The 55,979-nt window shown below is 69.8% G+C and carries 52 protein-coding genes and 4 pseudogenes (1 of these 56 running past the window's edge); 26 read left to right on the forward strand and 30 right to left on the reverse strand.

Annotated features, from left to right (window positions below):
* Positions 1-286: pseudogene (locus ACWD6R_RS20340) on the forward strand (hypothetical protein); the annotation flags it as partial.
* Positions 287-331: 45 nt separating this feature from the next.
* Positions 332-1,204: a hypothetical protein gene (locus ACWD6R_RS20345; protein WP_451819968.1), complete on the forward strand. Its 873-nt coding sequence runs from the start codon at positions 332-334 to the stop codon at positions 1,202-1,204.
* 86 nt (positions 1,205-1,290) lie between these two features.
* On the opposite strand, the gene ACWD6R_RS20350 is transcribed toward ACWD6R_RS20345, so the two are convergent.
* Genes ACWD6R_RS20350 through ACWD6R_RS20365 form a run of 4 tightly spaced genes read right to left on the reverse strand, consistent with a single transcriptional unit; the run spans position 1,291 to position 5,947 of the window.
* A complete protein-coding gene (locus tag ACWD6R_RS20350; RefSeq protein ID WP_451819969.1) occupies positions 1,291-2,346 on the reverse strand; it encodes a hypothetical protein in 1,056 nt (351 codons plus the stop codon).
* An 11-nt stretch (positions 2,347-2,357) separates the two neighbouring features.
* Entirely contained in the window at positions 2,358-3,293 is a 936-nt protein-coding gene (locus ACWD6R_RS20355) for an N-acetylneuraminate synthase family protein (protein WP_451819970.1), read from the reverse strand.
* Positions 3,294-3,305: 12 nt separating this feature from the next.
* A complete protein-coding gene (locus ACWD6R_RS20360; RefSeq protein ID WP_451819971.1) occupies positions 3,306-4,568 on the reverse strand; it encodes a cytidylyltransferase domain-containing protein in 1,263 nt (420 codons plus the stop codon).
* A 20-nt stretch (positions 4,569-4,588) separates the two neighbouring features.
* Entirely contained in the window at positions 4,589-5,947 is a 1,359-nt protein-coding gene (locus ACWD6R_RS20365; protein WP_451819972.1) for a DUF6716 putative glycosyltransferase, read from the reverse strand.
* Positions 5,948-6,156: 209 nt separating this feature from the next.
* On the opposite strand from ACWD6R_RS20365, the gene ACWD6R_RS20370 reads away from it, so the two are divergent.
* The 3 genes from ACWD6R_RS20370 (at position 6,157) to ACWD6R_RS20380 (ending at position 9,891) form a co-directional block, all read left to right on the forward strand.
* A complete protein-coding gene (locus ACWD6R_RS20370) occupies positions 6,157-7,134 on the forward strand; it encodes a glycosyltransferase family 2 protein (protein ID WP_451819973.1) in 978 nt (325 codons plus the stop codon).
* Positions 7,134-8,516 (forward strand): polysialyltransferase family glycosyltransferase, encoded by a 1,383-nt coding sequence (locus ACWD6R_RS20375; protein WP_451819974.1) that lies wholly within the window; start codon positions 7,134-7,136, stop codon positions 8,514-8,516. Before ACWD6R_RS20370 ends, ACWD6R_RS20375 begins: the two co-directional genes overlap by 1 nt.
* A 301-nt stretch (positions 8,517-8,817) precedes the next feature.
* Entirely contained in the window at positions 8,818-9,891 is a 1,074-nt protein-coding gene (locus ACWD6R_RS20380) for an acyltransferase family protein (protein WP_451819975.1), read from the forward strand.
* Between the two features lie 310 nt (positions 9,892-10,201).
* Here ACWD6R_RS20380 and leuE read toward each other — a convergent pair whose 3' ends face one another.
* The 3 genes from leuE to ACWD6R_RS20395 form a co-directional block, all read right to left on the reverse strand.
* Positions 10,202-10,879 (reverse strand): leucine efflux protein LeuE, encoded by a 678-nt coding sequence (gene leuE, locus ACWD6R_RS20385; RefSeq protein ID WP_451819976.1) that lies wholly within the window; start codon positions 10,877-10,879, stop codon positions 10,202-10,204.
* A 60-nt stretch (positions 10,880-10,939) separates the two neighbouring features.
* Positions 10,940-11,551, reverse strand: coding sequence for a Uma2 family endonuclease (locus ACWD6R_RS20390; protein WP_451819977.1), 612 nt, complete (start codon positions 11,549-11,551; stop codon positions 10,940-10,942).
* 89 nt (positions 11,552-11,640) lie between these two features.
* Complete coding sequence (locus ACWD6R_RS20395) at positions 11,641-13,221, reverse strand: acyl-CoA mutase large subunit family protein (RefSeq protein WP_451819978.1); 1,581 nt, start codon at positions 13,219-13,221, stop codon at positions 11,641-11,643.
* Between the two features lie 224 nt (positions 13,222-13,445).
* Between ACWD6R_RS20395 and ACWD6R_RS20400 the strand changes: the two genes are divergently transcribed.
* A complete protein-coding gene (locus tag ACWD6R_RS20400) occupies positions 13,446-14,342 on the forward strand; it encodes a L,D-transpeptidase family protein (RefSeq protein ID WP_451819979.1) in 897 nt (298 codons plus the stop codon).
* Between the two features lie 188 nt (positions 14,343-14,530).
* Here ACWD6R_RS20400 and ACWD6R_RS20405 read toward each other — a convergent pair whose 3' ends face one another.
* The gene (locus tag ACWD6R_RS20405; RefSeq protein ID WP_451819980.1) at positions 14,531-15,676 is read right to left on the reverse strand and encodes a hypothetical protein; all 1,146 of its coding nucleotides are present in this window, start codon (positions 15,674-15,676) and stop codon (positions 14,531-14,533) included.
* Complete coding sequence (locus tag ACWD6R_RS20410; protein WP_451820025.1) at positions 15,655-16,374, reverse strand: RNA polymerase sigma factor; 720 nt, start codon at positions 16,372-16,374, stop codon at positions 15,655-15,657. Before ACWD6R_RS20410 ends, ACWD6R_RS20405 begins: the two co-directional genes overlap by 22 nt.
* Positions 16,375-16,950: 576 nt before the next feature.
* Between ACWD6R_RS20410 and ACWD6R_RS20415 the strand changes: the two are divergent.
* Positions 16,951-17,202: pseudogene (locus tag ACWD6R_RS20415) on the forward strand (membrane dipeptidase); the annotation flags it as partial.
* A 193-nt stretch (positions 17,203-17,395) separates the two neighbouring features.
* Here the strand turns inward: ACWD6R_RS20415 and ACWD6R_RS20420 are convergent.
* The 10 genes and pseudogenes from ACWD6R_RS20420 to ACWD6R_RS20465 form a co-directional block, all read right to left on the reverse strand.
* Entirely contained in the window at positions 17,396-18,379 is a 984-nt protein-coding gene (locus tag ACWD6R_RS20420) for an erythromycin esterase family protein (protein WP_451819981.1), read from the reverse strand.
* Positions 18,361-19,695: pseudogene (locus tag ACWD6R_RS20425) on the reverse strand (ABC transporter substrate-binding protein); the annotation flags it as partial. The gene ACWD6R_RS20420 and the pseudogene ACWD6R_RS20425, both read right to left, overlap by 19 nt.
* A gap of 36 nt (positions 19,696-19,731) precedes the next feature.
* On the reverse strand, positions 19,732-20,175 hold the full coding sequence (locus ACWD6R_RS20430) for a hypothetical protein (RefSeq protein WP_451819982.1): 444 nt from the start codon (positions 20,173-20,175) through the stop codon (positions 19,732-19,734).
* Positions 20,176-20,188: 13 nt separating this feature from the next.
* The gene (locus tag ACWD6R_RS20435) at positions 20,189-21,013 is read right to left on the reverse strand and encodes an ABC transporter permease (RefSeq protein ID WP_451819983.1); all 825 of its coding nucleotides are present in this window, start codon (positions 21,011-21,013) and stop codon (positions 20,189-20,191) included.
* Positions 21,010-21,960: an ABC transporter permease gene (locus ACWD6R_RS20440; protein WP_451819984.1), complete on the reverse strand. Its 951-nt coding sequence runs from the start codon at positions 21,958-21,960 to the stop codon at positions 21,010-21,012. Before ACWD6R_RS20440 ends, ACWD6R_RS20435 begins: the two co-directional genes overlap by 4 nt.
* On the reverse strand, positions 21,953-23,893 hold the full coding sequence (locus ACWD6R_RS20445; RefSeq protein ID WP_451819985.1) for a dipeptide ABC transporter ATP-binding protein: 1,941 nt from the start codon (positions 23,891-23,893) through the stop codon (positions 21,953-21,955). The genes ACWD6R_RS20440 and ACWD6R_RS20445 overlap by 8 nt, the downstream gene beginning before the upstream one ends.
* A 54-nt stretch (positions 23,894-23,947) precedes the next feature.
* On the reverse strand, positions 23,948-25,237 hold the full coding sequence (locus ACWD6R_RS20450; protein ID WP_451819986.1) for a serine hydrolase domain-containing protein: 1,290 nt from the start codon (positions 25,235-25,237) through the stop codon (positions 23,948-23,950).
* 658 nt (positions 25,238-25,895) lie between these two features.
* A complete protein-coding gene (locus ACWD6R_RS20455) occupies positions 25,896-26,465 on the reverse strand; it encodes a hypothetical protein (RefSeq protein WP_451819987.1) in 570 nt (189 codons plus the stop codon).
* A 134-nt stretch (positions 26,466-26,599) separates the two neighbouring features.
* Positions 26,600-27,304, reverse strand: a complete 705-nt coding sequence (locus ACWD6R_RS20460; RefSeq protein ID WP_451819988.1) for a DUF4328 domain-containing protein — start codon at positions 27,302-27,304, stop codon at positions 26,600-26,602.
* A gap of 77 nt (positions 27,305-27,381) precedes the next feature.
* Complete coding sequence (locus ACWD6R_RS20465; protein ID WP_451819989.1) at positions 27,382-28,992, reverse strand: beta-N-acetylhexosaminidase; 1,611 nt, start codon at positions 28,990-28,992, stop codon at positions 27,382-27,384.
* Positions 28,993-29,422: 430 nt separating this feature from the next.
* Here ACWD6R_RS20465 and ACWD6R_RS20470 point away from each other — a divergent pair, with 430 nt between their 5' ends.
* The 5 genes from ACWD6R_RS20470 to ACWD6R_RS20490 all read left to right on the forward strand — a co-directional run bounded on the left by ACWD6R_RS20470 (position 29,423) and on the right by ACWD6R_RS20490 (position 33,432).
* The gene (locus tag ACWD6R_RS20470; RefSeq protein ID WP_451820026.1) at positions 29,423-29,839 is read left to right on the forward strand and encodes a 2-oxo-4-hydroxy-4-carboxy-5-ureidoimidazoline decarboxylase; all 417 of its coding nucleotides are present in this window, start codon (positions 29,423-29,425) and stop codon (positions 29,837-29,839) included.
* A 185-nt stretch (positions 29,840-30,024) separates the two neighbouring features.
* Positions 30,025-30,405 (forward strand): succinate dehydrogenase, cytochrome b556 subunit, encoded by a 381-nt coding sequence (sdhC, locus tag ACWD6R_RS20475; protein WP_266982339.1) that lies wholly within the window; start codon positions 30,025-30,027, stop codon positions 30,403-30,405.
* Between the two features lie 5 nt (positions 30,406-30,410).
* Positions 30,411-30,884, forward strand: coding sequence for a succinate dehydrogenase hydrophobic membrane anchor subunit (locus ACWD6R_RS20480; protein ID WP_327244726.1), 474 nt, complete (start codon positions 30,411-30,413; stop codon positions 30,882-30,884).
* Between the two features lie 29 nt (positions 30,885-30,913).
* Positions 30,914-32,674 (forward strand): succinate dehydrogenase flavoprotein subunit, encoded by a 1,761-nt coding sequence (gene sdhA, locus ACWD6R_RS20485; protein WP_451819990.1) that lies wholly within the window; start codon positions 30,914-30,916, stop codon positions 32,672-32,674.
* Positions 32,674-33,432, forward strand: a complete 759-nt coding sequence (locus ACWD6R_RS20490; protein ID WP_451819991.1) for a succinate dehydrogenase iron-sulfur subunit — start codon at positions 32,674-32,676, stop codon at positions 33,430-33,432. The genes sdhA and ACWD6R_RS20490 overlap by 1 nt, the downstream gene beginning before the upstream one ends.
* A gap of 326 nt (positions 33,433-33,758) precedes the next feature.
* Here ACWD6R_RS20490 and ACWD6R_RS20495 read toward each other — a convergent pair whose 3' ends face one another.
* The gene (locus ACWD6R_RS20495) at positions 33,759-34,268 is read right to left on the reverse strand and encodes a MarR family winged helix-turn-helix transcriptional regulator (RefSeq protein WP_451819992.1); all 510 of its coding nucleotides are present in this window, start codon (positions 34,266-34,268) and stop codon (positions 33,759-33,761) included.
* Between the two features lie 88 nt (positions 34,269-34,356).
* Between ACWD6R_RS20495 and ACWD6R_RS20500 the strand changes: the two genes are divergently transcribed.
* The 4 genes from ACWD6R_RS20500 to ACWD6R_RS20515 all read left to right on the forward strand — a co-directional run bounded on the left by ACWD6R_RS20500 (position 34,357) and on the right by ACWD6R_RS20515 (position 37,295).
* The gene (locus tag ACWD6R_RS20500; protein WP_451819993.1) at positions 34,357-35,595 is read left to right on the forward strand and encodes an MFS transporter; all 1,239 of its coding nucleotides are present in this window, start codon (positions 34,357-34,359) and stop codon (positions 35,593-35,595) included.
* 67 nt (positions 35,596-35,662) lie between these two features.
* Positions 35,663-36,097 carry a hypothetical protein gene (locus ACWD6R_RS20505; RefSeq protein WP_451819994.1) on the forward strand — a complete coding sequence of 145 codons (435 nt, stop codon included), beginning with the start codon at positions 35,663-35,665 and terminating at the stop codon, positions 36,095-36,097.
* 35 nt (positions 36,098-36,132) lie between these two features.
* Positions 36,133-36,564 (forward strand): thiol-disulfide oxidoreductase DCC family protein, encoded by a 432-nt coding sequence (locus tag ACWD6R_RS20510; protein ID WP_451820027.1) that lies wholly within the window; start codon positions 36,133-36,135, stop codon positions 36,562-36,564.
* The gene (locus ACWD6R_RS20515) at positions 36,558-37,295 is read left to right on the forward strand and encodes a TetR family transcriptional regulator (RefSeq protein ID WP_451819995.1); all 738 of its coding nucleotides are present in this window, start codon (positions 36,558-36,560) and stop codon (positions 37,293-37,295) included. Before ACWD6R_RS20510 ends, ACWD6R_RS20515 begins: the two co-directional genes overlap by 7 nt.
* Before the next feature lie 340 nt (positions 37,296-37,635).
* Here ACWD6R_RS20515 and ACWD6R_RS20520 read toward each other — a convergent pair whose 3' ends face one another.
* From ACWD6R_RS20520 to ACWD6R_RS20530, 3 genes are all read right to left on the reverse strand, one after another.
* Positions 37,636-39,189 (reverse strand): ABC transporter substrate-binding protein, encoded by a 1,554-nt coding sequence (locus ACWD6R_RS20520; protein ID WP_451819996.1) that lies wholly within the window; start codon positions 39,187-39,189, stop codon positions 37,636-37,638.
* A gap of 209 nt (positions 39,190-39,398) precedes the next feature.
* On the reverse strand, positions 39,399-40,736 hold the full coding sequence (locus tag ACWD6R_RS20525) for a metallophosphoesterase (RefSeq protein ID WP_451820028.1): 1,338 nt from the start codon (positions 40,734-40,736) through the stop codon (positions 39,399-39,401).
* Between the two features lie 73 nt (positions 40,737-40,809).
* Positions 40,810-41,055: an SCO4848 family membrane protein gene (locus ACWD6R_RS20530; RefSeq protein ID WP_037688258.1), complete on the reverse strand. Its 246-nt coding sequence runs from the start codon at positions 41,053-41,055 to the stop codon at positions 40,810-40,812.
* 121 nt (positions 41,056-41,176) lie between these two features.
* On the opposite strand from ACWD6R_RS20530, the gene ACWD6R_RS20535 reads away from it, so the two are divergent.
* A complete protein-coding gene (locus tag ACWD6R_RS20535; RefSeq protein ID WP_451819997.1) occupies positions 41,177-42,457 on the forward strand; it encodes a D-alanyl-D-alanine carboxypeptidase family protein in 1,281 nt (426 codons plus the stop codon).
* Here the strand turns inward: ACWD6R_RS20535 and ACWD6R_RS20540 are convergent.
* Both ACWD6R_RS20540 and ACWD6R_RS20545 read right to left on the reverse strand, forming a co-directional pair.
* The gene (locus ACWD6R_RS20540; protein ID WP_451819998.1) at positions 42,405-43,334 is read right to left on the reverse strand and encodes a YihY/virulence factor BrkB family protein; all 930 of its coding nucleotides are present in this window, start codon (positions 43,332-43,334) and stop codon (positions 42,405-42,407) included. The genes ACWD6R_RS20535 and ACWD6R_RS20540 overlap by 53 nt on opposite strands.
* A gap of 184 nt (positions 43,335-43,518) precedes the next feature.
* The gene (locus ACWD6R_RS20545) at positions 43,519-43,734 is read right to left on the reverse strand and encodes a hypothetical protein (RefSeq protein ID WP_451819999.1); all 216 of its coding nucleotides are present in this window, start codon (positions 43,732-43,734) and stop codon (positions 43,519-43,521) included.
* A gap of 172 nt (positions 43,735-43,906) precedes the next feature.
* On the opposite strand from ACWD6R_RS20545, the gene ACWD6R_RS20550 reads away from it, so the two are divergent.
* Together ACWD6R_RS20550 and ACWD6R_RS20555 are read left to right on the forward strand one after the other, a co-directional pair.
* Positions 43,907-45,256: an FAD-binding protein gene (locus tag ACWD6R_RS20550; protein ID WP_451820000.1), complete on the forward strand. Its 1,350-nt coding sequence runs from the start codon at positions 43,907-43,909 to the stop codon at positions 45,254-45,256.
* A 259-nt stretch (positions 45,257-45,515) separates the two neighbouring features.
* Positions 45,516-46,271: a decaprenylphospho-beta-D-erythro-pentofuranosid-2-ulose 2-reductase gene (locus tag ACWD6R_RS20555; RefSeq protein WP_451820001.1), complete on the forward strand. Its 756-nt coding sequence runs from the start codon at positions 45,516-45,518 to the stop codon at positions 46,269-46,271.
* Positions 46,272-46,342: 71 nt separating this feature from the next.
* Here the strand turns inward: ACWD6R_RS20555 and ACWD6R_RS20560 are convergent, their stop codons facing one another.
* Positions 46,343-46,933, reverse strand: coding sequence for a 2'-5' RNA ligase family protein (locus tag ACWD6R_RS20560; RefSeq protein ID WP_451820002.1), 591 nt, complete (start codon positions 46,931-46,933; stop codon positions 46,343-46,345).
* Positions 46,934-47,074: 141 nt separating this feature from the next.
* Positions 47,075-48,088 carry a tryptophan--tRNA ligase gene (gene trpS / locus ACWD6R_RS20565; RefSeq protein ID WP_451820003.1) on the reverse strand — a complete coding sequence of 338 codons (1,014 nt, stop codon included), beginning with the start codon at positions 48,086-48,088 and terminating at the stop codon, positions 47,075-47,077.
* Between the two features lie 55 nt (positions 48,089-48,143).
* Here trpS and ACWD6R_RS20570 point away from each other — a divergent pair, with 55 nt between their 5' ends.
* The 4 genes from ACWD6R_RS20570 to rocD all read left to right on the forward strand — a co-directional run bounded on the left by ACWD6R_RS20570 (position 48,144) and on the right by rocD (position 51,951).
* Positions 48,144-48,872, forward strand: coding sequence for an RNA polymerase sigma factor (locus ACWD6R_RS20570; RefSeq protein WP_451820004.1), 729 nt, complete (start codon positions 48,144-48,146; stop codon positions 48,870-48,872).
* Positions 48,869-49,690: a hypothetical protein gene (locus ACWD6R_RS20575; RefSeq protein WP_451820005.1), complete on the forward strand. Its 822-nt coding sequence runs from the start codon at positions 48,869-48,871 to the stop codon at positions 49,688-49,690. The genes ACWD6R_RS20570 and ACWD6R_RS20575 overlap by 4 nt, the downstream gene beginning before the upstream one ends.
* A 108-nt stretch (positions 49,691-49,798) precedes the next feature.
* Positions 49,799-50,632: a hypothetical protein gene (locus ACWD6R_RS20580; RefSeq protein ID WP_451820006.1), complete on the forward strand. Its 834-nt coding sequence runs from the start codon at positions 49,799-49,801 to the stop codon at positions 50,630-50,632.
* A gap of 113 nt (positions 50,633-50,745) precedes the next feature.
* Positions 50,746-51,951, forward strand: coding sequence for an ornithine--oxo-acid transaminase (rocD, locus tag ACWD6R_RS20585; RefSeq protein WP_451820007.1), 1,206 nt, complete (start codon positions 50,746-50,748; stop codon positions 51,949-51,951).
* 198 nt (positions 51,952-52,149) lie between these two features.
* Here rocD and ACWD6R_RS20590 read toward each other — a convergent pair.
* Positions 52,150-52,473 (reverse strand): annotated as a pseudogene (locus ACWD6R_RS20590) (glutathionylspermidine synthase family protein); the annotation flags it as partial.
* Between the two features lie 101 nt (positions 52,474-52,574).
* A complete protein-coding gene (locus ACWD6R_RS20595; protein WP_451820008.1) occupies positions 52,575-52,850 on the reverse strand; it encodes a hypothetical protein in 276 nt (91 codons plus the stop codon).
* A 125-nt stretch (positions 52,851-52,975) separates the two neighbouring features.
* Between ACWD6R_RS20595 and ACWD6R_RS20600 the strand changes: the two genes are divergently transcribed.
* Positions 52,976-53,830: a hypothetical protein gene (locus ACWD6R_RS20600; protein ID WP_451820009.1), complete on the forward strand. Its 855-nt coding sequence runs from the start codon at positions 52,976-52,978 to the stop codon at positions 53,828-53,830.
* 33 nt (positions 53,831-53,863) lie between these two features.
* Here the strand turns inward: ACWD6R_RS20600 and pdxR are convergent, their stop codons facing one another.
* On the reverse strand, positions 53,864-55,267 hold the full coding sequence (gene pdxR / locus ACWD6R_RS20605; protein WP_451820010.1) for a MocR-like pyridoxine biosynthesis transcription factor PdxR: 1,404 nt from the start codon (positions 55,265-55,267) through the stop codon (positions 53,864-53,866).
* A 47-nt stretch (positions 55,268-55,314) separates the two neighbouring features.
* Between pdxR and ACWD6R_RS20610 the strand changes: the two genes are divergently transcribed.
* Positions 55,315-55,827 (forward strand): carboxymuconolactone decarboxylase family protein, encoded by a 513-nt coding sequence (locus ACWD6R_RS20610; protein WP_451820011.1) that lies wholly within the window; start codon positions 55,315-55,317, stop codon positions 55,825-55,827.
* A 65-nt stretch (positions 55,828-55,892) separates the two neighbouring features.
* A protein-coding gene (locus ACWD6R_RS20615; protein WP_451820012.1) for an isocitrate lyase/PEP mutase family protein crosses the window boundary here: on the forward strand, positions 55,893-55,979 show its beginning. It continues 642 nt past the right edge of the window; only the first 87 of its 729 coding nucleotides appear in the window; it begins with the start codon at positions 55,893-55,895; its stop codon lies off the right edge, out of view.

Here is a 55,979-nt window from a genome sequence, read left to right on the forward strand (position 1 = left end):
TGGTCCTAGAGAAACCCCATCATCGCAGGTCACAAGGCACTTCTTCGTTCCCCGAGAAACTGTCCACAGACATCAAGCCGGTGGATCCAGGCTCAAACAACCCGCGGGCCTTCTCGCGCACCGCCTCGCCACGCACCTACCACCCCCGCTCCCGGCGGCGCCCACCCCCGTAGCCGCACCACGGCCGCACCCCCTCCAGGACTGCGACGGATGCGACCGGCCCTTCCGCGCTCCGGAACCGGGGCGCTGCCACGACTGCCGTACGGACGTACAAGAAGCCGCCTGACGCGAACGCCACCACCCCACCCGCGCAACCAAAGGAACGAACCCCATGGTCAGCTCGCCCCACGAGGCGATGCACCGCATCTTCCAGGAGTACCCGGGACTGTTCTCCCGCGTCTCCGAGGTACTGGGGGTCGCGATCGCCCCACCCACCTCGGTCACTGTCATGCCCACCGACCTCACCGAGAACCGGCCCCTGGAGCGACGCGTCGACACGCTGCTGCGCATCGAAATGGAGGACGGCGAGCCTTTCCTTCTGGCCATCGAGGCCCAGGGCAAGAAGGATCCGGACAAGCCCGCCAGCTGGGGCTACTACTACATGTACCTGCTCAATAAGTACCGACTGCAGGCCCTGCTGCTGGTCGTCTGCCAGGACCGCGCCACCGCCGAATGGGCCGCACGCCCGACAGTCTTCGGCAGCGTCGGGCATCCGATCATCACCCTGTGCCCCCTCGTCGTGGGCCCGCACAACATGCCGGTGATCACCGACGTGGCCGAGGCCCGCAAGGACCTGGCCCTCGCCACACTGGCCGCGATCACACACGCCGGCGATCCGGACATCGGTGCCATACTGAAAACACTGTCTGCCGCACTGCGGGAGGCCCCGGAAGCAATCGTCGACCCCATCGTCGAACTCACCGCACAGGGCCTGGGCAACCGCCCGGCCGCACAACAGTGGAGGAACCTGGTGGCCGTGGACCTTTCTTTCTACACGTCACCCCTCTCGGAAGAAATCCGGGACGAAGGCCGCGCTGAAGGGATCGCGCGGAGCATCCTGCTCCTCCTCGCGCAGGCCGGCATCGATGTGCCCGACGAGACCCGCGAACGCATCATGGGTTGCAGCGATCTGGACACCCTGAGCCGCTGGCTCCTGCGTGCCCCCGCCGCGTCGTCCATCGAGGACATTTTCGCCGAGAAGTAGTCCCCGTCTCCTGCGTTCCCTGAACACCTCGCACCGGGTTGTCCCGGACCCGCCGGTGATGGGCCCGGTCACCGGAAGGGGCAGGCTCACGCCTCTGTCACCGCCGTCGCCCGCCACGGGGCGAGGCGCTGTACGTCGCGGGCCGTCTCCGTGACACCGCTCAGGAAACCCTGCGCGCGTGGCGACGCCGTGTCGCGCAGCCACTCCGGGGCGATATCGCAGACCGCGACCTTGACCTCCGTGCCCGCCAGCGCCAGCGGCAGTGTGTGGACCACCGTGGACGGGAAGCTGAGGACCCTGCGGCCGATCGGGCCGCGGCGGGCGATGAGTTCCAGAGGGAGGTCCGGGCGGACGATCTCCAGGCCGGTGGCGGCTTCCAGTGCGTGGAGCTTGTCGGCGGACTCGCGGCGGTGGGCGAAGTAGCGGGTCGCGCCGTGGGTACGGGCCAGGGCGGCGACCGCCTCCAGGTACTGGGCCCGGTCGATCACGCCCGTCTCGACCAGGGACGTGCCGACCAGGTCCGCGCCCTTGGTGAGGAGCGGCGGGCCGAAGCGGGCGCGGGTCCAGGCGAAGGTGTTGGGAGTGACCGTGACGCCGGCCGGAGCCTCGACCGGCATGGCGGTGAACACCTCGACCTCGCGGGTCGCGGACGGGGTGAAGCGGCGGCGGGCGGTGGCCGTGACCGGGGCCAGGATCAGGTCGCGCGGGCCCGAGCTGCCCCGCCGGTGCCAGCGCACCAGCCGTTCACCACGGGCGAGTTGGGCGACGAACTCCATCGTGGCCGTGCCGTCGTCGACCACCGTGAGCCGGCGGGCGCGGACCATGGACAGGAGGAGCTGCACGTAGCGGGAGAACGGGTCGCCGATCACGATCCGGTCCGCCCTGCGCAGCAGTCCCGTCAGGGCCCGGAGGGACTTCAGCGGCGCGCCCGCCCCGCCGCGCGCCTCCTGCCAGCGGACGTTGACGCCCTCGTCGCGAGCCAGCTCCGCCATCCGGCGCAGCTGGCCGCGCGACATCGGGTCGACCGGGGGGAGGACGACGACCGTTATGTCCGCCAGGACATGGTCGTCGCCTCCCTCTGTGAAGGCCCACTCCAGGACGTTCAGGAGCTGGACCGGGCTCTCGACGAAGGCGAGGTTCACCGGTCGGCCCGTCAGACCGCGACCGGCTCGGCGGCCGGGGCCGCCTCGGTGTTCTCGGCGACGACGCCCGCGACGCGGCGGAGCTTCTTCATCGGGCCGAGCTCGGACTCGTACACCTTCTTGACGCCGTCACCGAGGGAGGCCTCGATGGTGCGGATGTCGCGGACCAGGCGGGTCAGGCCCTGCGGCTCGACGGAGGCGGCCTGGTCGGAGCCCCACATGGCGCGGTCGAGGGTGATGTGGCGCTCGACGAACGCGGCGCCGAGGGCGACGGCGGCGAGGGTGGTCTGCAGGCCGGTCTCGTGGCCGCTGTAGCCGATCGGGACGTTCGGGTACTCCTGCTGGAGGGTGTTGATGACGCGGAGGTTCAGCTCCTCGGCCTTCGCCGGGTACGTCGACGTGGCGTGGCAGAGAAGGATGTTGTCCGAGCCGAGGACCTCGACCGCGTGGCGGATCTGGCGCGGGGTCGACATGCCGGTGGAGAGGATGATCGTGCGGCCCGTGGCGCGCAGCGAGCGGAGCAGCTCGTCGTCGGTGAGGGAGGCGGAGGCGACCTTGTGGGCGGGGACGTCGAACTTCTCCAGGAAGGCGACGGCCTCGGTGTCCCACGGGGAGGCGAACCAGTCGATGCCACGCGCGGCGCAGTGGTCGGAGATGGCCCGGTACTCGGACTCACCGAACTCGACGCGGTGGCGGTAGTCGATGTACGTCATCCGGCCCCAGGGGGTGTCACGCTCGATGTCCCACTGGTCGCGCGGGGTGCAGATCTCCGGGGTGCGCTTCTGGAACTTGACGGCGTCGCAGCCGGCGTCGGCGGCCACGTCGATCAGCGCGAGGGCGTTCTCGAGGTCGCCGTTGTGGTTGATGCCGATCTCGCCGGTGATGTAGACGGGCCGGCCGGGGCCGGCGGTGCGGGTGCCGAGGGTGCGCAGACGGGAGGTGCTCATGGGGGTGTTTCCTTACTTGGTGGTGGGGTTGGTGGGGGTGGAAAGGTGGCTGGTGAGGGTGGGCCCGAGCAGCCACGCCGCGATTTCGCGGATGGCGCCGAAGCCGCCGGGGGTGGTCGTGACGGCGCGCGCCGCGGCGCGTACCGAGTCATGGGCGCTCGCTACGGCGACGGGCCAGCCGGCGACGGCGAAGCAGGGCAGGTCGTTGACGTCGTTGCCGACGTAGAGCACCCGCTCGGGGGCGATGCCGTGCTCGTCGCACCACTCCTTGAGGGCGAGGTCCTTGCGGTCGATGCCGTGCAGGACAGGGACCTTGAGCTTGTTGGCGCGGGCGGCGACGACCGGGTTCTGCTCGGTGGAGAGGATCAGGAGGTCGAGGCCCGCCCTGCGCAGGGCGGCGATGCCCAGACCGTCTCCGCGGTGGACGGCGACGATCTCGCGTCCGTCGGAGTCGATCAGGACCCGGTCGTCGGTCTGCGTGCCGTCGAAGTCGAGGACGACCGCGTCGATGTCCTCGCGGGTCGGCAGCGGTGACGGGTCCAGGAGCGGTGCGAGGGCGCGGGCGCGGGCCAGGTCGTGCGGGTCGTCGATCTCCAGGACCCGGGCGGGGTCGGTGGTGACCAGCGCGGTGTGGCCGAAGAAGCGGTGCCGGTGGGTACGGAAGCCCGCGACGCCCATCGCGTAGGCGGCGCCGGTCTCCAGCAGGTCCTGGGGCCGGTCCTGGCGGCGCGGGCGGACGGCCTTGTCGTGGTTGACGCCGTAGGTGTCGTCCTCGACCGCGCTGCCGTCGCGCCAGATGAAGCCGTGGAACGGGGCGACGGTGACGGCCGTGTCGGCGCCGTCGCGGGCGACCGCGGCGGCCACGCCGTCGATGTCCTCGCGGGTGACGAACGGGCTGGTGCACTGGACGAGCAGCACCACGTCGGCGATGCGCTCGTGCATCGCCTCGTACGCGTCGAGTGCGTGCAGGACCGCCGCCTCGCTGGTCGCGGTGTCGCCCGCGATGGCCGGCGGGCGCTGGACGCAGTGCACGCGCTCGGCGGCGCCGAGCGCCTCGCCCGCCGCCCGGGCCGCGTCCGCGATCGCCGCGTCGTCCGTGGTGACGACGACGTCCGTGACCTCGCGGGCGGTCAGGCAGGCACGGACCGCACGGGCGACCAGCGGTATGCCGCCGACCTGGGCGAGGTTCTTGGCCGGGACGCCCTTGGATCCGCCGCGGGCGGGGATCACGGCGAGCACGGTCGGGTCCGGCTTCGGTGTCGAGGTCGGCGTCATGTCTGCTCCTGGATTCGTTGTCACAGCTCGCCCATCCGCCGGATCACGGGTGCGACCCGCTGGACGCCCTGTCGGTACGCGCCGCGCGCGGCTTCCCGTACCGCGTCGCGGACCGCGCCCCGCACCCCGCCGGTCTCGCGCGGCGCGGCGGCACCGGGCAGCGGGTGGCCGTCGGGGGCCAGGTGGTGGCGGGCGAGGATGCCGGGCAGGTAGCCGGGGGCGGTGGCGGGTGTGTAGTACGGGGCGAGGTCGGGCAGGCGGGGCGCGGTCAGCAGCGCGTCGACGCGGGCCCCTGCGGTTTCGTAAGCCGTGTCGTAGGTGCCGTCGGCGGCGACGCCCTGGCCGGCCAGCCACTTCTCGTCGGGCTCCGGGTGGGAGCCGCCGTCGAGCCGGTCCCACGAGGTGAGCAGGCCCGAGCCGATGAAGTGGTGGTTGCCGAGGGCCTCGCGGACGCCGAGGTCGCTGAGGATCGCGGTGGGGATGCGCCGGTGCAGGGACTCCAGCGCGGCGGTCGAGGAGACCGTGACCAGCAGGTCGGTGCGGTCGAGGACCTCGCCCATGTGCCCGTACACGAGGCGGAAGTTGGGCGGCAGTCCGCCGGGCAGCTTCTCCGCGAGCCGCTGGTACGGGAGTTCTTCGATGTGTGTGGTGTGCTCGCCGGGCTTGGAGCGCAGCTTCAGGAGCACCTCGCGGTCCGGGTGCAGCCTGGCGTGCTCGACGAGCCTGCGCAGCAGGTACGTACGGTCGGCGCGGGACGCCGGTACGGAGGGCTGGGCGGCGAACACCACGGTGTCGCGGCCCTTCTGCGGCCGGTGCGGGGCGCCGCCGAGGAACGGCAGTGCGGCCTCCGTGACGGCCGAGGCATCGGCGCCCACTCCCTCGTACACGGTGCGGAAACGCTCCGCGTCGTGGCGGGAGTTGGCGAGGACGACGTCGGCGCCGTGGCGCAGCAGCAGACCGTCGGCGAGCTTCTCGTAGACGACACCGACATAGCCGGTGACGACGACGGGCCTGGCGGGCAGCCGCAGGGCGGCGAGGCCGTGCAGCATGGCCTGGACCGCGCCGCCGACGAGGGCGAGGACCACGACGTCGTACCCCTCGTCCCGCACGGTGTGCAGGAACTCGACGGCCGTGACCTCGCGCACCCGGTCGGCGTCGATACCGACGTCGCCGACCTCGGCGAGCTGGCGCGGGGTCGGGGTGGCCCGGCCGCGCAGGAGCAGTCCGCTGATCTCGACCGGCCGTTCCGCTGCGCGGGGCGCGTCCGGGGACCCGGTGGTCAGGCGGCGCGCGGTGAGCGCGCCCCATTTCCACCGGGTGTCGGAGTCGGCGAGTACGGCTACCCGGAGGGCGGTCGATTTGCTGGTACGTGGGGGCACGTCCCAGAACTTAGGAAGGCATTTCGATTCGCGGCCCAACGTGACGGCAACAGATGGTTAACAGCCTGCCGACGGGCGGCAAATCAGCTTCACAAATGCCCCGCAATGGGCAGGGAATCGATCCGGTTCATCATTCCGACATTCTTCGTTCACCTGCCGTCCTTTCCGGGGTCAAGGCAAATGTCGTGCCCCCGCCTAGCGTGTGACTCGTGGTTAAGCTCTCCGTCATCGTGCCGTTCTACAACGTGCAGACATACGCCCCCGACACCCTGAGAAGCCTGCGGGCCAACGCCCGCGAGGACTTCGAATTCATCCTCGTCGACGACTGTTCGACCGACGGGACTCTGGAGATCCTCATGCGCGCCGAGCGCGAGCTCCCCGGTGCCGTCCTGGTCAGACACGAGAAGAACGGAGGCCTGGCCACCGCACGCAACACGGGGATCGATGCGGCGCGCGGCGAGTACCTCACGTTCCTCGACGGCGACGACTGGGTGGCTCCCGGCTACTACGACCAGCTGCTCGCCGCCATCACGGACCTGGGCTGCGATTTCGTACGCACGGACCATGTGCAGTTCACGGACCGGGCACGCACCGTCCACCGGGTCCCGCACGGCCTGCGCGGCACCGTCATGCGGCCGCGCGACGTGATTCTGCCGTCCGACAAGTCGACGCCCGTGGACTACGCGTACGCCTGGGCCGGCGCCTATCACCGCAGGCTCGTCGAGTCAGGACTGCTCCGCTTCCGGGACGGGCTGCGCACGGCCGAGGACCGGCCCTGGATCTGGCGCCTGCACCGCGAGGCCGATTCCTTCGCGGCGATCGGCCTGCTGGGGGTCTTCTACCGGCGTGGAGTGGCGTCCTCGCTCACCCAGATCGGCGATGTGCGGCAGCTCGACTTCATCCGGGCCTTCGATCAGGTACTCGAGGAAACGGCACAGGACGCGGAGGCAGAGCGCCTGCTCCCGAAGGCAGTACGGACCTATTGCGCTGTCATGGCACATCACCTGGAATCCATCGAAAGGTTCGAACCAGCAGTGGCACGGAAATTGCGCTCCATGAGCGCGGCGTCTCTGCGGCGTATGCCCCAGGAAATTCTCGCCGATACGCTGAATTCGCTGGGCGACCGCCGTGCGGCCCAGTTGCGCCGCGTACGCCGTCGCTCCGTGTCCCGGGAGGTCGCGGCCTGATGGCTGGCACGTACACCGCGCCGGCCGGCCGGTTCACCACTCAGATCTTCTCCGCGTGCACGCAGTACGCCGCCGCCACGGTCGTCGCGGCTTTGCGCGCGGGCCAGTTCGGTCCGCGGTCCGAGCACCGGCGCATTCTTGTCGTGAGCGACACCTCACCCTCTCCCGAGCTGGGCACACCGCTCCATCGCAGGCCCGGATTCGAGGAACTGGAGTCCGAATTCGACGCGGTGCATTCCTGGAACGAGTTCATCCAGCCGTTCCACCCCGCAGGATGGTCCCCCCGGGAGCAGGATGCCTCACTGTGGGAGCGGGCCGTGCGCAAAGCGTGGAACCTCGGGGACGAACCGGTCGAGATCGCCTGCGAGTCCATCCAGGCCAACCCGTCCCAGGCCCTCGCGCTGATCTTCGGCGAGAGCCCGGTGCACATCTACGCCGACGGTCTGATGAGCTACGGTCCGACCCGCAACAAGGTCGACCCGATGATCGGCACCCGCATCCGCAGGCTGCTCCACCTGGACCTGGTGCCGGGCCTGCGACCGCTGCTGCTCACCGAGTTCGGCGTCGAGTCCGAGATCGTACCGACCGACGTCTTCCTGAAGGTGCTGGACGAGCTCGCCGGATCGACGGACGCCCACGGTCCTTCCGGCCCCGCACCGGCCCTGCTGCTCGGCCAGTACCTTTCCACGCTCGGCATCCTCACTCCTCAGCAGGAGGAGGAACTCCACGCGCGGATGCTGCGCGGCGCCGTCGCGCTCGGCCACACCCGAGTCGTCTTCAAGCCGCATCCCAGCGCACCGGCCCACTGGGCACAGCTGCTGGAGCAGGAGGCCGAGCGGCTCGGTGCCGAACTCACCGTTCTCGACAGCCCCGTCCTCGCCGAGACGCTCTTCCGGAACATGCGGCCGGGTCTGGTCATCGGCTGCTTCTCCACCGCACTGTTCACCGCCGCCACGTTCTACGGGCTCCCGGTCGCCCGCGTCGGCACGGACACCCTGCTGGGGCAGCTCGCCCCGTACCAGAACAGCAACCGCATCCCGCTGACCATCGTCGATGCGCTGCTGCCCGACCTGGAGGACGCGTCCGCCGTCACCGGCTGGTCGCTTCCCTCCGCCGAACAGGTCCGGGGTGAACCGACCGACCTGGTCGGCGCTGTGGGCTACGCCATGCAGCCGCAGATACAGGCCGCACTACGCCCCCATGCAGAGCGCTACCTCAGCCGGCACCACGGCAACATCTGGCGCTATTTCAAACGGCGTCGGCTGACCGCATTGGGGCTGCCCGGCGCCGTCCCCACGCAACTCGCGTTCATCCCGCGCAATGCGACGGTGCGCCGGATCGCCCGCAAGGCCCGCACCTTGAAGCGAGCGGCGGCGAGCTGATCCGTGCTCTCCCGATCCTCGAAGCGAGCCGCGGGCTGATCCGCGCTCTTCCGCACCTTCATGACGGCAATTGCCCTGGTTGCTTCCGGTTACGGCAGAAGTTCCGGCCGGTTACGCGAGCGGCCCTGGACCGGCCGGTTCCAGCAAACCCACACGTCCCGGCCGGTTCCGGGAAAGGAGCGTCCCCGTGGCCGAAGCGCCCACAACACCCGCGCCTCCAGCGGCTGCCGTAACACCTGCCCCTTCCGCTGCCCTGTCCCGGGCCCCGCGGAACCCGCGCTCCGGCGGAAGCGGAAACCGCATGCGGGCCCTGGACGGACTGCGCATCATGGCCGCACTCATGGTCTGCGCGTACCACTACGCGGGGAAGGGAGGGCCGGTCGCGCAGTCCTGGGGACAGTCTCCGGCCCATGTCTTCCCGACACTTTCCCAGGCGGCGGTCTACGGCTGCCTCGGAGTGCAGTTCTTCTTCATCATCAGCGGCTTCGTCATCTGTATGAGCAGCTGGGGGCGTTCGGCGGGCGACTTCTTCCGGTCCAGGGTCGCGCGCCTCTATCCGGCGTACTGGGTCGCGATCGTCCTCGTCACGGCGGCCGCATGTGTCCTGCCGGTCGTGGTCAAGCCATTGCGCTCGGACGAACTGCTGCTCAACCTGACGATGCTGCAGCAGCCCATGGGCGCGGACCGGGTGCTGGGCGTGTGCTGGACGCTCTGGGTGGAGCTGCGCTTCTACGTGCTGTTCGCGCTCTTCGTGGTCTGGCGCGGTGTCACCTACCGAAGGGTGGTGATCTTCTGCTGCCTGTGGACGTTCGCGGGCGTCCTCGCGCGGGTCGCACAGACCCCCCTGACCGACGAGCTGGTCATGCGTGACCACGCACCGTACTTCATCGGCGGCCTGGCCCTGTACCTGATCCACCGGTACGGCAGCGACCTGCTGTTGTGGGGAATAGTCGTGATGAGCTGGCTGCTCGGACAGCGCTACTCCGTGACCGCGCTCTGGCACCCGGGCATGGACGGCGACTTCCATCGCTCCCCATATGTGATCCAGCTGATCGTCACCGTCGCCTTCCTCTCGGTCGCCGCGGTCGCACTGGGGTGGCTGCGCTGGGCGAACTGGCGCTGGCTGACGGTCGCCGGGACCCTGACCTATCCGTTCTATCTGGTGCACGAGCATCTCGGCTGGTTCTCCATACGGGTCCTGCACCGCGCCTGGGGTCTGCCCCCGGTCCCGACGCTGATCACCACGGTCGGCTCGCTGCTGGTGCTTGCCTGGCTGATCCACCGGTACGCCGAGAAGCCGGTCGGCCCTCGCCTGAAGCGTGCCATGACCGCCCAGAGCGCCCGGCTGCACGCGGCGCTGCGTGCGGGCGCGTGAGCGGGGGAACGGCGGGGTGACGGAGCCTCCGGGCCCCGGCGTCGGCCCACTGGCAGCGGGATTCGCAGGACCCTGTCCACGCAGAGGCCCTTCCGGATAGCTGTTCCGGAAGGGCCTCTGCGTCAAGCAGGCGTCACAGGTGCTCGATGAAGCAGCGGATGCGCGCTTGGTGGTCGGCGATCCATCCCGTCTGACGAAGCGCTCTACGGAAAGGGCCTGTTCCTCATCCGCCCCGACGGCTGCATCGGCTGGGCGGGCGAGGACGCCTCGGGCCTGGCCGCGTGCCTGGCCCCGCTCGGCGTCACCACGGTCACACGCTGCTGAGCGAGAGCTTCGCCGCGAACCCGAGGAACAGCACACCCGCCGCCGAAGTGGCCCCGGCCGACAGCCGCTTGCGGCGGCGGAACGCGTCGGACAGCCGGGTGCCGCCGAATATCAGCGCCGACAGGTAGAGGAAGCTCGCGATCTGCAGCAGCGTCCCCAGCAGCAGGAAGGACAGCGCCGGATAGGCGTACCCGGGGTCGACGAACTGCACGAAGAAGGAGATCAGGAACAGGATCGCCTTCGGGTTGACGAGGCTCACCACCAGCGCCCGCCGGTACGGCCGCTCCACCGCCCCGGCCGCCGTCCTCGTCCCGCCCGGTCCGGCGGCCTCGTCCGTCAGCTCGGCGATCTGCCGGTGCCGCTCGCGCCACATGGACGCCGCGGCCCGCAGCATGCCGATCGCCAGCCAGGTCAGATAGCCCGCGCCCGCGTACTTGACGACGGCGAAGAGCACCGGCGTCGTCTGCAGCAGGGAGGCTGCGCCGAGCGCGGACAGCGTCATCAGCACGGTGTCACCGGTCCACACACCGGCAGCCGCCACATACCCGGTCCGCACACCGCGGCGGGCGGCGACGGAGAGCACGTACAGCGAATTCGGCCCCGGCAGCAGAACAATCAGCACGAGGCCGACGAGATAGGTCGGAAGATCAGTAACACCCAGCATGAAACGGAGTGTCGCACGCAGGTACGACACTCCGATACGAGGGTTCGGGAAGTCTCGGGGTCAGTCCTCGTCGCCGTCCAGGAGGCGGTCTACGGAGAGCTTCATCTCGACGCCGACCACGTCCGGCACGGTGAACGACGTCCCGCGCTTGTGGGGCACCTTGTTCTTGTACTCGCCGCCCCGCGGGTCACTGCAGAGCAGCACCTGGTCATGCTTGCGATCGACCACGACGTAGACCGGAATGCCCGCCTGGGCGTAGTCCTCGACCGTGGGACCGAGGTCATCCGCCCAGTTGGTCGAGGTCACCTCCACCACCATGCGGAAGGCATGGGCGGCGTAGCAGTTCTTCATGACATGGGCGTCCTTGATATCGGCCTCGACAACCGACAGGTCGGGAATCGCGTAGTCCTCCGGCCCGGAAGGCAACCACAGCCCGACCCCCTGGACGAGTCTGAGCCCCACCGTGCGCGCCCTGGCGCCGAACTCCTCGCCCAGCCAGGACAGGGCCAGAGCATGCGATACGTCCGCCGGTGGTGTCGCAGTGAGCCTCCCCTGGAGAATCTCCACGCGATGCCCAGGCAGCGAGCGTGCGAGCTGCTCGGCCGCTTCGCCGAGCGTCAGCTCGGGCTGTTCCTGCTCCCGCACCTGCTCCTCGTGCTGTACTACAGCCACGGCATCCTCCTTTCGGGGACCACTGTTCACGAGCCTGTCCGTGGCCACGGACATTCGGCGAGAGATCACCCTCGCGGGTGCACGTCGCCTCAGAACGCGTCCGACGGCACATATGCCCCCCACACCTCCCGCAGTGCGTTGCACACCTCGCCCACCGTCGCCCGTGCCCTGAGGGCGTCCTTCATCGGGTACAGGACGTTGTCCGTCCCCTCGGCCGCCTTCTTCAGCCGTCCCAGCGCCTCGTCGACGGCGTCCTGGTCCCGTTCGGCGCGGAGCTTCGTCAGCCGGGCCGCCTGCTGGGCCTCGATCGCCGGGTCGACGCGGAGCGGCTCGTACGGCTCCTCCTCGTCGAGCTGGAAGCGGTTGACGCCGACGACGACGCGCTCCCCGCTGTCCGTCTCCAGGGCGATGCGGTAGGCGCTGCGTTCGATCTCGTTCTTCTGGAAGCCCCGCTCGATGGCGTCGACCGCGCCGCCCATGTCCTCGACCTTGCCCATCAGCTCCAGGGCAGCGGCTTCGACGTCGTCCGTCATCTTCTCGACGACATACGAACCCGCGAACGGGTCGACCGTGGCGGTGACGTCCGTTTCGTACGCCAGGACCTGCTGGGTACGGAGCGCGAGCCGGGCGGACTTGTCGGTCGGGAGGGCGATCGCCTCGTCGAAGGAGTTGGTGTGCAGCGACTGCGTACCGCCGAGGACCGCGGCCAGGCCCTGGACCGCGACGCGCACCAGATTGACCTCGGGCTGCTGGGCGGTGAGCTGGACGCCTGCGGTCTGGGTGTGGAAGCGGAGCATCAGCGACTTGGGGTTCTTCGCGCCGAACTCCTCCTTCATCACCCGGGCCCAGATCCGGCGGGCGGCACGGAACTTGGCGACCTCTTCGAGAATGGTCGTACGGGCGACGAAGAAGAAGGAGAGACGCGGGGCGAAGTCGTCGACGTCCATGCCGGCCGCGACGGCGGTACGGACGTACTCGATGCCGTCCGCGAGGGTGAACGCGATCTCCTGCGCGGGCGAGGCTCCGGCCTCCGCCATGTGGTAGCCGGAGATCGAGATGGTGTTCCACTTCGGGATCTCGGCCCTGCAGTACTTGAAGATGTCCGCGATCAGCCGCAGCGAGGGCTTGGGCGGGAAGATGTACGTGCCGCGGGCGATGTACTCCTTCAGCACGTCGTTCTGGATGGTGCCGGTCAGCCGGTCGGCCGGGACACCCTGCTCCTCGCCGACCAGCTGGTACATGAGGAGCAGCAGCGCGGCGGGCGCGTTGATCGTCATGGAGGTGGAGACCTTGTCGAGCGGAATCCCGCCGAACAGGATCCGCATGTCCTCGACCGAGTCGATCGCCACGCCGACCTTGCCGACCTCGCCGGACGCGATCGGCGCGTCGGAGTCGTGGCCCATCTGGGTGGGCAGGTCGAAGGCGACGGACAGGCCCATCGTGCCGTTGGCGATCAGCTGCTTGTAGCGGGCGTTCGACTCGGAGGCCGTACCGAACCCGGCGTACTGGCGCATCGTCCACGGCCGGCCCGTGTACATCGTCGGGTAGACACCGCGCGTGAACGGGTAGGCACCCGGCTCCCCCAGTTTGTCCTCGGCGTTCCACCCGTCGAGGGCGTCCGGCCCGTAGACCGGCTCGATGGGCAGTCCCGACTCCGACTCGCGCGTCATCTGCTGTGCCTCCCACTGGAGCTACTTACTGGTAACCAACGACCCTCGCGACGGACTGTAGCGGCGGGCGTGCAACCGGTGGAGAGGCACGGGCTGGGACCTTGCTCACAAGGTGCGTCCTACGGCCTTCCCCGACGCACTCACCATCATGCGCGGGCTTTCGCAACCGGGCAGAGCGGGAATCCGTCCCAAGAGACAACGAAGGAATCAGGGGGCCGATGCTGATGCGGATACACAGAACCCGGCACGGCGGAGGAACGGCACACCGGGCAGGCGCTACGGCGGTGACCGCCGTCGCCGTCCTGACGCTGGCCGCCACGACCGCGGGCTGCCGGGCGCATGCCTCCGGCGGTTCCGCGGCGAAGCCCTCGTCCCCGCCGAAGACCTCCGCCCCGGCGGCCGACGACGCCAAGCCCCCCGCGACCCCCTCGCCGTCGACCGCCGCGCCCTCGCCGTCGGCGTCCGCCGCACCGAAGCCCGTTCCGCAGGGCAGGACGCTGATGGCGACCGGCTCCGAGGGCAAGCAGGTTCGGGAGCTGCAGGCCCGGCTCCGTCAGATCGGCCACTTCGACCGCAGCCCGACGGGCTACTACGGGACGCTCACCGTCGCCGCCGTGCAGTCCTTCCAGGGCAAGCGCGGTCTGTCCCGTACCGGCCGAACGGACACCGTCACCTGGCAGAAGCTGGTCGCCATGACGCGGAAGCCGACGGCCGCCGAGCTGAACCCGCCGACCTCCCGGCCCGCCGCCAGGCCCGACAAGCGCTGCATGACCGGGCGGGTGCTCTGCATCAGCAAGAACAGCCGGACCCTGTCGTGGATGATCGACGGCCGGGTCGTCTCCTCGATGGATGTGCGGTTCGGCTCGCAGTACACGCCGACCCGCGAAGGCACCTTCTCCATCTACTGGAAGTCCCGGCACCACGTGTCGACGATCTACCACACGGCCATGCCGTACGCGATGTTCTTCAGCGGTGGTCAGGCGGTGCACTACTCGGCGGACTTCGCGGCCCGCGGCTACACCGGCGCGTCGCACGGCTGCGTGAACGTCCGGGACGAGGGAAAGATCGCCGCCCTCTTCGACCAGGTGCGCAACGGCGACAAGGTCGTCATCTACTGGTGAGCGGAGGCGAGGAAAGGGGGCGCGGGCGGGACCGGGGGAACGTGTCCCGCCCGCGCCAGGTGCGCTGAGCCGAAGGTACGGGGGGAACCCCGGCTCTGTGCGCTGCCGATGACCAGTCGGCTCACTCTGTACTGCGTCGACGGGCCGAAAAGTGTCACACCCGGTGCCGGCGGGGCGGCCGGAACGGCTCAGCCGTTGGCCGAGACGGCCGGAGCCGTGGCCGCCGGGGAGGTGACACCGGTCGGGGACGCCGAGGCCGACGGGGTCGGGGTACCGGGCCCGAACCAGAGCGACTGGAGCGCCTCCGCACTGTCGTCGGCCCGGTCCGCCGCGTCTGCGTCGGCACCGTTCTGCTCGTCGGCACCGTTCTGCTCGTCGGCGCCGCTCCCCTGCTCCTGGTCGCCCTCGTCACCGGCCTTGTCGAACATCCGCTGACAGAACCGGTCCAGGTTGGCGGCGCCGTCGGCCAGCTTTTCGAGGCGGCGCCTGCGGGCGTCGTCGAGCTTGCCGTCGCGGTAGTCGCGGCACGCCTTGACGGTCCGGGCGAACCAGACACCCGACGTGTCGTCCTGGCCGCCGCCGGGCGTGCCCTTGCTGTCGGTCGCGTCCGGGGAACGGGGGCCGGCGCTCACGCCGTTCCGGGCTCCGCTCCCGTCCGGCGTTCCGACCGGGCCGGGCGTGCCGTCCCGTTCGTCCTCGCCCTGGTGGGTTCCACCGGAAGATTCCGGGGACGGGTTCACGTCCGGCGATCCCGACGGCGGGGCGGTCGCCCTGCCGGACGCGCCCCCGGAGCCCCGTTCCTCCGGAAACGCGGACGCCGATACCGAGGAGGCCGGCAGCGGGTTGGCGTGTTTGCCGAACGGACCGGGAAGCACGCCCGCACCTGCCGCGACGGCCACCCCGCCGAGAGCGCAGCCGGCGAGGGAGGCGGCAAGACCGAAACGGACGGGACGGCTCCAGCGCGGCGCACGCGTGCGGCCGCCCCGGGAGGCCGAAGGACCGATGCGTACCGTTCCCAGCGTCTTTGGCCCGCTGCCCTTCGCGGCGTGTCCCGCCGACCGCACGTCCGCCGATGCCGTCGCCCGCTTCCCTGCGCGCGCGGTGCGCGGGACCGTCCGGAACGCGGCCAGCGCGGCGGCCTCGCCCGGCAGTTCACCGGTGGCCGGGCGGGCAATGCGGGCAGCCGCGCCCAACGCGGCCGCGAGCCGTTCGGCGTCGGCGCGCGCATGGCCCTCGCCGGGATCGACCGGTTCGCCGCGGAGCAGTCGCTCCGCCGCGTCCCTGTCAAGCCATGCGTCCTGCTCGTCGGCCATCACATGTTCCTCTGCGTCCACGGACGCGAATCCGTCACACCGGCGGACGTCGCCAGACCGGTCCGGGAAAGGCGCTGCGCGGGTACGGCGCCGAGTTCCGCCGCATGACCTGCCGCGCTCCCGTGCGGCAGAAATCCCTGCGACGCGCCCTCCTCGCCGCCGTCGTCACTGTCCGCGCGGAGCAGCTCCGCCAGCCGTTTCAGTCCGCGGTGCGCGGCGGTACGTACCGCTCCCGGCCGCTTGCCCAGCGTCTGGGCCGCGCTCTTCGCATCCAGGCCGACCACCACGCGCAGCACGACGGCCTCCGCCTGATCCTGCGGCAGTTGGGCGATGAGGGACATGGTACGGCCGGTGGCCAGGGCCTCGATCGCCTCGTCGGCGGTGTCGGACTCGGCCGGTTTCTCCGACAGTTCGGTCTCGTCGCCGCCGATCGCGGGGCGCCTGCCGCGCATTCGCAGATGGTCGAGAGCCCGGTTACGGGCAATCCGCGCCGCCCAGCCGCGGAACCGGTCGGCGTCTCCGCTGAACCGGTCGAGGTCGCGCGCTATCTGCAGCCAGGACTCGGACGCCACGTCCTCGGCGTCCGGCTCCCCCACCAGCGTTCGTATGTAGCCCAGCAGCCGCGGCTGCACAGCGCGGTACACAGAACGGAAGGCGTCCTCGTCCCCGTCCTGTGCCGCGAGCACCGCGGCGGTCAGCTCCGCGTCGTCCCCCAGCACTCCCTCAACCCGCCCTGCTGTCCTGAATCGCAGCTGGTCACCACTGCCGCGCCACCCTGCGCGACTCAGCACGCTACGTCCTTCGCAGGGGCCGCGTCCATGACTTGTACAACCCGCAACGTTCTCGGACACAGTGAGGTGTGACAGAAAACGCACTCTCGGCGCTGAGAGGAGTACGGGGTCGTCCTGCGGCCCCGCGGAAGACGACCGGGGCCTCTCCTGTGGGGGGTGGCGGCCCCGGTCGTCCCTCCGGCCGCACCGCTCCGACCAGGCCATACACCGAGGCGCAGGGCTTCTGCGTGACCAACCGCGGCAAACCGTGACCAACGCATCCGGGCATTCCTGCGTCCAGGTCGTTGGTTACCTGCTGCGTACTCGCCTCCGAGTACCGGCAGATCTTGTCTGTGACTGCTCGTCAGGTCGCCTTGCGCCATCGATCAACGCTGCTGCCGAGTGGTGCGACGCTTCAAGAACCCGGGTTCCATTTCATCCGGCGGCACCAATCGTGCGGCTTGGAGGGGGTCTACTCTCCGTTTCGGCGATCGGCCCCGACCGGGGCCGCCCGGAAAGGCCACGATGTTCGAGGAGCTCCACCATCGCGCTGTCGTCGCCGACGCTCACAACGATCTGTTGTGTGCGGTCGCCGCCCGGCCCCCGAAGCGCTGGGGCTCCTTCTTCAGGGAGCGCTGGCTTCCTCAACTGCGCGCGGGCGGAATCGACTTGCAGGTACTGCCCGTGTTCATCGACGCGCCGTACCAGCCCGAGGGCGCACTGCGGCAGACCCTGCGGATGATCGAGTGCGCCCACGTCCTGGCCCGGGCCCCGGCGTAATGAGCGAGCACCAACTCCCGTACGGCGGAGGGGTCCAGGCCCTCGAAGACGACGGAGGAGGCAAGTTCGGCCTGGGCCTGCTGCCACTGACGGACCTCAGGCGTCTCCTCCTCCAGCCAGCGGTACGGGTCCGGCACCCGGACCCCGGCGACATCCGCGACGACCTCGACGGTCCGGGTGGGCGGATACTTCATCGGTACTCCTGAAACTCGGCACGGAGCCGTTCGAAGGCCCCGGGGATCAAGGTGGCGTGGTCGAGGTGGATCAGTGCGTCGTACTCCGCACCGGGGTCGCCCGGCCCGGTCGGCTCCCGCTCCTCCAGCAGGACGTCCCAGTCGAAGGGCCGGGGTGAACGCTCCACGAAGCGGATCGCAGGACCCGAGCCGCATGTCATTCCGATGACGGCCAACTCGGAGCCCAGCGCCTCGTGCAGCAGGCCGCCCATCATCGGGCGCCCCTCGAACGGCGTCCGTCGCACATGTGCGTTGTGCGCGCTGACGACGATGCGCTCCTCCCGCTCCAGGACCCACCGCACGGTCTCCGCCATGAAGACATCCCGCGGGTAGGGGCTGCCGGCCGGCACCGGTTCCAGTTCCGCGAGGAACGCCGCGACGGAGGCCGCGGCCCTGCGTACCACCGCGTCCGCGACCCCGGCGGACCGCGCGACCAACGCGCGCAGACCCGTGCGGAGCCGATTCCGTTCGGGAGGCGACAGCGCCGCGAACCGGACCGCCGCCTCGGTCCGGCCGCCCAGTTCGCTCAGGCCGAGCAGCTCGCCCAGGTCCCAGCCCGGCATCCGGTCGGCGACCGCCCGGACCGCCGGTCCCGGCGAGGTGGAGGAGCCCGGCAGGTCCATTCCGTAAAAACCGGTCCCACAGGAGCGCATCCACTCCAACTGCCGGTGCATCGGCGCGCATTCACCGAACCGGTACGTGATGCCTTCCCTGGCGATGTCCGCCACCTCGCCCGGGCTGCCGCGGAGCCAGGCGTCGACGCCCAGCCCCTCGGCGAACCCGGACTCCATGACGAAGGCGGTGAACCCGTGGCGCTCCACCAGGTACCGCAGGATCCGGTCCTTGAGCTCGTAGAACTCGGTGATGTTGTGCGCGTCCTCGCCGAGCGCGACCACCCGGACGTCGCGGGGCAGCTCGGTGATCAGTTGTGGAAGAACCATTGTTCCGGCGTGTAGAGGCTGCTGAGCAGCGCCTGGAAGGAGGAGCTCGGTCCGGACAGTGTCTTCTTCCAGACCACCAGGGTGTCGGGGGTGGGGAGGAAGAGCACGGGCAGGTCCTTGCTGACCGCGGTGACCTCGGCGGAGAGCGCCTTGGAGTCCGCGCCGAAGGTCGAGGCGTTGATCAGCCTGTCGGCCTCGGGGTCGGTGTAGGAGCCCAGGTTGAAGCTGCCGCCCGTGTTGAACACCGTGTTGCTGGTCGGGTATCCGGCTGCCTGGTAGAGCGCGCCCTCGTCCTGCATCGCCCACTCGTTGGACTTGGCCGGGGCGAAGGAGTTGCCGTAGTTGGCGTACATGTAGTTGAGGGACTTGGTGACCAGGTCGACCCGGATGCCGAGCTTCTTGGCCGCCGATGCGAAGGCGATGTCGCGGGCGCCGACGTACTTGGGGGTGTCGGCCGAGGCGAGAGTGAACTTGATCGTCTGCCCCTGCTTGATCCCTGAGCCGCAGAGGGCGGGCTTCTCACAGGTGGTGCTGCCGCCGGGGACGACCTTCCAGCCGTGGTCGGTGAGCAGCTTGCGGGCCGCGTCCTCGTCGTAGGGGTACGGTGCGGTGCTGCCGAAGGACGCCGGGTAGGGGGAGTCCACTCCGCCCGTGGTGTAGTTCTCCGAACCGGCGCCGCCGTAGATGCCGCGGCTGGCGATATAGCCCTTCTGGTCGATCAGCCGCTGGAGCGCCTGGCGGACGTAGGGCTGGGCGATCACCTTGTCGAAGTTGTTGACGGTGTTCTTGAAGTTGATCGTCAGCGAGTCGAAGCGGGCCGGTGCCGGGGCGCCGTAGACGTTGTACCCCTTGGCCTTCAGGGCGGCGGCCTGCGAGATGAAGCCGGAGTCCAGGGTTCCGACGGTGAGGTTGCCGGCCTTCATCTGGTTGAGCACCGCCGAGGCGGAGGTGAACGCCTTGAAGTCGACCTGGTCGAGCCGCTTCTCACCCGGCCCGCTGTAGGCCTTGTTCGCGGCCAGGGAGTAGGAGCCGGTCGTCGGGTCGAAGGACTTCAGCCGGTACGGCCCGTTGACGACCTGCCAGAGCGGGTTGGCCGCGAAGGACTTCTGGTCGGCCGACTCCTTGGTGAGGTAGCGGTAGATCGCCTTGGCGTTCTTGGGCCGGGTGAAGTCCAGGTGCGGGCCGTCGGTGCGGGCGATGTTCCACTCGGCCGACGGCATGATGTACAGCAGGGAGAGTACGGAGAGCAGGTAGGACGGGTTGTAGGCGGTGCCCAGGGTGAGCGTCAGGGTGTCCGCCGCTGTCGCCTTGGCACTGACGCCGTCCGGGAACTGCCCCGGCGTGTAGAAGCTTTAGTTAGCCGGGGACTCGGCCAGCCCGGCCTTGAGCAGATCGAGGGAGAAGACGACGTCGGCGGCCGTGACGGGTCTGCCGGTGGACCACTTGTACTCCTTCATCTTGATCGTCACGGTCTTGCGGTCCTTGCTGTAGACCGGCGGATCGGCCAGGCTCGACGCGGTGTCGACGATCTGGTCGCCCTCGCCGCTCGGCCGGTAGAGCGAGCGCCACAGCTGGCCGCGGGCGATCACCGTGCCGCTCGACGAGGCCGGCGGGTAGGGGTAGATGTAGTTCGGGCTGAGCCCCGGAGTCAGTGCAACGACGGCCGTGCCGCCGTTCTTGGGTACGCCGGTCTGCTTCGGGGGCGTCCTGGCGATGTCCTGGGCCGTGCCGCCGTCTCCGCTGCACCCCGCCAGGGTGAGCAGGGCGACGAGCACGATCGAGATACGTCCACGCATGGTGCTGTCTCCCTCAGTTCTGACTCGTAGGTGAAGTTGGCCGCCCGATGGCGTCCCTGAGCGCGTCCGCGAGCAGGTTCAGGGCGAGGACCGTGAGGACGATGCAGGCGCCCACGGGATAGACCAGCCATGAGTAGCCGGCCGAGAGATAGCTGGCCCCGTCGGCGAGTTGGCTGCCCCAGTCCGCTGTGGGGTAGGTCATCCCGAAGCCCAGGAAGCCCAGCGCGGAGACGACGATGATCGCGTCGGCCACCTGGAACGTGGCGTTGATGATGATCACGCCGAGGGCGTTGGGGATCAGGTGGGTGAAGATGATCCGCCGCCGTGAAGCGCCCATGACCTTCGCCGACAGGACGAACTCCCTTACGCGCAGCGCCAGTACCTCGCCGCGGATCAGCCGGGCCGAGAGGAGCCAGGAGAAGCCCCCGATGACGAGGCTGAGGGAGACCGCGTTGGCTGCGTACCGTGCCGAGAGGATCAGCACGACGAACAGGAACGGGATCGACAGCATCACATCGACCAGGCGCATCAGAAATCCGTCGACCACGCCTCCGGCGAGCCCGGCGACCGCACCGTAGACCGTGCCGATCGTGGTCGAGAAGAGCGCGGCCAGCAGGCCGATCTCCAGCGACAGCCGGCCCCCGGTCATCAGCCGGCCGAGTACGTCGAAGCCGTTGGTGTCGGTGCCGAGCAGATGGCCGTTACCTGGCGGCAGGGCCGCGTTGACCAGGTCCACATCGGTCTGGTTGGTCGGATGGATCAGTGGGCCGAGGAAGCAGAACCCGGCGATGAACACCAGGAGCAGGCCACCGGCGAGCGCGAGCGGATGCCGCCTCATTTTCTCAACTCGATTCGGCGGTCGGCGGCTGCGACCAGGAGGTCGGCGATGAAGCTGCCGGCCACGGTCAGGAAACCGCCGATGAGCGTGTAGGCGAGGAGAAGGGGATAGTCCTCGCGTTGCAGGCTGTTCAGGAAGAGCAGGCCGAGGCCCGGGTAGTTGAAGAGCGACTCCACGATGAGGTTCCCGGCGAGCAGGGTGGGGACCAGCGTGCCGACCAGCGTGATCAACGGCAGGCTGGCGTTGCGGAGCAGATGGCGGAGCAGGACCAGGCGTTCCGGCAGGCCTTTGGCCCGCGCGACCCGGATGTAGTCCTGGCCGAGCTGATCCAGCGCCGAGGAGCGCTGATACTGCGCGAAAATGGTGACGCTTCCGCAGGCCAGGGTGATGACGGGCAGTGCCATGGCCCGTGGATCGGTGAAGACCACCCAGGGTGAATGCGACTGGGACGCCTCGGCCGGGAAGATCTGCAGCGTCTGGCTGAACACCGCGATCAGCACCAGGCCGAGCAGGAACGACGGCATGGCGTAAAGGACGTACGAAGAGGCCGTGGCCGCCCGGTCGGCGATGCTGTTGCGTCGTACCGCCTGGAGGATGCCGAGCGGAACCGCGACGATCAGTGCGAGGACCAGACCGGCGAGGGACAGCATCGCGCTGCGGCCGGAGTTCTGGGCGAGCAGGGTGGAGACGTTCTCGTTCAGCGTGTAGGAGCGGCCCAGATCGCCGTGGAGCAGCTGGCCCAGATAGCTCAGGTACTGCGCGATCAGCGAGCGGTCGAAGCCGTGGTCGTGGTTGAAGGCCGCCACCGCCTGGGGCGAGGCCCGCTGGCCGAGCACGATCCGGCCCGGACTGGCGGAGACCAGGTGCAGCAGCAGGAACACGACCACCGATATCCCGAGCAGGACGAGAACCGAGACCACCAGGCGGTGGAGCAGATATCTAGCCATTGCGGTTCCCTTGCAGCGGGTAGTGGCAGGCCACCAGTTGGGCGCCGGCGCTCTGGGTACGGGTGAGCGGTGTGAGTGGCGGTTCGACCTGGGCGCACTTGTCCGTACTCAGCGCACAGCGGGTGCGGAAGCGGCAGCCGCTGGGCGGATCGACGGGGCTGGGCGGTTCGCCGCGCACGCCCGCCCCGGCGCGTTCGCCCTCGGGGACGGCTGCCAGCAAGCCCGCCGTGTAGGGATGGGCGGGGGCGCCGTGCACCTCGTCGGTCGTACCGGTCTCGACGAGCTTGCCGAGGTACATGACACCGACGCGGTCGGCGAGATAGCGCACGACCGCGAGATCGTGCGAGATGACCACACTGCTGAGGCCGCGCTCCAGCTGGATCCGGCGCATGAGGTTGAGGATCTGGGAGCGGATGGAGACATCCAGGGCGCTGACCGGTTCGTCGGCGATCAGGACCTGCGGTTCCAGGGCGAGGGCGCGTGCCAGGCCGACGCGCTGACGCTGGCCGCCGCAGAGTTCGTAGGGGTATCGGTCGAGTACGCCCTCAGGGAGACCGACGTCGTCGAGGAGCCGCCGCACCCGCTCCGGCCGGTCACCAACACCCTGGATGACCAGGGGTTCGCGAAGGATGCGGCCGACGCGCATCCTCGGGTCGAGGGCCGCACTGGAGTCCTGGAACATCATCTGTACGGCCTTGCGCGGCCGGACGAGCCGATCCCCTTCGAAGAGGACCTCGCCGCTGTCGGGGCGGTCCAGGCCGACGAGCAGACGGCCCAGGCTCGACTTTCCGCAGCCGGACTCGCCGACCAGGCCGAAGGTCTCTCCGGCCGCCACCTCGAAGCTCACACCGGAGACCGCCTTGACGGTGCGGCGGCCCGCAGGGTGCTCGCGGACCAGGTCGACAACGCGCAGGAGCGTCTCGCCGCTCTCCTTGCTCTCCTTGCTTTCCGTTCCCTCCTTCGACGGGAACCGTCCCCGCGTGCTGCCTTCTGCCGGGCCGGTGACCGGGTGCCAGCAGGCGTAGGAGTCGACGAATGGCGGCTGCTCCTCGCGACACCGGTCCGTGGCCGCGTCGCAGCGCGGCGCGAACGGGCAGCCGGGCTCCGGCTTGGCCAGGTCGGGCGGCGAACCCGGGATGCTGAACAGCTCCTCGCCCTTGTCCTGGCCCAGGGTGGGGATCGAGGACAGCAGAGCCTGGGTGTACCGGTGCCGGGTTTTGCCGAAGATGTCCGCCGTGGGTGCGGACTCGGCCACGCGACCGCCGTACATCACCCCGACCCGGTCGGCCCGCTGGGCGATCACCCCCATGTCGTGGGTGATCAGGATCATCGACATGCCACGCTGGGACCGCAGGTCGTCGAGGAGATCGAGGATCTCGGCCTGGACCGTCACATCGAGGGCCGTGGTGGGTTCGTCCGCGATGACGATCTCGGGCTCGCAGACCAGCGCCATGGCGATCATCACGCGCTGGCGCTGGCCGCCGGAGAACTGGTGCGGGTAGCCGTCCCGGTGAACACCGACCCGGGCGAGCATCTCCAGGGCGCGTTCACGGGCAGCGCGCCTGGACTCCTTGCGATGCAGGCGGACGGGTTCGGCCACCTGCTCGACTATCTTCTTGGTCGGGTTCAGCGAGGTCAGTGAGTCCTGGAAGATCATGGCGATCTCGTTGCCGCGGTACCGCCTCGGCTCCATCGCGAGCAGATCCCGGCCGGCGAAATCGATCGACCCGCCGGTCACCCGGCCACCGGAGGGAAGCATTCCCATGATCGCGAGACCGGTCATCGACTTGCCGGAACCGGTCTCTCCGACGATCCCCAGGGTCTCGCCGCGTTCCAGCTCAAGGCTGACGTTCGCGACGGGCCTGACGACACGGTCGCCACGCCGGATCTCGACCGACAGGTCCCGGAGCGTCAAACTCTTGCGCACATCCATTCGCCGATATTGAGGGCCGCGGCGCATGTGATGTTCGTCCGGGACGGCGAGTGTTCAGCCCTGGGTTCGTCGGGACGAACGAACGTCGGCGCGGCCCGTGTGCAGGTAGCGCGCACGCCCTTCGCCGTCGTCTCCCAGGAACGCCACCGGTCCATGGCCGGGCTCGACGGGGAGGAGGGAATCGCCACGCCAGGCGACCAGCTCCGTCCGGTAGCTCTCGTCGCCGAGCTCCGCCGTGACACCGAGGGGAACATGGTCGAGCCAGAGCCTGCCCTGCTCGTCCTCACCCACCCTGGTCTCGCCCGTACTCGACAGATAAGTGCCCACGCAGCGCCGCGCGTTCAGGCGGACCGCCGGATCCGGAACCGGCTCCCCGGGCAGCTCCAGGACCCGGCCGAGGATCTCCTCCCTCAGCGGCTTGGGATCACCGCCGTTGGTGAAGACCGCCACTGCCAGGTCACGGCCGGGAACGACGCGCAGGACCGCAGACTGTCCGATGGTGTTGCCGTCATGGCCGAAGACCAGGCCACCCGGCAGATCGTAGAGCTCCCAGCCCAGACCCCAGGCCGTGCCCCAGCCGATGTCCGGCAGCGCGACCTGCGGCTGCAGCATGGCGCGGAGACCGTCGTCCGCGAGGTGGATCCGGGCGAAGGCCAGCAGATCGCGAGGGGTCATCGCGAGCATCGACCCCGCCGGGGCGTTCGAGCGGGCCATCGCCCAGACCGCGGACGGTTTCCCGCCGAGATGGCCCACCGCCGCACGGTGGACGATCGCTTCGTACGGGTCGTTCGCCGCGTGCGTCATGCCCAGCGGCGTGAACAGATGATCCCGCATGCACGCGTCGAAGGGCTTGCCCCGCACAAGCTCGACGATGCGTCCCAGCACGCAGTAGCCCGCGTTGTTGTACGAGAACATCGCCCCGGGCTCGAAGATCTGCGGCACCTCCGCCAGGAGGTCCACGTACGCGGCCAGACAGTCGTCGCCCTTGCCGGTGTCGGTGAAGACATCACCTTCGAAACCGGAGGTGTGGCACAGCAGTTGGCGTACGGTCGCCTCCCGGAACCCGGGAAGGTAGGTCCGGACCGGCGCGTCGAGAGCCACTCTGCCTTCGCCGACCAGCTGCATCACCAGCGTAGCGGTGAGCACTTTGGTGATCGACCCGATCTGGAACACCGAGTCGACCGTCGCCTCCACCCCCGTCGCAGTGCTCAGCACCCCGGCCGCCGCTTCGACCACCTCCGTGCCGGCGCCGACGGCCACGGCAGCCCCCGGCACACCATGTTCGGCCAATAGCTGCGGCAGCCGCTCCCGCAGCCAACCCCCGATGTCATGCAGTTCGCTCATTCGCCCGACCGTAGACGGCGGGAGCCGCTCCTGGTTCGTCCACGGCGACCATCGCTCTCATCTCATTTCGTGGATACGACCAGGCCCGGCACCATCAGTGGCCGTACCCCCGGCCATTGGACGCGTGACCAACGCATGACCAACAGCGGCCAGGAACAGTCAGAAACACCTGGAGAGGGGCTGGCCCAGGCGGAAAGCGAGAATCTCCACTCGGACAACAAAGTGCCTGGCCAGAGACGCATCATGGCTCCATCGGCCAGGGGTGGCGGCCCCGGTCGTCCTCGTTCTTCCGGGGAATCCCCCGGGGCTGCCCGGTGTGCGCCACCCGCTCAGTGTCCGAAGAACGCCCGGTAGCCGGGGCTCTGTTCGGCCGGTGAGGGGCGGCTCCTCCGCTGGTGCGCCGGACTGCGGGTGTCCTTCGCCCGGGCTTCCCGGCGGCTGCACCATTCCCCTCCGGGGTGGGGCGCATGGGTGAACGCCTCGCGAATCCAAGGCTCGCCGCACACAGTCCAGGCTGTCGCGAACCGTCGCACACCGGACGGGCCTGCCGTGTCCTCGATCGCCGGGCGTGCTTGCGATCAAACCCGCCGGCGACCGGAGGACACCTTCACCGTCCGGCGATGCGATGGAGGACAGAACGGTTACCGGACGGGCCCGGTCACTCCCCGCCCGGTCCGCGCCCCCGCGCCCTCCGCGCCGTCGCCGCGCGCAGCACTCGTTGTCCCTCCGTCGACGCGTCCCGCACCTGGCGCAGGCCCGCAGCCCCCGTACCGGAATCCGCAAGCATCTCCAGGATGCGGATCTGGCGGCGTACTTCCCCGGCCACCAGCGGTCCCGCCCCCGCCGGATCGCCTTCGCGGCAGCGCCTCAGCAGATCCGCCCTGGCACCGGGCGTCGCGTCCTGCCCGAGGTGGACCTCCAGGGCCAGCAGCGAGCACGCGTCCGCCCACTCCCGGACCCCTGGAGCAGCCCGGTCCGCGGGCGCGTGGGCGAGCAGCTGCCGTATCTGCGTCTGCGTCTCCGCTTCCTCCGCACCGTCCAGCGCCTGGCGCGCCTCCGCCAGGCGGTCCGGCCACGCCTCGCCGTCCGCGCAACCGGCCCACAGCGGACGCAGCGGATCCGGGTCGGAGCCCTCGGCGGGCTGTGGCAGGCAGCGGTCGAGGCAGGCGACCGCGCTCGCGGCGAGCCCCCGTTCGTCGGCGGCGGCGATCAGTTCCAGCAGGCTCATCGGCTTCTCCCCGTCGGCCTGTCCCCGTACGGGTCCGCACGGGGACGCGGCGCTTCCTCTTACCGCTTACCGCTTACAGCGCCAGATGGCTCAAAAGCGTCACGGCGACAGTCCGGAAAACGCCCCCCACGGCGTCAGGCGGAAGCGGCGACCGGTCCCGAGTGGGCCACGACGTACTGCATCTGCGTCACCCCGCGGACCACGGAGACGATCAACCACGCGGCCACCATGTCGAGGACGTCGTAGGCGATCATGAATGCGATGGCCTCGGTGAACCCGGGCGTCCCCATGAGGTCCGAGGACGGCTCCGCCGCGACGAACGTCAGCAGACTGCTCACCAGCCAGCACGCCCACCAGACATTGATGGCCCACAGCCGCGGACGGGGTGCCTCCCCGCCCGGTCCGGCCGGGGTGGACGCCCGCCAGATGTCGACGACGATGCGCCGCGGGTACCAGAGGTTCGCAAGGGGAACGACCCAGCCCCAGAAGACCCAGAGGCGGCTGTGGTGGTGCCCGTCCGGCCGGAAGACCTCCGCGTTCACCCGGACCCGCCGGAGCCAGACCAGGAAGGTGATCCCGGCGGCCAGAAAGGTCAGCCCCTGGGACGACGTCAGCGCGGAGTAGAAGGTGTCGAAGCGCCCGTCGCTCCCGTGCCCCGCCGCGCCGGAGCCGTGCAGACCGTAACCGTAGACGGCCAGCAGCAGACTTCCGAGGTCGGTCAGCACGCACAGCGCGATCAGGAAGACCACGGCGTACGAGAGTCCCACCGGCGATCGCAGCCGCTCCGACGGCAGGGGCGGCATGGGCGGCATGGGCGGCATGGGCGGTATGGACGACATGCGGATCCCCCGGGGTCTGCGTATGTCCCCGCTGGGCACACGGCAAGCGGAGCCTAGAGGATCCCCCCGCCACCCGCTCAGCCCATCCGGTCGATCTCTCCGGCGAGCGCCTGGAACTGACCCCAGCTCAGCGTCGGCCTCCTCGGATCCCAGAGTTTCTGGGCCGTGGCCCGCAGCGGCATCCGGATCCCTGCCGCCACCTGCGCCGGGGTCTGCGCCTGCGGCAGGTCGCCCCAGACCGCGAACCGGCCGCCCAGGATCTGCTTCGAGTAGCGGGCCGGTACCGGCTGCGTGCCGCGCAGGACGAACGGGGTCCACTGATCGTAGATCCGCTTCCCGGTCGGGTAGACGAACGCATTGGGCTGGCCGAGCACGTAATAGAGGAACTCGTCGTTGAGGTTCACCACGCGCCGGCCCTCGTTCAGATACTCCTCCGGCGGCCGGGCACCGTACTCCCTGCCCGTCCAGTACTCGACCTCGATGTTCTTGTCGGCCTGGACGGTTCCGCCGCGGAAGAAGCCGTCGTTCCAGGCCTTGGGATGCTGCCCGTGCGGGCGCACCATCGCCGCGCGGTCGTTGAGCCAGCCGGTGGCAAGGTCCTTGATTCCGGCCGCCGGTCCGTACTTCTGCTGGGCGGCGCGCTGGAGCTGCGGGTACGAGGCAGCCGGGTCCTTCACCATCAGCGCGCGGTACTCGTCCCCGCCCAGGTGCCAGTACGCACCGCCGAAGAGCTCAGCGAACTCGCCGATCAGTTCGTCGATGAGTTTCGCCGCGCCCGGATTGGAGATGTCGAGCGATCCGATCGAGCGCACGCCCGCCGTGTTGCGCAGCTGGAGGTCCGGATGGGCGCGCAGGACGGCGCCCAGATGGCCCGGTGAGTCGATCTCGGGGACCACGTCGATGTGCAGCCGGCCCGCGAGGCCGAGGATCTGACGGACCTCCGCCTTGGTGAGGTGCTGGGGCGACACCACCTCGGGGTGGGTGTCGGACTGGATCCGGAACGCCTGGTCGTCGGAGAAGTGCAGGCCGAGCTGGTTGAGCTTGAGGTCGGCCATGTCGCGCAGCCGGTCCTCGATCCAGCCGACCGTGTAGTACTTGCGCGCGATGTCGAGGTTGAGTCCGCGCTGCGGCCGGTCGGGACGGTCGCGCACCTCGCCCTCGGGCATCATGCGGTCGGCGTGCAGCGACTGCTTCAGCGTGCGGGTTCCGTAGAAGACACCCGCCTGGTCGGGGCCGGTGATGACGACCCGCCGGTCGTGGGTCTTCAGGGTGTACGACTCGGGGGCCCCGCCACCGGGGGCTCCGAGGGCCAGCTCGACATCGCCCGCACGGGCCGGGACGGCGCCCCGGTAACGGATCTTCAGCTCCTTGGCGAGCAGCTGCGCCTCGTCCGCGAGCGGTCCGCTGCCCCCGGCGATCACGACGCTGCTGGTCGGGCCCGGCCGCCAGCCGGGGCCGCGGGCGGCGATGTGCTCGCGTACGGCGGGGATGGTCCGGGGCGCCGTGGAGAGCGGATAACTGCGGGTCGGCGAGGGGGTGAGGGAGGCGTGCGAGGAGACGCCGGCCACGGACGCCTCCCCCGGGCGTCCGGTGTCCGCACCTTCCGGCCAGACGACGACGGTGATCGTCACGGCGGCTGCCGCGACCAGGGCCGCACCGGCCGCGAGGGCTCCGCGTGAGGGCGACATCGGTCAGAAACCTCCGGCTGTTGGGGGCAAAAGGAAAGAAATAAGGAGATAGCCGGGCATTCTCCTCGATGAATCGTCCATCAGACGCTCCGAAACTCTCCCTTCCGGGTGAAATTCGTGCATCCGTCGCACGACCGTTGCCTGGCCCCGATAGCGTTGGGGCACATTCGTCTCTCCCTTCACCCTGTGTCTCCCTGGTTTCCGATCCCCCTCACCGCACCAGGCTCACAGAGATGCCGACGTTTCGAGGAGTCCCACGCTGTCCAGGCCCAGCGAGTCCCACGCCGGCCTCCCGGAACCACCGCAGCAGCGGGTCGGCCCGCCCGCGCTCCCCGCCCAGAACTGCGGCCCGGCCCCGGCCTGCGTCAGTGCCCGCCCCCTCGGCCTCGACCGGTTCAACACCGCACCCACCACCGACGCCGAAGCCGCGCTGCTCGGCTGCTGCGGCAGTGCCCGCTGGGCGCAGCGGCTGGCCGCTCACCGCCCGTACCCCGACCTGGACGCCCTCCTCGCCGCCGCAGACGAGGCGGGGTACGACATGGCGCCCGCGGATCTCGCCGAGGCGCTCGCCGCCGAGGTCTCCCCGGGGCTGCACCACGCCGCACCGCACTCCGCGCATCTCGCGCTGAGCGCCGCGCATGCCGCGTACGAGAGCCGCTTCGGCCATGTCTTCGTGATCTGCCTCGACGCCTTCCGCCCCGCCGAGCACCCTGACCAGGTGCTGGCCGGCATCCGGGCCAGGCTGGGCCACGACCCCGACGAGGAGCGGGTGGTCACGGCGGACGAGATGCGCCGGCTCGCCCGGGGCCGCATCATCGAGCTGGTGACGGGCGCCGGGCCGGCATGATCCGGACGAGAGGCCCTAGCCCGTCCGTGCCTGTTTCATTGCCACTTTGATCACACCAGAGGCCCCGGCGCGAGCGAACCGACAAACCGTCGCTACGATGGCCGGGGCCGGTGGACCGTACCCGGCCGGGTCAGACCGACAGTCAAGCCGGCCGACCCCAATCCCCGCTCCCGGAGGGTTCTTCCGTGCCGGCTGGAACGCTGTACCGCGGCCGGGAAGGCATGTGGTCGTGGGTGGCTCATCGAGTCACCGGTGTCCTCATTTTCTTCTTCCTGTTCGTACACGTCCTGGACACCGCTCTCGTCCGTGTCTCCCCCGAGGCCTACGACAACGTCGTGGCCACGTACAAGACCTGGCCTGTCGCGCTCCTCGAATACGGCCTGGTGGCCGCGATTCTCTTCCACGCGCTGAACGGTCTCCGTATCGTCGCCGTGGACTTCTGGGCCAAGGGCCCGCGCTACCAGAAGCAAATGCTCTGGTCCGCCGTGGGCATCTGGATCGTGCTGATGGTCGGGGCCCTGTACCCCGTCCTCGGCCACGCCGTACGCGCAGTCTTCGGGAGCTGAGGCCAATGTCCACCGAGTCCTCCGCGATCGGCGCCGTCGAAGGCGTCAGCCTCTACGACGTCGACCACCCGGCCCCGGTCATCGAGCCCCCGCGCAAGCGGACGGGCAAGACCCCCAAGGGTTCGCGCACCAACTTCGAGATGTACGCCTGGCTCTTCATGCGCCTGTCGGGCATCGTGCTCGTCGTCCTGGTCATCGGCCACCTGCTGATCCAGCTCGTGCTGGACGGCGGTGTCTCCAAGATCGGCTTCGCCTTTGTGGCGGGCCGCTGGGCCTCGCCGTTCTGGCAGGTCTGGGACCTGGCGATGCTGTGGCTGGCCATGCTGCACGGCGCCAACGGCCTCCGTACGGTCATCAACGACTACGCCGAACGGGACAACACCCGCTTCTGGCTGAAGATGCTGCTGTACACCGCCACGGTGTTCACCGTCCTGCTGGGCACGCTGGTGATCTTCACCTTCGACCCGAACATCCGCTAGGCACCGGGCCAGAGGGACCAGAGGAAATCATGCAGATCCACAAGTACGACACCGTCATCGTCGGCGCAGGCGGCGCCGGCATGCGCGCGGCCATCGAGTCGACGAAGCGCAGCCGTACCGCCGTGCTCACGAAGCTGTACCCGACCCGCTCCCACACGGGCGCCGCGCAGGGCGGCATGGCCGCCGCGCTCGCCAACGTGGAAGAGGACAACTGGGAGTGGCACACCTTCGACACGATCAAGGGCGGCGACTACCTGGTCGACCAGGACGCCGCCGAGATCCTGGCGAAGGAGGCCATCGACTCCGTTCTCGACCTGGAGAAGATGGGCCTGCCGTTCAACCGCACGCCCGAGGGCAAGATCGACCAGCGTCGCTTCGGCGGCCACAGCCGTAACCACGGCGAGGCCCCGGTCCGCCGGTCCTGCTACGCCTCGGACCGCACCGGCCACATGATCCTCCAGACGCTGTACCAGAACTGCGTCAAGGAGGGTGTGGAGTTCTTCAACGAGTTCTACGTCCTGGACCTGCTGCTGCAGGAGGACCCCGAGACTGGGCTGAAGAAGTCCGCGGGCGTCGTCGCCTACGAGCTGGCCACCGGCGAGATCCACATCTTCCAGGCGAAGGCGATCATCTTCGCCTCCGGCGGCACCGGCAAGTTCTTCAAGGTGACGTCGAACGCCCACACCCTGACCGGTGACGGCCAGGCCGCCGCGTACCGCCGCGGTCTGCCGCTGGAGGACATGGAGTTCTTCCAGTTCCACCCGACGGGCATCTGGCGCATGGGCATCCTGCTGACGGAGGGCGCCCGTGGTGAGGGCGGCATCCTCCGTAACAAGGACGGCGAGCGCTTCATGGAGAAGTACGCGCCCGTCATGAAGGACCTCGCGTCCCGTGACGTCGTGTCCCGCTCCATCTACACGGAGATCCGTGAGGGCCGCGGCTGCGGTCCCGAGGGCGACCACGTCTTCCTCGACCTCACGCACCTGCCGCCGGAGCAGCTGGACGCGAAGCTCCCGGACATCACCGAGTTCGCGCGTACGTACCTCGGCATCGAGCCCTACACGGACCCGATCCCGATCCAGCCGACCGCGCACTACGCCATGGGCGGCATCCCGACCAACGTCCAGGGCGAGGTGCTGGCCGACAACACCACCGTCGTCCCGGGCCTGTACGCCGCCGGCGAGGTCGCGTGTGTCTCCGTGCACGGCGCCAACCGTCTGGGGACCAACTCGCTGCTCGACATCAACGTCTTCGGACGCCGGTCGGGCATCGCCGCCGCCGAGTACTCGGCGAAGAACGACTACGTCGAGCTTCCCGAGAACCCGGCACAGCTGGTCATCGACCAGGTCGAGCGGCTGCGCAACTCGACGGGCACCGAGCGTGTCGCGACGCTCCGTCTGGAGCTGCAGGAGTGCATGGACGCCAATGTGATGGTGTTCCGTACCGAGCAGACCATCAAGACGGCCGTCGACAAGATCGCCGAGCTGCGCGAGCGCTACCTGAACGTGTCCATCCAGGACAAGGGCAAGCGGTTCAACACGGACCTCCTGGAGGCCATCGAGCTGGGCAACCTGCTCGACCTGGCCGAGGTCATGGCGACCTCCGCACTGGCCCGTAAGGAGTCCCGCGGCGGTCACTACCGCGAGGACTACCCGAACCGCGACGACGTCAACTTCATGCGCCACACCATGGCGTACCGCGAGGTCGCGGCCGACGGCACCGAGTCGATCCGGCTCGACTACAAGCCGGTCGTCCAGACCCGCTACCAGCCGATGGAGCGTAAGTACTGATGGCTACCCCGACTCTGGACAAGGTGGAGGCGGAGTCCGCCGTCTCCCCGTACATCACGGTCACTTTCCGGATCCGCCGCTTCAACCCCGAGGTCTCCGACGAGGCCACGTGGCAGGACTTCCAGATCGAGATCGACCCGAAGGAGCGTGTCCTCGACGCCCTTCACAAGATCAAGTGGGAAACCGACGGCACGCTGACGTTCCGCCGTTCCTGCGCCCACGGCATCTGCGGCTCCGACGCGATGCGGATCAACGGCAAGAACAGGCTCGCCTGCAAGACGCTGATCAAGGACATCAACCCGGAGAAGCCGATCCTGATCGAGGCCATAAAGGGCCTCACGGTCCTCAAGGACCTCGTGGTCGACATGGACCCGTTCTTCCAGGCTTACCGCGACGTCATGCCGTTCCTCATCACCAAGGGGAACGAGCCGACGCGTGAGCGTCTGCAGTCCGCCGAGGACCGCGAGCGGTTCGACGACACCACCAAGTGCATCCTGTGCGCCGCGTGCACCTCGTCGTGCCCGGTGTTCTGGAACGACGGCCAGTACTTCGGCCCGGCGGCGATCGTCAACGCGCACCGCTTCATCTTCGACTCGCGTGACGAGGGCGGCGAGCAGCGCCTGGAGATCCTCAACGACCGTGACGGCGTGTGGCGTTGCCGCACCACCTTCAACTGCACGGACGCGTGCCCGCGTGGCATCGAGGTCACCAAGGCGATCCAGGAAGTGAAGCGCGCGCTGATCACCCGTCGCTTCTGACCCTTCCGGTACGTCAGTTGCACAGGAGGCCCTGTTTTCCGCAGGAATGCTGCGGGAGGCGGGGCCTCCTGCTGCGCTGCGCAGGTCCGTTCGGTACGGTCATGCGGAGCCGGAGACCGGTTCACCGCCCGGGGCAGCAAGCGCGGGGCGCACAGGCCTGATCGAGAGCAGGCGGCCGCCCGGTGGGACGGGGCAGTCGCCTGTCTGCGCGGTCGGAGCCGGGACGAACTCCGGGCGGCACTAGCCGAGTACGCGGTCAGGGGGATCAAGGACGACACGGCGTAGGGCTGTTGCCTCCTCGGCTTCCGGAAGGCCCCGGTGGCGCTCTAGGGTCTTTCGGCTCCGCCGCAGTCCTCCGCGATGACCATGATGCGGCGCAGCATGTCGTTGAGCAGGATGCGTTCGTCCTTGCCGAGTACGCCGAGGAGCCGGTACTCCTCGTGGCCGAGGAAGTCCATCGCACCGAGCCAGGTCGAGCGGCCCTCCTCGGTGAGTTCCACGTCGACCCGTCGCCGGTCCGTGGTGGAGGGCGTACGGCGAATGAATCCGCGCCGTTCGAGCGCGTCCAGCCTGCCGGTGACGGAGGCGGGGGCGAGGTCGAGGTCGGCGGCGAGTTCGGAGGGGGCCGCCTTCCCGCCGCGTCCGGCGAGCTTGTGGAGCGTCTCGAACTCCTGGCGGTCCAGATCGAAGTCGACCAGGGACTGTTCACGCACCCGCCGCAGGTGGACGGAGAGCTTCTTCATACGCGTCACCGCGCCCTCGACATCGGGATCGAGGTCGGGAAGCACGGGCTTCCACCGCTCGACATGTCCGTCGGTCCAGTCGCGTGGCTCCATGAGGAAAGGGTACGTCCGGCGTACACATGCGCTTCGGCGTCAGATATTTCGTTGACGAATAATTCGGCGCCGAAATAGATTTCCTTGCATGTCGCACCCCTTGCGCACGCGCGCCTTCCGCCTGCTCTTCATCGGACGCACTCTCTCCCTCCTCGGCGACGCCGCCATCCCCGCCGCCCTTTCCGTCGCCGTCTACCTGGCCACCGGCTCGACCGCCGCCCTCGCCCTGGTGCTGGCGTGCGCGATGGTGCCCAAGCTGCTCCTGCTGCCGCTCGGCGGCGTCGTGGGCGACCGCTTCAACGCCCGCACGGTCGCGCTCACCACCGATCTCGTACGGTGCGCCACCCAGCTCTTCGTCGGCGTGGAGCTGCTCGGCGGTGAACCGCAGCTTTGGCAGATCGCGGTCGCCGAGGTGATCGGCGGCGCGGCCGGCGCCTTCGCCATGCCGACCGTGTCGCCGCTGATCCGCGGCACGGTGGAAGCCCCGGGGCTGCTGCGCGCCAACTCCCTGATGGCGGTCGCCACCAGCGCGACCCGGCTCGGCGGCCCGGCCGTCGCCGGAACGCTGATCCTCACCGCGGGCCCCGGCTGGGCGTTCGTGCTGGACGGTGCGAGCTTCGCGGTGAGCGCCGCACTCCTGTCCGCCGTCGAGGTCCGGCACGTGCCGATACCGCGCCGCTCGATGCTCGCCGACCTCAAGGAGGGCTGGGGCGAGGTCCGCGGCCGCGACTGGTACTGGACGAGCCTGATCGCCCACTCCGTGTGGAACGGTGCGGCGGCTGTCCTGATGACCCTGGGGCCGCCACTCGCCATCGAGGACATGGGCGGCAAGAGCACCTGGATCGCCCTGCTCCAGACCGGCGCGGTCGGCCTCCTCCTCGGCTCGCTGCTGGCCGGGCGCGCCCGCCCGCGCCGCCCGATTCTGGCCGCCAACCTGGGCCTCGCCACGTACGCACTCCCCCTCGGCCTCCTCGCGGCCGGCGCCCCCGCCCCGCTGGCCATCGCCGGGTACGGCATCGCGCTGGCGGGACTCGGCTTCCTCGGCCCGGTCTGGAACACCTCGGTCCAGTCCGCGGTACCCGCCCACGCGCTGGCCCGCGTGACCTCGTACGACTGGCTGCTCTCCCTCGGCGCGATGCCACTGGGCTACGCCCTGGCCCCGGTCGCCGCCACGGCCTGGGGTCCCGAAGTCCCGCTCGCCGTCGCCGCCGTGGCGGTCGGTGCAGCCTGTCTGGCGACGGCCGCGGTACCGGGCGTACGACGCTTCAGGGCCCCTGCGACCGCGGCCGGGGCGACCGGGGACAAGCACCCCGGAGTACCCGCTTGAACATGTTCAAATACAGGTCTACAGTCCATGACAACAGCTTTTGAACACGTTCAAGGGAGGGTGGGGCATGGACCTCACTGTCGTGGCGTACGTCATCTACCTGCTGATCAGCGTGGGGCTCACCATGTGGGTCGCCCGCACGCTGAGCCGTAACGGAAGGGTCTTCCTCGCCGACGTCCTGCACGGGAACGAGAAGCTCGCCGATGCCGTCAACCACCTTCTGGTGGTCGGCTTCTACCTGGTCAACCTGGGGTTCGTCGCCCTCTACCTGAAGAACGCCGACGGGGTCGCCGACGCCCGTGGACTCTTCGAGGCGCTCTCGGTGAAGGTCGGCGTCGTCCTGCTCGTCCTCGGAGTGATGCACCTCGGGAACGTCTACGTACTCAACAAGATCCGCCGCCGCGGGCTGATGGAGCGTGAGCAGACCCCGCCGGTACCGCCGCAGGGCTGGACGGGCCCCGCCGGCCAGGGCCCGTGGGCCGCACCCGCCACAGGCCGGTGACCGGGCCGGTGGCGGTCACGGCCGACTGGGGGCGGATGCCCGTCGAGGGACTCACCGTGCTCTACGACGCGCAGTGCCCGCTCTGCGTCCATCTGCGCCACTGGCTGATGAAGCAGCGTCAGCTCGTCCCGCTCGATCTCGTCCCGGCGGCCTCCGAGGAGGCACGGCGCCGCTTCCCCGGCCTCGACCACTCCGGGACGCTCTCCGAGATCACCGTGATCGGCGACCGGGGGCAGATCTACCGGGGGACCTCCGCCTGGATCGTCTGCCTCTGGGCGCTGGCCGGACACCGGCCCAAGTCGCACTGGCTGGCCACCCCCGCGGGGCTGCCGTTCGCCCGGGCGTCCGTGCTCGCCGCCGCGAAGTACCGGTCGCTGACGGCGGCGCCCTGCGGTCCCGGGGACGGAGCGTGCCAGGTCCCCGGCACGGAGGACCAGGGCGGACGGCTACCCTCGGGGCTGTGGTGAAGGAAGCGAAGGACGCGAAGGAAGCCAAGGCTCCCAAGAGCGAGCAGACCCGCACACTCATTCTCGAAACGGCGCTCCGGCTCTTCGAGGAACGCGGCTACGACAAGACGACGATGCGGGCCATCGCGCAGGAGGCCGGGGTCTCCGTCGGCAACGCCTACTACTACTTCACGGGGAAAGACGCTCTCGTCCAGAGCTTCTACGACCGGCTCGCCGCAGAGCACGAGGCGGCGGTGAAGCCGGTCCTGGAAGGCGACAAGGACCTGGCCGTGCGGATCCGCGGGGTACTGCTCAGCTGGCTCGACGTGGCCGAGCCGTACCACCGCTTCGCCGCCCAGTTCTTCAAGAACGCCGCCGATCCGGAAAGCCCGCTCTCCCCGTTCTCCAAGGAGTCGGCCCGGGCCCGGGAGGCGGCGATCTCCATTCATGAACGGTGCCTGCGCGGCTCCAGCACCAAGACCGACCCCGAAATGGCCGACGTGCTGCCGCAGTTGATGTGGCTGATACAGATGGGCCTGGTGCTGTTCTGGGTGTACGACCGGACGGAGGGCGCCGAGCGCAGCCGCCGCCTCGTCGAGCGCACCGCACCGATCGGTGCTCGGGCGATCGCGCTCTCCCGGTACCGGGTGCTGCGACCGCTCGTACGGCAGATCCACGACGTACTGGCGGACTTCCTGCCCGGGTCGGTGAAACAGCCGACCACCGAGCGGCCGGGCCGGGAGAAGGCGTAAGAGGAGCTCACAAAATGGGAGTCCGATCAGCTCGCGGCGTCTGGTGCGTGCGATCGCAAGGCGCCGGAAGGTCCTCGGATGGGGTCTCCCCTGCTCGAACGAAGCTGAGAGCTTGGGGAAGGAGCTACTAGGGCATTTCGGCAACGCAGCGAGCGTGCGTGCCGGACGCCGCGAGCCGGGCGCCCATTTTGTGAGCTCCTCTGAAGGGCCGGGGCCGATAAAGGGCCGGGGCCGACCGGAGACCTCGCACATGGTGTGCGGCAGTCTCCGACCGGCCCCGGCCCTTTACGGATCCGAATGAGCCCAGTGCCCCTCCCGGCAAACATTGCCGGTCACGGCCCTAGATCCAGTTGAGTTCCCACAGCCGCCAGATGCCCGTGCCGTCCGACAAGTACTGCGAGCCGGAGACATCGGTCTCGCTGAGGACGTAGTCCTTCTTCTGCCACAGCGGCACGAGCGGCACGTCCTCGCCGACCAGCGCCTGGAGCTCCTTGAAGTCCGCCGCGGTACGGCTCCGGTCGCTGTACTGCAGCGTGGCGCTGATCAGGTCGTCCATCTTCTTGCTGGTGTAGCCGTTGTGAAGGCTGCTGTCGCGGCCGACGAGCGGCTGGCTGAAGGTGTCGGGGTCCGGGTAGTCGGGCAGCCATCCGACGGTGTACGCGTCGTACTTACCTGCCGCGTAGCCCTTCTGGTAGTCCTGCCACTCCACGGCCTTGACCGAGACCTTGAACAGCCCGTCCGCCTCCAGCTGGCGGCGGAGCTCGGCGGTCTCCGGCGTGTACTCGTTGTCGGCGCGGTAGGCGAAGTTGATGTGCAGCGGGGTCTGCACGCCCGCCTCCTGCATCAGCCGCTTGGCGCGCGTCGGGTCGGGCGCCGGGTAGGCGTCGAAGAACGGCGTGCTGTGCCCGATGTAGCCCTGCGGGATCAGCGAGTAGAGCGGTTCGACGGTGCTCTTGTAGACATCTGCCACCAGCGGCCCGCGGTCGATGATGGACGCGACGGCCTGCCGGACCCTCCTGTCGGCGAACGGGGACCCGGCGCGCACGTTGAAGACCAGGTTGCGGATCTCGGCGCTGTCCGCCTCGGTGATGCGCATGTCGGGGTCGCCGGGGTTCAGCTCGGCGAGCGTGGACGGCGGCAGCTGCCGGTGCGTCACCTGGACCTGTCCGGACTTCCAGGCCGCCAGGAGCTCGTCCGACTGCTTGTAGTAGCGGACGGTGACGGGGACGCCGGTCTTCTTCAGCGCGCCCTTGTACCGGGTGTTCGGGACCAGTTCCGCCTCGACGCCCGGTTTGTACGACTTCAGGACGTACGGCCCCGAGCCGTCGACCTTGGTTCCGGTGCGGAGCTTGTCCGCCGGGTACTCGTCGCGGTCGACGATCGAACCGGCTCCGGTGGCGAGCTTCTGCGGGAAGGTCGCGTCACGCGAGGAGAGGTTGAAGGTGATCGTGCGGCCTTCGGACACCACGTTCTTGAGGCTGGGGAACAGGACCGACGGACCGACGTCCGTCTTGATCTTGATCATGCGCTCGATGGAGTACTCGACATCGGCGGCGGTCATCTTCCGGCCGTTGGCGAAGGTCAGGTCGTCGCGCAGTTTGCACTGGTACGTCTGGAGCTTCTGGCCGATGAACCCACAGCTCTCGGCGGCGTCCGGTTCCGGGACGATCGCCCCGGACTTGAACGTCATGAGGGACTGGTAGAGGTTGCTGTAGATCGCCCAGGAACCGGCGTCGTACGCACCGGCCGGATCGAGGGACGTCACCTCGTCCGTCGTCCCGACCATGATCGGATCACTCTTCACCTCGTTCGAGGGAAGCAACTGCCAGGCGACGACGCCTGCGATGACCAAAACCGCGAGAATCGCGAGAATCCGTAGCCGGATCGACCGCATTGCCGTGCTCTCCCTTAACAGCCCCACCTGGGCAGATGTGCTCAGAAACGCACATCACCGTGCTCACGGCCAGCCAATCACACGATTTTCACATCTGGAAGAGGAAATCTGTATCTCATAGCCTTTTGTTCGACAGTTGAAACCTCAGTTGGGCTGGGCGGCTGAAAGCTGTGGAGACGCCGTGCAGTTGAGTCGTCCCTTTTGCACCGTTACGCCTGACGGGACGCCAGGTGCACGACGGTGATGTCGGAGGGGGCGCCGACCCGCACGGGCGGACCCCAGGCACCCGCACCCCGAGAGACGTACAACTGGGTGTCGCCGTAGCGCTCCAGGCCGGCGACCGTGGGGTTGGCCAGTTCGGCGACGTAGTTGCCCGGCCAGAGCTGGCCGCCGTGCGTGTGGCCCGAAAGCTGGAGATCCACGCCGTACGCAACCGCGTCGTCGATGACGACGGGCTGATGTGCGAGGAGGACGGAGGCGCGGGTCCGGTCCCGGTCGCCCAGGGCGCGCTCGAAATCGGGGCCCTGCCCCTCGCTCTCACCGGCGACGTCATTGACCCCGGCGAGATCGAAACCGTCGATCTCGACCCGGGCGTTCTCCAGTGGGTGCAGCCCCAATTCCCTTACGTGATGGACCCATTGGGCCGCACCGGAGAAATACTCATGGTTGCCGGTGACGAAGAACGCGCCATGGCGGGCCTCCAGCCGGGCGAGCGGTTCGGCGGCCGGACCGAGGTCGGCGACGGAGCCGTCGACGAGATCCCCGACGACGGCGATCAGATCGGGCTGGGTCCGGTTGATCGTGTCGACGATCCGCTGGGTATGGGCGCGGCCCAGGATCGGGCCGAGGTGGATGTCGCTGACGACGGCGATCCGGAAGCCGTGCGCGGCGCGGGGCAGTTTGGCGAGCGGGACGGTGACCCGCTTGACGCGCGGACCGCGCAGCACGCCGTAGGTGCCGTAGCCGACGGTGCCGAGCCCGGCGACGGCGGCCGCGCCCCCGACGGCGCGCGCGACGAAGAGGCGGCGGGAGGGGTCGGCGGGGGTCGTGACGGGGGCGTCGGGGGTCGTGACGGGGGCGTCGGCGACGAGGGTGGCAGGGGTTCCGCTCACGGGCGCACGGGCTGGGGAGTTCTCCGCCGCGGGTGCTTCGACCTGAGATGAAATAGTTTCGGCCGAATCGTTCTCGGCAGCCGTACCGCCGCCCGCCCGGCGCGCGAGGACCCGCCGCAGAACAGGCCGTACCGCCTCGCCCACCAGCAGAGCCAGCGTCAGGTACAGCAGCGCCGCCAGCCACAGATAGCCCGGCCAGGCCAGCACCTGCTGCAGCCAGAACGGGGCGCCCGCCCGCCCGGAAACCAGGGCGCCGACGCTCAGCAGCGGCAACAGCCAGACCGCCGCCGCGCCCACCCGGCGCAGCGTGCCGCCCGGGGCCGTCGTGTCGGCGACGAAGCGGCGCCACACATAGCGGTGCACACCGACGAGCAGCGCGAGGACCGCCAGCGCCACCGGAACGAAGACCACTGCCACGTGCACTCCCCCACCCATGTGCGGCTCTCGGTACGCCTGCGTCTTGTGCACCGACGCTTCGTACACCTATGTCCGGTCGCCGCCCGGCCGGTTATGAACGCTCGCGGCGCAGCGCCCTGAGTCCGCGGAACCCGATCACACCGACCGCCGTCCCCAGGAGAAAGGACGTGATGGCGAGCAGCAGATGCACCCAGAAGTACGCAGTCGGGTCACCCGCGTCGTCGAAGGCAAGTCCACTGCCGTCTTTCCATAGATTCTTGGCGAAAGTGACCCAAATGACCCAGCTCCACACCCCGAAGGCGAGCAGGAACCAGGAAACGGGGCGGCTGAGCTTCATGGACCCAGTATCGCCGCCACGCTCCGGCCGGAGCGCCCGGGGTGGGCTGTCCCAGCGTCGCGGACGGCCGGTCAGCAGGTCCGCAACACTCGTCACATCATCAGCCTGTACGTTTCCGACCGTGCCCGCTCTGAAAAAGACCGCACTGACGGTCATCTCCGCCGCTCTGCTGTCCACTTTTGTCATCAGTCCCGCGTCAGCGGTCGACAAGGACACAGCCGACGACCCGAAGCCGACCGCCCCGATGTCGAAGGTCGGCGGCGCGCAGCTCGGCCGGGTCGGCTCCCAGGTCGAACTGGGTGCCGGCGCCCCTGTGCTGCCCAAGGACCTCACCGGGCGGTCCTGGATCGTCGCGGACGCGGAGAGCGGTGAGGTGCTCGCCTCGCACAACTCGCACTGGCGGCTGCCCCCCGCGTCCACTCTGAAGATGCTGTTCGCCGACACGGTCATGGACTCGCCCGAACTGCAGCCGAAGACCCTGCAGCACAAGGTGACGGACGAGGACCTCGCCGATGTCGGCGAGGGCAGCAGCCTGGTCGGCGTCAAGGAACACCTGACCTACACGGTCCACGACCTGTGGCTCGGTGTCTTCCTGCGCTCCGGCAACGACGCGGTACATGTGCTGTCCGCGATGTACGGAGGCGTGCCCAGGACCGTCGCCGCCATGCAGGCGCACGCCGAGGAGCTGCAGGCCCTCGACACGAACGTCGTGTCTCCCGACGGTTACGACGCACCCGAACAGGTCTCCAGCGCGTACGACCTCACCCTGTTCGCCCGCAGCGGGCTGCAGAAGGAGGACTTCCGCGAGTACTGCTCGACGGCCACGGCCGACTTCCCCGGGGAGAAGAAGAAGGGGAAGAAGCGCGGGACCTTCGAGATCCAGAACACCGACCGGCTGCTCACCGGCGCCGACGGCGTCGAGCCGTACAAGGGCATCGCAGGCGTCAAGAACGGCTACACCACGCATGCGGGCAACACCTTCACGGGCGTCGCCGAGCGCAACGGCAAGGTGCTGCTCGTCACCGTCATGAACCCGTCGTCCAAGGAGCCCCACGCCGTCTACAAGGAGGCCGCGAGCCTGCTCGACTGGGGCTTCGACGCGGCCGGCAAGGTGACCCCGGTGGGCGAACTGGTCCCCCCGAAGTCCGCGCAGACGGGCACCGGGAAGGGCGCGGAAACGGCCAACGGCAACAGCGCCGCGGGCACCTCCGGCTCGGGAAGCAAGGATGCGGGCAAGCACGGTCCGGCCGCCACCGGGGCGGCGGTCACCAAGGGCTCCAGCGGGGTCGGGATCGCACTGGGGATCGTCGGCGGGGTGCTGGTGCTGCTGGCCGGCGGCGTGTTCCTGGTCAACCGGCGCTGGCCGCTGCCGGACCTGGTGCGCCGCCTTCCTCGCCGCTGACGTCCGCGACGCCCTCCCTGATGTCCTTGCTGCTCCGCGTCGCCGTCCAGGCGGCGCAGAACAGCAGCAGCTTCGCCGTGAAGTTGATCCACAGCAGGAGGGCGATCGGCACACCGAAAGCGCCGTACATGCTCTTCGACGCGACACTCTTCATATAGCTGCCGAGCAGCAGCTTGAGGAGTTCGAAGCCGATCGCGCCGATCACCGCCGCTGTCAGCAGCCTGCGCCGCGGCGGCTTCACGCCCGGCAGCAGTGTCAGCAGATAGAGCAGCAGCAGGAAGTCGGCCACGGCCGCCACGACCAGGGCCGCGGTCTGCAGCAGCACTCCGCCCGCGCCATGGTTGGGGACGCCCACCAGGGCGGCGGTCCAGCCGACCGCGGTGGAGCCCGCCGTGGAAGCGGCAAGGGTGACGAGCGCGGCTCCGCCGAGGCCGATCAGCAGTCCGGCGTCCTTGAGCTTTCGGACGACCGGATTGCCCTGGTCCACATCGTCCTTCTCCCAGACCGCGCGCAGACAGTCCCGCATCGCACCGATCCAGCCGACGCCGGTGAAGAGCAGCAGCACAGCGGCGACGAGCCCGACGGTGCCCGCATTGGCCACCAGATTGCTGATGCCCAGCTGGTCGGAGATGCCCGGCACCTGGTCGGCGATCGACTTCTCGATCTTGTGCAGCTGCTCGTCGGAGAGCAGCGCGGCGCCGATCGCCGCGCCGACCGCGATCAGCGGGAAGAGCGCCAGGAAACTGATGAAGGTGATCGCGGCGGCGAGCCTGGTCCAGTGGACGAGGTCCAGTCGTTCGTACGAGCGCCAGGCGTGCGTCATCATCAGCCGGGCGACGAGTGGCCCGATGACGGGGAGATTCTTCAGCCAGTCCATGACGTGCGCGTACCCTCCTGGGCGCGGAAAACCGGTGTGCGGGCCCCGGGCGCGCGGGCGCCGGGGTGGTGTCGGGCCGGCCCCGTGGGCGACACGGCCGGACGGCAACTGCACCACAGAGCCGCGGGCGTCGACGGCGACCAACACCCGGTACGGCCGAGGCGGAACCCGGCAGGCGGGACCCTCACAGCTCGGCGACCGCCGGTCCGCACGGGGCCATCCGCACCAGCCCGATGGCGGCGAGCGCCCGGTCTCCCGGAACCACGTCCTCGGGGGCGCCGGGCGTGCCGCGGTCGGCGGACACCGCGTACCGCAGCACCGCCAGGACGGACGGGATCACCGACAGCGGACGCCAGGGCGGAAGGCTCCCGTCGGCCGTGCCGCCGCTCTCCGGCGCCACCGACAGGAGGCGAGGGCCGCACCCCGGCTGCCGGACGAAGCCGAAGTGAACTCTTCTGGTCAGTAAAGGAAGTTGCGCGTCAATAATGAGCGAAACTCCTTCAATCACCCATTTCGGCGAGTCATGTAACAAATCCCTCAAAGGTGTTTTCTCGGGCGATACGGTCACCACCATGTCCGTCGACACCGTCTCCCTGACCGGCTGGGGCCGTACCGCCCCGACGACCGCCCTGCGGTTCCGTCCCCGTACGTACGAGGAGGCGGCGGACGCGGTGCGCGGCTGCGGACCCCGTGGTTCCATCGCGCGCGGTCTGGGCCGGGCCTACGGCGACGCGGCACAGAACGCGGGCGGCTCCGTCCTCGACATGACCGCGCTGAACCGGATCCGCACCATCGACGCCGCCACCGGTCTGGTGGTGTGCGACGCGGGCGTGAGCCTGCACCGGCTGATGGAAGTACTGCTGCCGCTCGGCTGGTTCGTGCCGGTGACTCCCGGGACCCGTTACGTCACCGTGGGCGGAGCGATCGGCGCCGACATCCACGGCAGGAACCATCACGTGTCCGGCTCCTTCTCCCGCCACGTACAGGACATGGGGCTGCTGACCGCCGACGGCGGTATCCGTACGGTCCGGCCCGGCACCGCTCTCTTCGACGCGACCGCGGGCGGCATGGGGCTGACCGGGGTGATCCTCTCGGCCACGCTCCGGTTCCAGCCCGTCGCGACGTCACTGATGTCGGTCACCACCGAACGGGCTGTCGATCTGGACGACTTGATGGCCCGGCTCACCGCCTCCGACCACCGCTACCGCTACTCGGCCGCCTGGATGGACCTCCTCGCCCGGGGCAGGGCGACCGGGCGTTCCGTACTCACCCGAGGGGAGCACGCGCCCCTGCATGTGCTCCCGGCGCGCGCCCGGCGCACACCGCTCGCGTTCCGCCCGGGACAGCTGCCCGTCGCGCCCGCGTTCGTACCGGACGGACTGCTCGGACGCACCTCCGCCGCCCTCTTCAACGAGCTCCGGTACCGCAGAGCCCCCACGTACCGCATCGGCGAACTCCAGAAGCTGTCCACGTTCTTCCACCCGCTGGACGGCGTGCCGCACTGGAACCGGGTGTACGGCCGCAGCGGCTTCGTGCAGTACCAGTTCGTCGTCGGATACGGGCAGGAGGAGGCGCTGCGCCGGATCGTGCGCCGGATCTCGCGGCGGCGCTGCCCGTCGTTCCTGGCCGTGCTCAAACGGTTCGGGAACGGCGATCCGGGCTGGCTGTCGTTCCCGACGCCCGGCTGGTCGCTCGCCCTCGATCTGCCCGCCACGCTGCCGGACCTGGCCCGCTTCCTCGACGAGCTGGACGAGGAGGTCGCGACGGCCGGTGGCCGCGTCTACCTGGCGAAGGATTCCCGGCTGCGCCCCGAGGCGCTGGCCGCAATGTATCCGCGGCTGCCCGAGTTCCGGGCGCTGCGCGCCGAACTCGACCCGGACGGGGCGTTCCGTTCGGACCTCTCCCGCCGCCTCGGCCTCTGAGAGCCTGTCGGGTGACCTCTGATCGGTCGGCCACGCCCTGGCACGCACGCTTCCCGCGTTGCCGAAATGCCCTAGTAGCTCCTTCCCCAAGCTCTCAGCTTCGCTCGAGCAGGGGAGACCCCATCCGAGGGCCTTCCGGCGCCTTGGAATCGCACGCACCAGACCGCGTCCGCTTTCCGATCGAAGGTCACCCGACAGGCTCTGAGCCCGCGCACTGCCCGCTCCCTCTCCCCCGCCGCCGCCCGCTAGGAGTGTTTTCGTGAAGGACGCCTTCGGTGCCCCGCAGTCCCTGCTCGTCCTCGGTGGGACATCGGCGATCGGGCTCGCCACCGCGCGCCGGCTGATCGCCCGCCGCACCCGCACGGTCTGGCTGGCCGGACGCCCCTCCCCCGCCCTGGAATCGGCCGCGGCCGAACTGCGGGAACTGGGTGCGTACGTCCGTACCGTCGCCTTCGACGCCCTCGACTCCGAGTCCCACGAGTCCGCTCTCGGCAAGATCTTCACCGAGGGCGACATCGACATGGTGCTGCTCGCGTTCGGCATCCTCGGGGACCAGGGACGCGACGAGGAGGAACCGCTCTCCGCGGTCCGGGTCGCCCAGACCAACTACACCGGCGCCGTCTCCGCCGGACTGGTGTGCGCCGGCGCCCTCCAGGCGCAGGGGCACGGATCGCTGGTGGTGTTGTCCTCGGTGGCGGGTGAGCGTGCCCGGCGCGCCAACTTCATCTACGGGTCGAGCAAGGCGGGCCTGGACGCGTTCGCCCAGGGGCTGGGGGACGCGCTGCACGGTACGGGGGTGCATGTGATGGTCGTGCGCCCCGGCTTCGTACGGTCGAAGATGACGGCGGGGATGCCGGAGGCACCGCTCGCGACGACCCCGGACGCGGTCGCGGAGGCGATCGTGACGGGACTGCGGCGGCGCTCGGAGACGGTGTGGGTGCCGGGGGCGCTGCGGGTGGTGATGTCGGCGCTGCGGCACGTGCCGCGGCCGCTCTTCCGGCGCCTGCCGGTCTGAGCGCAGCGCTTACGGCCTCCCCCGCGACAGGGACTGGGCTCCCCATCGTGGGGGAGGCCGTTACCGACGCCTCAGGGCTGCAGGGACGGCTCGTCCACGGAGCTGCCGCCCTGCGCGGGCACGGCGGGCGCGCCGCCCTCGGCCCCGAACGGGAACTCGTTGATCTTGCGCCAGACGGCGTCCGGGCCCTGTTCGTACAGCGCGAAGGAATCGCAGGTCCAGGACGCCTCGTAGTCGGCGAGCTCCTCGTACGCCCGGTCCATCGCCTGCTCCGGGATGTCGTGCGCCACGGTCACATGCGGGTGGTACGGGAACTGCAGCTCGCGCATCAGCGGGCCGGACGCGTCCCGCACCCGCTTCTGCAGCCAGGAGCAGGCAGACGCGCCCTCGACGACCTGGACGAAGACCACCGGCGACAGGGGGCGGAAGGTCCCCGTGCCGGACAGCCGCATCGGGAAGGGACGGCCACCTGTCGCGATCTCGGCGAGATGCCGCTCGATCGCGGGCAGGTCGGCCGCCTCCGCCTCAGTCGGCGGGAGAAGCGTGACGTGGGTGGGAATGCCGAATGCGGCAGGGTCCCCGAAGCTCGCGCGCCGCTCCTGGAGCAGGCTGCCGTAGGGCTCCGGGACCGCGATCGAAACGCCGAGCGTAACGGTCCCCACGTCGTTCTCCTCACTTTTCGAAGTCGGTGACCGGCGTGCCGCCGTCACCGCGGTCGGTGGCTGGTTTCAGGCCGTCACCGGGGTTGGTCTCCTGTCGCCAGTGTGCAGCCTGGAGCCGTCATCTCGCCAGGGTCCTCGGACTCAGTGCTTCGCGGGCAGAAAGCCCATCCGGTCGTATGTCCGGGCCAGGGTCTCGGCGGCTACCGCCCGGGCCTTCTCCGCGCCCTTGGCCAGGATCGAGTCCAGCGTCTCGGGGTCGTCGAGATATTCCTCGGTACGGGTCCGGAACGGTGTGACGAACTCGACCATGACCTCTGCGAGGTCGGTCTTCAACGCACCGTAGCCCTTGCCCTCGTACTTCTGCTCCAGATCCGCGATACCCGTGCCGGTGAGGGTGGAGTAGATGGTCAGGAGGTTGCTGACACCTGGCTTGTTCTCGACGTCGTACCGGATGACCGTGTCGGTGTCGGTGACCGCGCTCTTGACCTTCTTGGCCGTGGTCTTCGGCTCGTCGAGCAGGTTGATCAGGCCCTTCGGCGTGGACGCCGACTTGCTCATCTTGATCGACGGGTCCTGCAGGTCGTAGATCTTCGCCGTCTCCTTGAGGATGTACGGCGCCGGGACGGTGAACGTGTCGCCGAACCGGCCGTTGAAACGCTCGGCGAGGTCGCGGGTGAGCTCGATGTGCTGGCGCTGATCCTCGCCGACCGGGACCTGGTGGGCCTGGTAGAGCAGGATGTCCGCGACCTGGAGGACCGGGTACGTGAAGAGGCCGACGGTCGCCCGGTCGGCGCCCTGCTTGGCGGACTTGTCCTTGAACTGCGTCATCCGGGAGGCCTCGCCGAAACCGGTGAGGCAGTTCATGACCCAGCCGAGCTGGGCGTGCTCCGGGACATGGCTCTGGACGAAGAGCGTGCAGCGCTCGGGGTCGAGACCGGCGGCCAGCAGCTGGGCGGCGGCGAGCCGGGTGTTCGCACGCAGCTCCGCGGGATCCTGCGGAACGGTGATCGCGTGCAGGTCCACCACCATGTAGAAGGCGTCGTGGGACTCCTGCAGCGCCACCCACTGGCGGACCGCACCGAGGTAGTTGCCGAGGTGGAACGAGCCTGCGGTGGGCTGGATTCCGGAGAGCACGCGGGGGCGTTCAGAGGCCATAGAACTCATTGTCTCAGGTACGGAACCGATCTCCGGCAGCCGGTGTATGAAAGGTGTGAGGACGCAGGAGGGGGCCCTGCAGAGGGGCCGGGAGGGGGGCCGCGCCGTCGATGACGGGGGTGCGGACCGCGCTCTCGGGCGTGCCGGAGGGCAGGCCGAGGGGCGGGCCGAACAGCGGACCGGGACTCGTGCCGCGGCGCCCGAAAGGGCGCCGGCAGAGGACGAGGCCGCGGTGATCGCTCGTGTGCGCGCCGGAGAGGCGGAGGCATACGCGCAACTGGTGCGCGCCCACACGGGCGTCGCGCTGCGGGCCGCGGTCGCCTTCGGGGCGGGGGCCGAGGCGGAGGATGTGGTGCAGTCCGCGTTCTTCAAGGCGTATCAGTCGCTCGGTCGATTCCGGGAAGGCGCGGCATTCCGGCCGTGGCTGCTGCGGATCGTCGTGAATGAGACGAGGAACACACTCCGGTCGGCGGGTCGGGCGCGTGCGGTGGCCGGGCGCGAGGCGGTGCTGCGGGGCGCCGAGCCGGTGATACCGGAGTCTGCGGATCCGGCGGTGGCGGCGCTCGCGGAGGAGCGGCGGACGCTGCTGACAGCCGCGCTCGACGAGCTGAGTGAGGAGCATCGGCAGGTCGTCACCTGCCGATACCTGCTGGAGATGGACGAGGCGGAGACGGCGCGGACGCTGGGCTGGCCGCGGGGGACAGTGAAGTCCCGGCTGAACCGTGCACTGAAGAAGCTGGAGAAGAAGCTCGGGACCGAAGTGGGAGGGGGTGACGTGGGGTGACGGGTGCGGATGATCCGGACCGGGCGCGCTTGCGGGCGGAGCTGCTGGCGCTGGGGCGCGGGATGGAGGTCCCCGAGCCGGAGGGCGGCGGGCTGACGATGGCCGAGCGGGTGCTGGCGCAGATCGTCGCCGAAGCGGTCCCGGTGCCTGTGCCGGTACCCCCGGGGCGGCTGGAGCGGGCCCGGATGTGGGCCCGTCGGCGGGCCCGTCTGCTGGCCGCGGCGCTCTCGGGGCTCCTGGTCGTGCTGGTGCTGACGCCTCCGGTACGGGCGACGGTCGCCGACTGGTTCGACTTCGGCGGGGTGGACGTGCGGTACGACCCGTCCGCGCCGGTCCCCGAGCAGCCGGGAGCGCCGGTGCCGGGCTGCGGCACCCCGGTGACGACGGCGGAGGCGGCGCGGCGGTCGGGCTTCCGGCCGGTCGTGCCCAGGGCGCTCGGTGCGCCGGACGCGGTGTCCGTGTCGGGGCTGCCGGGGGGCCGGTGGATGGTCACGCTGTGCTGGCAGGAGGAGGGTCGGACGATACGGCTCGACGAGTTCGCGGCGCCGCTGGATCCGTACTTCATCAAGCAGGTGCGGGAACAGCCGGAGTGGCTGAAGGTGGCCGACGGCCGCGGCGGCGCGGTGGACGGCCTCTGGTTCGCGAGGCCGCATGTGCTGCAGTTCGGCATGGTCGACGGGGACGGTGTTCGGTGGACGCGGTCCCAGCGGACGGCTGGACCGACTCTGTTGTGGGTGAAGGGCGGGCGGCTGACTCTGCGGCTGGAGGGCGTGGCCTCGCGGGAGCGGGCTCGTTCGGTCGCCGGTTCCGCGCTCTGACGGTCCGGAAAACCGGTCGGCCCGGGAGGGGAACCTGCGGGGCTCGGGCGGTGTACGAGAGGTGACACGGTACGGGCGGTCCGTACCGGACAGCGCAAGGGGGACGTCATGCGAAAGCCAGGAGGCCGGCTCGCGGAACAACAGCCGGGCGTTCGATCCACCCGGCGGCCGGTGGGCCGCTTCCGGTTTCTGCGACGGCTGGCCGTGTCGGCGGCGGTGGTGTGCGGGCTGAGCCTCTGTCTCGCTCCGGGTGCGGCGGCGGGCGGGCCGACGACGGTGCTGGTCGCCTCACCGGACAGCGGGAAGGCGACCGCGCTCTCCGTCTCGGATCCGAGGTACACCAGGCTGGAGGCACTGCTGGGCCCCGCGGGCGAAGGCGACAAGGAGCGGCCCCAGAGTCTGGACGGGGCGGTGGGGACGCGGCAGATCAATGTGACCTGGATGGTCCACGACCTGGAGCCGATGCGGACCGACCGCGTCTTCCCGGGGGACGATCCGGACACGGTCTGGATACACACGGCCTCCGAGGTTCCCTATACCTACCGCGGGTACTGGCACCGGGCGAAGAAGCCGGCGGAGCTGGTCGCGCTGTTCAAGCAGCTCGGGCTGCTGGGGAAGAAGAGCAGCGAGGAGGCGTACGCGGCGCTGTTCCCGCAGCCGTGGGAGGACAGCGGGCAGTCCGCCCCGCAGGACCGCGCGGCGGGCCCCGCACCGGCACCGTGGCCCGCCGCCTCCCCGTCCGCTGCCTCGGCGGCGGCCGGGGCCTCCGGCTCGTCCGACCGCTTCAACGGTGTGTGGTGGGCCGTACCCGGGCTGGTGGCAGGGGCGGCGCTCGCCCTGGCCCTGCGGCCACTGGTCGCCCGTCGAGGTGGCGGCGGAAGCGGGGGCGAGGGCCAATACGGCGGGGAGACCGGTCCGCGTCAGGAACTCCTCGACCTCTGACTGCGCAAACGCATGGGCGCGCCGTGGATTGAAGGTTTCCTCCCCGAGGATCCGACCGACGATACAAAGTGGGCATTACCCCAGCCCGACGCCGCACGACGAACGGAGATCCCGTGTCGACCACGGAAACTGCCATCGCCTCCGCCGAGGCGCACAGCGCGCACAACTACCATCCGCTTCCGGTCGTCGTCGCCACGGCGGACGGCGCCTGGATGACCGACGTCGAGGGTCGGCGGTATCTCGACATGCTCGCGGGCTATTCGGCGCTCAACTTCGGCCATGGCAACCGGCGTCTGATCGAGGCCGCCAAGGCGCAGCTGGACCGGGTGACCCTGACCTCGCGCGCCTTCCACCACGACCGGTTCGCCGATTTCTGCACGCAGCTCGCCGAGTTGTGCGGCATGGAGATGGTGCTGCCGATGAACACGGGGGCGGAGGCCGTGGAGACGGCGGTGAAGACCGCCCGCAAGTGGGGCTACCGGGTCAAGGACATCCCGGACGGCATGGCGAAGATCATCGTTGCCGCGAACAACTTCCACGGCCGGACGACGACCATCATCAGCTTCTCCACGGACCAGGAGGCTCGGGCGGACTTCGGCCCGTACACACCGGGGTTCGAGATCGTGCCGTACGGGGACCTCACCGCGCTCCGTGCGGCGATGACCGAGAACACCGTGGCGGTGCTGATGGAGCCGATCCAGGGCGAGGCCGGGGTGCTGGTGCCGCCGGCCGGCTATCTCCCCGGGGTGCGCGAGCTGACCCGAGAGCGGAATGTGCTGTTCATCGCGGACGAGATCCAGTCGGGTCTGGGCCGGACGGGCAAGACCTTCGCCTGTGAGCACGAGGGCGTCGTGCCGGACATGTATGTGCTCGGCAAGGCGCTGGGCGGCGGCGTGGTCCCGGTGTCGGCCGTCGTCTCGTCGGCCGAGGTGCTGGGGGTCTACCGGCCCGGTGAGCACGGTTCGACATTCGGTGGGAATCCGCTCGCCTGCGCGGTCGCGCTGGAAGTCATCGCGATGCTGCGCACCGGTGAATTCCAGCAACGGGCCACGGAGTTGGGCGACCACCTCCATCAGGAGCTGGGGCTGCTCGTGGGCGGCGGCGCTGTGGAAGCGGTGCGGGGGCGCGGGCTGTGGGCGGGCGTGGACATCGTCCCGAGCCGCGGCACGGGCCGGGAGATCTCCGAGAAGCTGATGGACCGCCGGGTGCTGGTCAAGGACACACACGGTTCGACGATCCGGATCGCCCCGCCTCTGGTGATCAGCAAGGAGGACCTGGACTGGGGCCTGGAGCAACTCCGGGAGGTGCTGCGCGGCTGACGGGACGCGCTTGTCGCCCCCCGGCCGGTGCTCGGAGCAAGCCCGGTCGGCGGGCGCACCGAGCACGTCCGGCGATTGAGGACAAGGCGGTCACCGGGCGACTTGGGCGACTTGGGCGACTTGGGCGACTTGGGCGACTTGGGCGACTTGGGCGACTTGGGCGACCCGTAACGAGCCCCCCGGCGCCCGGTCACGGCACTAGAGGATGACGTGGGGCAGGAAGCGGGCGTACTCGTCCGTGACCAGCCCCGCCGATTCCCGGATGCCGAGCCCCGCCGCCTCGTCCTCGACGACCCAGGCACCGAGCACCACCCGATTGCCGTCGAAGTCCGGCAGAGGAGCCAACTCCTGGTAGCAGCACGGCTCGTCCCGTATCGCCGCGGGGCTTCCCGGTTCATGGATCGTGACACCGGCGCCCTCACGGCCGAGCAACGGCTTGGCGACATAGCCACGGCCGCCCTTCCCGTCCGCGGCCAGCTCGCGGGGGCCGTCCAGATAGGAGGGCAGCAGATTCGGGTGGCCCGATCCGTCCGGGTAGCGGGTCAGCGGGTAGACGACCCCTGCTCTTCGACCGTCTCCTGCCAGCCGGGGCGCGGTTGTGCGGCGCGGCGTTCCATGACCGGTCAGCCACCGCCCGTACCGGAGCAGCCGAAGCCGCCGCGGTCGACGGCGGACTTGTCGAAACTGCCGCCCTGCACGGTGCCGCCCTTGGAGGTGCCGCCGTAGTAGTAGTCGCCCTTGCCGTTGCTGTTCTTGCACTCGTAGCTCGGCAGCTTGGAGTGGGTGGCCGGGTCCACGCACCGTTTGTCCGGCTCCGAACCACAGGAGGTGATCGCCGCCGCGAGAACGCCCATGGAACCGAGCACCACCGTGCTCGACCTCAACCTGCGCTTGGCCATTTTTCTGTCTCCCCCGTTGTCCGATTCACGCCATAGGAATGTTCGTCAGATTAGAGGGCTGCTGCATTCGGCCGGAACCCGGTGGGACAGAACCGCCCACGTAGAGTCCCTCTGTGCTTCTTGGGATGATCTGCGCACTCGGATCCGCGGTCTGCTTCGGTACGGCCTCCGTCCTCCAAGCCGTAGCCGCGCGGGCCGCCGCCGGGCCGGGGTCCGGTGCGGGGGTCGATCCGGCGTTGTTGCTGCGCGCCGTGCGGCAGTGGCGTTACATGGCCGGACTCGCCCTCGACGGCTGTGGTTTCGTCCTCCAGATCATCGCCCTGCGCTCCCTGCCTATCTATGCGGTGGGCGCCGCCCTCGCCGCAAGTCTCGCGGTGACGGCCGTGGTCGCCGCGAGACTGCTGCACGTGCGGCTGAGCCGTACCGAGTGGGCCGCCGTCGGTGTGGTCTGCGCGGGTCTCGCCATGCTGGGGCTCGCCGCCGGCGGCGAGGGCGACCGGACCGGCTCGACCGCCCTGCGCTGGTCGATGCTCGGTATCGCACTGGGTGTCCTGGTGATCGGCGCGGCGGCCGGGCGGCTGCCGGAGAAGTCGCGCGCACTGGTCCTGGGGCTGGGGGCAGGGTGCGGTTTCGGGGTGGTCGAGGTCGCTGTGCGGCTGATCGACGACGTCTCGCCGTCGGCGCTGGTCGCCAACCCGGCGACGTATGCGCTGCTGTTGGGCGGAGGTGCGGCGTTCCTGCTGCTCACGTCCGCGCTGCAGCGGGGGTCGGTGACGACGGCGACGGCCGGCATGGTGATCGGCGAGACGATCGGCCCGGCGCTGGTGGGCGTCGTCTGGCTCGGGGACCGTACGCGGGAGGGTCTCGGCTGGCTGGCGGTCACCGGGTTCGCGGTGGCGGTGGCGGGCGCGCTGGCGCTGACCCGGTTCGGCGAGGCTCCGGCGGACATCCCCGAGCCGGCCGTCCCGGGCGCGCGGTAGGGCGTACTGCGCCGGTGCGGTCCTCCCGCGCCCCTACGGGAGCACCCGGCAGAGCGCCTCCAGGGTTCCTGCCCAGGCGCTGTCGGTCGGCGCCCCGTAGCTGATGACCAGGGCGTCACTGCCCGCCTCCGCGTCCGTGTGCCGTAAGCGGGCCAGGCCCTCCAGTGCCAGGCCCTGCCAGGCGGCGGCCTGGATCACCACTCGCTCGGTGCCTTCCGGGAGTTCGACCACGGCGTGCAGACCCGCGGCGATCCCGCTGACGCGGAGCGCGGGAGCACGTTCGGCGAGCGCCGCGACGAGCTGGTCACGGCGGCGCCGGTAGCGCAGCCGCATGGAGCGCACATGGCGGTCGTAGGCGCCGGACTCGATGAACTCCGCGAGTGTCAGCTGGTCCAGCGTGCTCGACACCCAGTCGACCTGGCCCTTGGCCTCGGCCACCGCCCCCACCAGCCCCCGCGGCAGCACCATCCAGGCCAGCCGCAGCCCGGGTGCCAGGGACTTGCTGGACGTCCCCAGGTAGACGACCCGTTCCGGGTCGAGGCCCTGGAGGGCGCCGACCGGCTGCCGGTCGTAGCGGAACTCCCCGTCGTAGTCGTCCTCCAGGATCAGTCCGCCCGTGCCCCGCGCCCAGTCGACCGCCGCGGCCCGCCGGTCCGGATGGAGCGGGACTCCCGTGGGGAACTGATGCGCGGGCGTCATCAGGACCGCGCCCACCCCGCGCATCCCTGCCAGTTCCCCGGTCCGGGAGCCGAGTCCGTCGAGCGGCAGGCAGGGGGTGCGCAGTCCGGCATCAGCGAGCAGCTTCCAGTGCATGTCCAGTCCGTACGACTCGACGGCCACCTCGCGCACCCGCCGCTGCCGCAGCACCTTCCCCATCAGCATCAGGCCATGGACGAAGCCGGAACAGATCACGATCCGCTCCGGGTCCGCGTACACGCCGCGCGCCCGCGCCAGATAGCCGGCCAGTACGGTGCGCAGCTCGATGCGTCCGCGCGGATCGCCGTATCCGAAGGCGTCGTTGGGCGCGGCAGTCAAGGCGCGCCGGGCCGCCTTGAGCCAGTCGGCGCGCGGGAACGTGGAGAGATCCGGCGAGCCGGGCATCAGGCTGTACGCGGGCCGTCGGCGCACCGGCCTGGAGCGCGCCGCCGTCGTGGCCACCGGGCGCGGTTCGGCCCGCTGTGCGACCCTCGTACCGGAGCCCTGCCGGGCGGTGAGCCACCCCTCGGCGACCAGTTCGGCGTAGGCGTCGGCGACGGTGTTCCGGGCGATACCCAGGTCCGCGGCGAGCGTACGGGAGGACGGCAGCCGGGTACCGGGTGCCAGCCGCCCGGTCCGTACGGCCTCCCGCAGCGCGTCCATCAGCCCGGCCCGCAGCCCTGCCGCACCGGTCGGGTCGATGTGCAGGTCGGCTCCGAAAGCGGCCCAGGAATCCGTCATGGAAATGGACCATACCCATGCGCCATCCACCCCGTAGCGTCGTACCCATGACCACGAACGAGCACTCCCACCCGAGCTCCGGCCACGCCCCCGAGCGCAGCGCCCGCCTGCACTGGGCCCAGCTCGCCCCCGATGTCTACAAGGCCATGGTCCGGCTGGACGCCGCGTCCCGTAAGGGCCTCGACCCGGTCCTCGTCGAACTGGTGAAGGTCCGCGCCTCGCAACTGAACCACTGTGCGTTCTGCCTCGACATGCACACCAAGGACGCGCTCGCGGCGGGCGAGTCCGTCGAACGGATCATTCAGCTCAGCGCGTGGGAGGAGTCGCAGCACTTCTACACGGAGAAGGAGATCGCGGCGATCGAGCTGACGGAGGCCGTGACGGTCCTGACCGACGGTTTCGTGCCGGACGAGGTGTACGAGAAGGCCGCGAAGCACTTCGAGGAGGCCGAGCTCGCCCAGCTGATCGCCGCCATCACGGTGATCAACGCCTGGAACCGGTTCGGTGTGACCACCCGGATGGCCCCGGGCCACTACACCCCGGGCGACAGCAAGCACTGACCCGGATCCGGCAGGTCCGGTCCGGGCCGCGCCCCGGTCCGTCAGCTCACCCCAGGAGCCCCGCGATGACTGTGTCCGTTCTCCGCACGCTGCACCACGGCCGCGCCCCCGGCGACCCGCTGGTCCTCCCCGGCCCGTGGGACGCCGCGAGC

The organism is Streptomyces sp. NPDC005151 (assembly GCF_053599875.1).

Coding starts and splice junctions, on each gene's coding strand:
- ACWD6R_RS20345 (WP_451819968.1), top strand. CDS start 332: ATGGTCAGCTCGCCCCACGAGGCGATGCACCGCATCTTCCAGGAGTAC.
- ACWD6R_RS20355 (WP_451819970.1), bottom strand. CDS start 3,293: ATGAGCACCTCCCGTCTGCGCACCCTCGGCACCCGCACCGCCGGCCCC.
- ACWD6R_RS20360 (WP_451819971.1), bottom strand. CDS start 4,568: ATGACGCCGACCTCGACACCGAAGCCGGACCCGACCGTGCTCGCCGTG.
- ACWD6R_RS20375 (WP_451819974.1), top strand. CDS start 7,134: ATGGCTGGCACGTACACCGCGCCGGCCGGCCGGTTCACCACTCAGATC.
- ACWD6R_RS20380 (WP_451819975.1), top strand. CDS start 8,818: ATGCGGGCCCTGGACGGACTGCGCATCATGGCCGCACTCATGGTCTGC.
- leuE (WP_451819976.1), bottom strand. CDS start 10,879: ATGCTGGGTGTTACTGATCTTCCGACCTATCTCGTCGGCCTCGTGCTG.
- ACWD6R_RS20395 (WP_451819978.1), bottom strand. CDS start 13,221: ATGACGCGCGAGTCGGAGTCGGGACTGCCCATCGAGCCGGTCTACGGG.
- ACWD6R_RS20400 (WP_451819979.1), top strand. CDS start 13,446: ATGCGGATACACAGAACCCGGCACGGCGGAGGAACGGCACACCGGGCA.
- ACWD6R_RS20420 (WP_451819981.1), bottom strand. CDS start 18,379: ATGGTTCTTCCACAACTGATCACCGAGCTGCCCCGCGACGTCCGGGTG.
- ACWD6R_RS20430 (WP_451819982.1), bottom strand. CDS start 20,175: ATGCGTGGACGTATCTCGATCGTGCTCGTCGCCCTGCTCACCCTGGCG.
- ACWD6R_RS20435 (WP_451819983.1), bottom strand. CDS start 21,013: ATGAGGCGGCATCCGCTCGCGCTCGCCGGTGGCCTGCTCCTGGTGTTC.
- ACWD6R_RS20440 (WP_451819984.1), bottom strand. CDS start 21,960: ATGGCTAGATATCTGCTCCACCGCCTGGTGGTCTCGGTTCTCGTCCTG.
- ACWD6R_RS20445 (WP_451819985.1), bottom strand. CDS start 23,893: ATGGATGTGCGCAAGAGTTTGACGCTCCGGGACCTGTCGGTCGAGATC.
- ACWD6R_RS20450 (WP_451819986.1), bottom strand. CDS start 25,237: ATGAGCGAACTGCATGACATCGGGGGTTGGCTGCGGGAGCGGCTGCCG.
- ACWD6R_RS20455 (WP_451819987.1), bottom strand. CDS start 26,465: ATGAGCCTGCTGGAACTGATCGCCGCCGCCGACGAACGGGGGCTCGCC.
- ACWD6R_RS20460 (WP_451819988.1), bottom strand. CDS start 27,304: ATGTCGTCCATACCGCCCATGCCGCCCATGCCGCCCATGCCGCCCCTG.
- ACWD6R_RS20465 (WP_451819989.1), bottom strand. CDS start 28,992: ATGTCGCCCTCACGCGGAGCCCTCGCGGCCGGTGCGGCCCTGGTCGCG.
- ACWD6R_RS20480 (WP_327244726.1), top strand. CDS start 30,411: ATGTCCACCGAGTCCTCCGCGATCGGCGCCGTCGAAGGCGTCAGCCTC.
- sdhA (WP_451819990.1), top strand. CDS start 30,914: ATGCAGATCCACAAGTACGACACCGTCATCGTCGGCGCAGGCGGCGCC.
- ACWD6R_RS20490 (WP_451819991.1), top strand. CDS start 32,674: ATGGCTACCCCGACTCTGGACAAGGTGGAGGCGGAGTCCGCCGTCTCC.
- ACWD6R_RS20495 (WP_451819992.1), bottom strand. CDS start 34,268: ATGGAGCCACGCGACTGGACCGACGGACATGTCGAGCGGTGGAAGCCC.
- ACWD6R_RS20500 (WP_451819993.1), top strand. CDS start 34,357: ATGTCGCACCCCTTGCGCACGCGCGCCTTCCGCCTGCTCTTCATCGGA.
- ACWD6R_RS20505 (WP_451819994.1), top strand. CDS start 35,663: ATGGACCTCACTGTCGTGGCGTACGTCATCTACCTGCTGATCAGCGTG.
- ACWD6R_RS20510 (WP_451820027.1), top strand. CDS start 36,133: ATGCCCGTCGAGGGACTCACCGTGCTCTACGACGCGCAGTGCCCGCTC.
- ACWD6R_RS20520 (WP_451819996.1), bottom strand. CDS start 39,189: ATGCGGTCGATCCGGCTACGGATTCTCGCGATTCTCGCGGTTTTGGTC.
- ACWD6R_RS20525 (WP_451820028.1), bottom strand. CDS start 40,736: ATGGGTGGGGGAGTGCACGTGGCAGTGGTCTTCGTTCCGGTGGCGCTG.
- ACWD6R_RS20530 (WP_037688258.1), bottom strand. CDS start 41,055: ATGAAGCTCAGCCGCCCCGTTTCCTGGTTCCTGCTCGCCTTCGGGGTG.
- ACWD6R_RS20540 (WP_451819998.1), bottom strand. CDS start 43,334: ATGGACTGGCTGAAGAATCTCCCCGTCATCGGGCCACTCGTCGCCCGG.
- ACWD6R_RS20550 (WP_451820000.1), top strand. CDS start 43,907: ATGTCCGTCGACACCGTCTCCCTGACCGGCTGGGGCCGTACCGCCCCG.
- trpS (WP_451820003.1), bottom strand. CDS start 48,088: ATGGCCTCTGAACGCCCCCGCGTGCTCTCCGGAATCCAGCCCACCGCA.
- ACWD6R_RS20580 (WP_451820006.1), top strand. CDS start 49,799: ATGCGAAAGCCAGGAGGCCGGCTCGCGGAACAACAGCCGGGCGTTCGA.
- ACWD6R_RS20595 (WP_451820008.1), bottom strand. CDS start 52,850: ATGGCCAAGCGCAGGTTGAGGTCGAGCACGGTGGTGCTCGGTTCCATG.
- ACWD6R_RS20600 (WP_451820009.1), top strand. CDS start 52,976: ATGATCTGCGCACTCGGATCCGCGGTCTGCTTCGGTACGGCCTCCGTC.
- pdxR (WP_451820010.1), bottom strand. CDS start 55,267: ATGACGGATTCCTGGGCCGCTTTCGGAGCCGACCTGCACATCGACCCG.
- ACWD6R_RS20610 (WP_451820011.1), top strand. CDS start 55,315: ATGACCACGAACGAGCACTCCCACCCGAGCTCCGGCCACGCCCCCGAG.